Source organism: Chryseobacterium sp. ERMR1:04 (assembly GCF_001297705.1).
In the GTDB taxonomy this organism is placed as follows: Bacteria; Bacteroidota; Bacteroidia; order Flavobacteriales; family Weeksellaceae; genus Chryseobacterium.
Genome location: NZ_LIRF01000006.1, coordinates 62,672 through 120,342, shown reverse-complemented (window position 1 = coordinate 120,342; position 57,671 = coordinate 62,672). Strand labels below are relative to the sequence as shown.

51 protein-coding genes (2 of these 51 running past the window's edge) are annotated in these 57,671 nt (G+C 34.6%); 33 read left to right on the top strand and 18 right to left on the bottom strand.

Annotated features, from left to right (window positions below; translation table 11 throughout):
- A protein-coding gene (locus AMQ68_RS13760) for a S9 family peptidase (RefSeq protein ID WP_054511218.1) crosses the window boundary here: on the bottom strand, positions 1 to 371 show its beginning. The gene continues 478 nt to the left of window position 1, outside the view; only the first 371 of its 849 coding nucleotides appear in the window; the start codon lies at positions 369 to 371; the stop codon falls past the left edge of the window.
- A gap of 73 nt (positions 372 to 444) precedes the next feature.
- Here AMQ68_RS13760 and AMQ68_RS13755 point away from each other — a divergent pair, with 73 nt between their 5' ends.
- From AMQ68_RS13755 to AMQ68_RS13740, 4 genes are read left to right on the top strand one after another with little or no spacing between them, the layout of a single operon-like run.
- Positions 445 to 1,698, top strand: a complete 1,254-nt coding sequence (locus AMQ68_RS13755; protein WP_054511217.1) for a PKD domain-containing protein — start codon at positions 445 to 447, stop codon at positions 1,696 to 1,698.
- Between the two features lie 15 nt (positions 1,699 to 1,713).
- A complete protein-coding gene (locus tag AMQ68_RS13750; RefSeq protein WP_054511216.1) occupies positions 1,714 to 2,487 on the top strand; it encodes a HipA family kinase in 774 nt (257 codons plus the stop codon).
- Positions 2,474 to 2,857, top strand: coding sequence for a DUF3037 domain-containing protein (locus AMQ68_RS13745; protein ID WP_054511215.1), 384 nt, complete (start codon positions 2,474 to 2,476; stop codon positions 2,855 to 2,857). Before AMQ68_RS13750 ends, AMQ68_RS13745 begins: the two co-directional genes overlap by 14 nt.
- 23 nt (positions 2,858 to 2,880) lie before the next feature.
- Positions 2,881 to 3,912 carry an alpha/beta hydrolase gene (locus AMQ68_RS13740; RefSeq protein ID WP_054511214.1) on the top strand — a complete coding sequence of 344 codons (1,032 nt, stop codon included), beginning with the start codon at positions 2,881 to 2,883 and terminating at the stop codon, positions 3,910 to 3,912.
- On the opposite strand, the gene AMQ68_RS24955 is transcribed toward AMQ68_RS13740, so the two are convergent.
- Together AMQ68_RS24955 and AMQ68_RS13730 are read right to left on the bottom strand one after the other, a co-directional pair.
- On the bottom strand, positions 3,909 to 4,751 hold the full coding sequence (locus tag AMQ68_RS24955; RefSeq protein ID WP_123905708.1) for a phospholipase D-like domain-containing protein: 843 nt from the start codon (positions 4,749 to 4,751) through the stop codon (positions 3,909 to 3,911). The genes AMQ68_RS13740 and AMQ68_RS24955 overlap by 4 nt on opposite strands.
- 97 nt (positions 4,752 to 4,848) lie before the next feature.
- On the bottom strand, positions 4,849 to 7,581 hold the full coding sequence (locus tag AMQ68_RS13730; protein WP_054511397.1) for a TonB-dependent siderophore receptor: 2,733 nt from the start codon (positions 7,579 to 7,581) through the stop codon (positions 4,849 to 4,851).
- A 298-nt stretch (positions 7,582 to 7,879) separates the two neighbouring features.
- Between AMQ68_RS13730 and nagB the strand changes: the two genes are divergently transcribed.
- The gene (gene nagB / locus AMQ68_RS13725; RefSeq protein WP_054511212.1) at positions 7,880 to 9,805 is read left to right on the top strand and encodes a glucosamine-6-phosphate deaminase; all 1,926 of its coding nucleotides are present in this window, start codon (positions 7,880 to 7,882) and stop codon (positions 9,803 to 9,805) included.
- 142 nt (positions 9,806 to 9,947) lie between these two features.
- Here nagB and AMQ68_RS13720 read toward each other — a convergent pair whose 3' ends face one another.
- The gene (locus AMQ68_RS13720) at positions 9,948 to 12,278 is read right to left on the bottom strand and encodes an ATP-dependent helicase (RefSeq protein ID WP_054511211.1); all 2,331 of its coding nucleotides are present in this window, start codon (positions 12,276 to 12,278) and stop codon (positions 9,948 to 9,950) included.
- A gap of 171 nt (positions 12,279 to 12,449) precedes the next feature.
- Here AMQ68_RS13720 and AMQ68_RS13715 point away from each other — a divergent pair, with 171 nt between their 5' ends.
- From AMQ68_RS13715 to secG, 3 genes are all read left to right on the top strand, one after another.
- Positions 12,450 to 13,763 (top strand): pitrilysin family protein, encoded by a 1,314-nt coding sequence (locus AMQ68_RS13715; RefSeq protein WP_054511210.1) that lies wholly within the window; start codon positions 12,450 to 12,452, stop codon positions 13,761 to 13,763.
- 115 nt (positions 13,764 to 13,878) lie between these two features.
- Positions 13,879 to 15,912: a pitrilysin family protein gene (locus AMQ68_RS13710; protein ID WP_054511209.1), complete on the top strand. Its 2,034-nt coding sequence runs from the start codon at positions 13,879 to 13,881 to the stop codon at positions 15,910 to 15,912.
- Between the two features lie 132 nt (positions 15,913 to 16,044).
- Positions 16,045 to 16,392, top strand: a complete 348-nt coding sequence (gene secG / locus AMQ68_RS13705) for a preprotein translocase subunit SecG (RefSeq protein ID WP_054511396.1) — start codon at positions 16,045 to 16,047, stop codon at positions 16,390 to 16,392.
- 74 nt (positions 16,393 to 16,466) lie between these two features.
- On the opposite strand, the gene AMQ68_RS13700 is transcribed toward secG, so the two are convergent.
- The 4 genes from AMQ68_RS13700 to recR are packed head-to-tail and all read right to left on the bottom strand — an operon-like array spanning position 16,467 to position 20,083.
- A complete protein-coding gene (locus tag AMQ68_RS13700; RefSeq protein ID WP_054511208.1) occupies positions 16,467 to 17,492 on the bottom strand; it encodes a hypothetical protein in 1,026 nt (341 codons plus the stop codon).
- Positions 17,489 to 18,619: an NAD-dependent epimerase/dehydratase family protein gene (locus tag AMQ68_RS13695; RefSeq protein ID WP_054511207.1), complete on the bottom strand. Its 1,131-nt coding sequence runs from the start codon at positions 18,617 to 18,619 to the stop codon at positions 17,489 to 17,491. The genes AMQ68_RS13700 and AMQ68_RS13695 overlap by 4 nt, the downstream gene beginning before the upstream one ends.
- Before the next feature lie 18 nt (positions 18,620 to 18,637).
- Positions 18,638 to 19,447: a glycosyltransferase family A protein gene (locus AMQ68_RS13690; protein WP_071254829.1), complete on the bottom strand. Its 810-nt coding sequence runs from the start codon at positions 19,445 to 19,447 to the stop codon at positions 18,638 to 18,640.
- Between the two features lie 24 nt (positions 19,448 to 19,471).
- The gene (gene recR, locus AMQ68_RS13685) at positions 19,472 to 20,083 is read right to left on the bottom strand and encodes a recombination mediator RecR (protein WP_054511205.1); all 612 of its coding nucleotides are present in this window, start codon (positions 20,081 to 20,083) and stop codon (positions 19,472 to 19,474) included.
- Positions 20,084 to 20,205: 122 nt separating this feature from the next.
- Between recR and AMQ68_RS13680 the strand changes: the two genes are divergently transcribed.
- The 4 genes from AMQ68_RS13680 to AMQ68_RS13665 all read left to right on the top strand — a co-directional run bounded on the left by AMQ68_RS13680 (position 20,206) and on the right by AMQ68_RS13665 (position 25,155).
- Positions 20,206 to 20,811 (top strand): hypothetical protein, encoded by a 606-nt coding sequence (locus AMQ68_RS13680; protein WP_054511204.1) that lies wholly within the window; start codon positions 20,206 to 20,208, stop codon positions 20,809 to 20,811.
- A gap of 19 nt (positions 20,812 to 20,830) precedes the next feature.
- Complete coding sequence (locus AMQ68_RS13675; RefSeq protein WP_054511203.1) at positions 20,831 to 21,322, top strand: hypothetical protein; 492 nt, start codon at positions 20,831 to 20,833, stop codon at positions 21,320 to 21,322.
- Between the two features lie 85 nt (positions 21,323 to 21,407).
- Entirely contained in the window at positions 21,408 to 22,853 is a 1,446-nt protein-coding gene (locus AMQ68_RS13670; RefSeq protein ID WP_054511202.1) for an aminoacyl-histidine dipeptidase, read from the top strand.
- A gap of 148 nt (positions 22,854 to 23,001) precedes the next feature.
- Positions 23,002 to 25,155, top strand: coding sequence for a prolyl oligopeptidase family serine peptidase (locus AMQ68_RS13665; RefSeq protein WP_054511201.1), 2,154 nt, complete (start codon positions 23,002 to 23,004; stop codon positions 25,153 to 25,155).
- A gap of 149 nt (positions 25,156 to 25,304) precedes the next feature.
- Here the strand turns inward: AMQ68_RS13665 and AMQ68_RS13660 are convergent, their stop codons facing one another.
- Positions 25,305 to 25,634 carry a 2Fe-2S iron-sulfur cluster-binding protein gene (locus tag AMQ68_RS13660; protein ID WP_054511200.1) on the bottom strand — a complete coding sequence of 110 codons (330 nt, stop codon included), beginning with the start codon at positions 25,632 to 25,634 and terminating at the stop codon, positions 25,305 to 25,307.
- A gap of 12 nt (positions 25,635 to 25,646) precedes the next feature.
- Complete coding sequence (locus tag AMQ68_RS13655) at positions 25,647 to 26,702, bottom strand: NAD(P)/FAD-dependent oxidoreductase (RefSeq protein ID WP_054511199.1); 1,056 nt, start codon at positions 26,700 to 26,702, stop codon at positions 25,647 to 25,649.
- Between the two features lie 156 nt (positions 26,703 to 26,858).
- On the opposite strand from AMQ68_RS13655, the gene AMQ68_RS13650 reads away from it, so the two are divergent.
- A complete protein-coding gene (locus AMQ68_RS13650; protein ID WP_054511198.1) occupies positions 26,859 to 27,629 on the top strand; it encodes a DUF3108 domain-containing protein in 771 nt (256 codons plus the stop codon).
- 190 nt (positions 27,630 to 27,819) lie between these two features.
- Here AMQ68_RS13650 and pheS read toward each other — a convergent pair whose 3' ends face one another.
- Entirely contained in the window at positions 27,820 to 28,830 is a 1,011-nt protein-coding gene (gene pheS, locus AMQ68_RS13645) for a phenylalanine--tRNA ligase subunit alpha (RefSeq protein ID WP_054511197.1), read from the bottom strand.
- A gap of 126 nt (positions 28,831 to 28,956) precedes the next feature.
- A complete protein-coding gene (locus tag AMQ68_RS13640) occupies positions 28,957 to 29,616 on the bottom strand; it encodes a YceI family protein (protein WP_054511196.1) in 660 nt (219 codons plus the stop codon).
- Positions 29,617 to 29,691: 75 nt separating this feature from the next.
- Between AMQ68_RS13640 and AMQ68_RS13635 the strand changes: the two genes are divergently transcribed.
- A complete protein-coding gene (locus tag AMQ68_RS13635; RefSeq protein WP_054511195.1) occupies positions 29,692 to 30,627 on the top strand; it encodes a sulfate/molybdate ABC transporter ATP-binding protein in 936 nt (311 codons plus the stop codon).
- Between the two features lie 505 nt (positions 30,628 to 31,132).
- On the opposite strand, the gene AMQ68_RS13630 is transcribed toward AMQ68_RS13635, so the two are convergent.
- Entirely contained in the window at positions 31,133 to 31,477 is a 345-nt protein-coding gene (locus AMQ68_RS13630; protein WP_054511194.1) for a zinc ribbon domain-containing protein YjdM, read from the bottom strand.
- A gap of 164 nt (positions 31,478 to 31,641) precedes the next feature.
- Between AMQ68_RS13630 and AMQ68_RS13625 the strand changes: the two genes are divergently transcribed.
- The gene (locus AMQ68_RS13625; protein WP_054511395.1) at positions 31,642 to 32,847 is read left to right on the top strand and encodes an RsmB/NOP family class I SAM-dependent RNA methyltransferase; all 1,206 of its coding nucleotides are present in this window, start codon (positions 31,642 to 31,644) and stop codon (positions 32,845 to 32,847) included.
- A gap of 31 nt (positions 32,848 to 32,878) precedes the next feature.
- On the opposite strand, the gene AMQ68_RS13620 is transcribed toward AMQ68_RS13625, so the two are convergent.
- Complete coding sequence (locus AMQ68_RS13620) at positions 32,879 to 33,826, bottom strand: hypothetical protein (RefSeq protein WP_123905707.1); 948 nt, start codon at positions 33,824 to 33,826, stop codon at positions 32,879 to 32,881.
- A 137-nt stretch (positions 33,827 to 33,963) separates the two neighbouring features.
- On the opposite strand from AMQ68_RS13620, the gene AMQ68_RS13615 reads away from it, so the two are divergent.
- From AMQ68_RS13615 to AMQ68_RS13545, 15 genes are all read left to right on the top strand, one after another.
- The gene (locus tag AMQ68_RS13615; RefSeq protein ID WP_054511192.1) at positions 33,964 to 35,631 is read left to right on the top strand and encodes a GLPGLI family protein; all 1,668 of its coding nucleotides are present in this window, start codon (positions 33,964 to 33,966) and stop codon (positions 35,629 to 35,631) included.
- Positions 35,632 to 35,952: 321 nt separating this feature from the next.
- Complete coding sequence (asnB, locus tag AMQ68_RS13610; protein WP_054511191.1) at positions 35,953 to 37,623, top strand: asparagine synthase B; 1,671 nt, start codon at positions 35,953 to 35,955, stop codon at positions 37,621 to 37,623.
- A 243-nt stretch (positions 37,624 to 37,866) separates the two neighbouring features.
- The gene (locus AMQ68_RS13605; protein ID WP_054511190.1) at positions 37,867 to 38,679 is read left to right on the top strand and encodes a hypothetical protein; all 813 of its coding nucleotides are present in this window, start codon (positions 37,867 to 37,869) and stop codon (positions 38,677 to 38,679) included.
- A gap of 137 nt (positions 38,680 to 38,816) precedes the next feature.
- Positions 38,817 to 40,220 (top strand): MFS transporter, encoded by a 1,404-nt coding sequence (locus AMQ68_RS13600; RefSeq protein WP_054511189.1) that lies wholly within the window; start codon positions 38,817 to 38,819, stop codon positions 40,218 to 40,220.
- Between the two features lie 401 nt (positions 40,221 to 40,621).
- Positions 40,622 to 41,497 carry a pirin family protein gene (locus AMQ68_RS13595; protein ID WP_054511188.1) on the top strand — a complete coding sequence of 292 codons (876 nt, stop codon included), beginning with the start codon at positions 40,622 to 40,624 and terminating at the stop codon, positions 41,495 to 41,497.
- 406 nt (positions 41,498 to 41,903) lie between these two features.
- Positions 41,904 to 42,806, top strand: a complete 903-nt coding sequence (locus AMQ68_RS13590) for a pirin family protein (RefSeq protein ID WP_054511187.1) — start codon at positions 41,904 to 41,906, stop codon at positions 42,804 to 42,806.
- A 22-nt stretch (positions 42,807 to 42,828) separates the two neighbouring features.
- A complete protein-coding gene (locus AMQ68_RS13585) occupies positions 42,829 to 43,362 on the top strand; it encodes an NADPH-dependent FMN reductase (protein WP_054511186.1) in 534 nt (177 codons plus the stop codon).
- Positions 43,363 to 43,410: 48 nt separating this feature from the next.
- Positions 43,411 to 43,806 (top strand): OsmC family protein, encoded by a 396-nt coding sequence (locus AMQ68_RS13580; RefSeq protein WP_054511185.1) that lies wholly within the window; start codon positions 43,411 to 43,413, stop codon positions 43,804 to 43,806.
- 1 nt (position 43,807) lies between these two features.
- The gene (locus AMQ68_RS13575; RefSeq protein WP_185113401.1) at positions 43,808 to 44,095 is read left to right on the top strand and encodes a GNAT family N-acetyltransferase; all 288 of its coding nucleotides are present in this window, start codon (positions 43,808 to 43,810) and stop codon (positions 44,093 to 44,095) included.
- A gap of 176 nt (positions 44,096 to 44,271) precedes the next feature.
- Positions 44,272 to 44,634: a hypothetical protein gene (locus AMQ68_RS13570; protein WP_054511184.1), complete on the top strand. Its 363-nt coding sequence runs from the start codon at positions 44,272 to 44,274 to the stop codon at positions 44,632 to 44,634.
- 90 nt (positions 44,635 to 44,724) lie between these two features.
- A complete protein-coding gene (locus AMQ68_RS13565; protein WP_054511183.1) occupies positions 44,725 to 46,239 on the top strand; it encodes a sodium:solute symporter in 1,515 nt (504 codons plus the stop codon).
- A 165-nt stretch (positions 46,240 to 46,404) separates the two neighbouring features.
- Positions 46,405 to 46,923, top strand: coding sequence for a hypothetical protein (locus AMQ68_RS13560; protein ID WP_054511182.1), 519 nt, complete (start codon positions 46,405 to 46,407; stop codon positions 46,921 to 46,923).
- Between the two features lie 109 nt (positions 46,924 to 47,032).
- Positions 47,033 to 47,884 carry a transketolase gene (locus AMQ68_RS13555; RefSeq protein WP_054511181.1) on the top strand — a complete coding sequence of 284 codons (852 nt, stop codon included), beginning with the start codon at positions 47,033 to 47,035 and terminating at the stop codon, positions 47,882 to 47,884.
- 93 nt (positions 47,885 to 47,977) lie between these two features.
- Positions 47,978 to 48,925 (top strand): transketolase family protein, encoded by a 948-nt coding sequence (locus AMQ68_RS13550; RefSeq protein WP_054511180.1) that lies wholly within the window; start codon positions 47,978 to 47,980, stop codon positions 48,923 to 48,925.
- A 77-nt stretch (positions 48,926 to 49,002) separates the two neighbouring features.
- Positions 49,003 to 49,572 carry a GNAT family N-acetyltransferase gene (locus AMQ68_RS13545; protein WP_054511179.1) on the top strand — a complete coding sequence of 190 codons (570 nt, stop codon included), beginning with the start codon at positions 49,003 to 49,005 and terminating at the stop codon, positions 49,570 to 49,572.
- Between the two features lie 3 nt (positions 49,573 to 49,575).
- Here AMQ68_RS13545 and AMQ68_RS13540 read toward each other — a convergent pair whose 3' ends face one another.
- The 4 genes from AMQ68_RS13540 to AMQ68_RS13525 form a co-directional block, all read right to left on the bottom strand.
- Positions 49,576 to 50,109 (bottom strand): hypothetical protein, encoded by a 534-nt coding sequence (locus AMQ68_RS13540; RefSeq protein WP_054511178.1) that lies wholly within the window; start codon positions 50,107 to 50,109, stop codon positions 49,576 to 49,578.
- A gap of 114 nt (positions 50,110 to 50,223) precedes the next feature.
- Positions 50,224 to 50,601, bottom strand: a complete 378-nt coding sequence (locus tag AMQ68_RS13535; RefSeq protein ID WP_054511177.1) for a hypothetical protein — start codon at positions 50,599 to 50,601, stop codon at positions 50,224 to 50,226.
- A 69-nt stretch (positions 50,602 to 50,670) separates the two neighbouring features.
- Positions 50,671 to 51,141 carry an Lrp/AsnC family transcriptional regulator gene (locus tag AMQ68_RS13530; protein WP_054511176.1) on the bottom strand — a complete coding sequence of 157 codons (471 nt, stop codon included), beginning with the start codon at positions 51,139 to 51,141 and terminating at the stop codon, positions 50,671 to 50,673.
- A 134-nt stretch (positions 51,142 to 51,275) separates the two neighbouring features.
- Positions 51,276 to 56,069, bottom strand: coding sequence for a hypothetical protein (locus AMQ68_RS13525; RefSeq protein WP_054511175.1), 4,794 nt, complete (start codon positions 56,067 to 56,069; stop codon positions 51,276 to 51,278).
- Between the two features lie 4 nt (positions 56,070 to 56,073).
- Here AMQ68_RS13525 and tsaD point away from each other — a divergent pair, with 4 nt between their 5' ends.
- The 3 genes in view from tsaD to AMQ68_RS13510 are tightly spaced (at most 45 nt apart) and all read left to right on the top strand, a layout consistent with a single transcriptional unit that may run on beyond the window.
- Entirely contained in the window at positions 56,074 to 57,090 is a 1,017-nt protein-coding gene (gene tsaD / locus AMQ68_RS13520; RefSeq protein ID WP_054511174.1) for a tRNA (adenosine(37)-N6)-threonylcarbamoyltransferase complex transferase subunit TsaD, read from the top strand.
- Positions 57,087 to 57,497: a hypothetical protein gene (locus tag AMQ68_RS13515; protein WP_054511173.1), complete on the top strand. Its 411-nt coding sequence runs from the start codon at positions 57,087 to 57,089 to the stop codon at positions 57,495 to 57,497. The genes tsaD and AMQ68_RS13515 overlap by 4 nt, the downstream gene beginning before the upstream one ends.
- A gap of 45 nt (positions 57,498 to 57,542) precedes the next feature.
- Positions 57,543 to 57,671 carry the 5' portion of a 16S rRNA (uracil(1498)-N(3))-methyltransferase gene (locus tag AMQ68_RS13510; protein WP_054511172.1) on the top strand. The gene runs 570 nt beyond the window's last position, so 129 of the gene's 699 nt are visible here — the first part of the coding sequence; its start codon is at positions 57,543 to 57,545; its stop codon lies beyond the right edge, outside the window.

Here is a 57,671-nt window from a genome sequence, read left to right as displayed (position 1 = left end):
CTATGACCAATCAATATTATTTTCTGATCATCCACATTCGGATGTTTAACAAAATGATCAATCACCACGCTCAAATCGGAAAGCTCTTTAGAATAATTATTATTTCCAAAAGCCTCAAGATCTGCAAAGTTATGAGGATCTTCAACCGTTGTTCCGTTGTGAGAAAAATTAAATGTAACAAAGAAAAATCCGGCTTCTGCAAACTTTTCAGCCATCAAACTCCAAGCTCCCCAATCTTTGTAACCTTTGTAGCCATGAACAAAAATAACCAATGGTAATTTCTCCTTAGTCTCCGGATAATAGGCATCAGCAAGAAAGTTTTTATTTTCCTGATTTACAACCTCTACGTTGCTATTTTTTATCAATTTCATAAAATAATATCATTTTATTTAAAACCCACTCAATAATGAGTTATATTCGTATTCCATATTCTAAACGAAATATATGAAAAAACAACTACTTTTTTTATCTTTAATTCTCTTTTCTTTTACGTTCGGCCAAATCACAAAAAATGTTTTTTTTGTAGGAAACAGCTATACGTACACCAATAATTTACCGGAATTAATAAAAATGATTGCTGCTTCTACGGGAGATACATTTAACCATCAAAGTTATACCCCTGGCGGCTCCACCCTTAAACAACACTCTACAAATCCAACCGTGCTCTCAACCATTGATCAGGGAAACTGGGATTATGTTGTGCTTCAGGAGCAAAGTCAGATTCCTTCTTTTCCGAACACCTACATTCAAAGTGAAATGCTTCCCTATGCTGCTCAACTTGCAACTCGCGTGAAAAATTCTAATGCATGTGGAAATCCTATATTTTTTATGACATGGGGATATAAAAATGGAGATACGGGAAACTGCCAAGGGAGTTCTCCAAACTGTACCTATCAGGGAATGGATGATTTAATCTACAGCCGCTATATGGCTATGGCTCAAGCTAACGAAAGCCTGACCTCACCAGTTGGAAAAGTATGGCGAACAATTATACAGCAAAATCCGTCTATGGAACTGTACTCGAGTGATGGATCACATCCTAGCTATTTAGGTTCCATGGCTGCAGCATATACATTCTATACCATACTGTTTAAAAAAGATCCCACCTTGGCTTCGTTCAACGGAACGCTTACGCCTGCAGAATCACAGATCCTGAAAAACACCGTGAAAAATATTGTTTTTAATCAATTAGATACTTGGTTTATCCCTGCTAATGATGTTGCCAGTAGATTCAGCTATCAGAATAATAATACAAATTCGTTTCAATTTACAAATCAGACCCAGAATGCCACTACTTTTTTATGGAGTTTCGGTGATGGAAATACGTCTGCATTAGAACATCCAACACATACGTATGCAGCAGCAGGCTCTTATCAGGTAAGTCTTACCACCAATGCGTGTGGACTGAATTCCACAAAAACGAAAACAATTAATTTTAATAATTTAAACACGGAAGAAAATTCTGTTAGTCCTGTAAAGATCTATCCCAATCCTACAGAAGATCTTATTACAATTACCACTCCCAAAAAAATGTCTATTCTGTCGTTCACCGATGCAAGTGGAAGATTCATTGATTACCATCTTGAAACAACTTCATCCGGTTATACAATCTCTTTACGTCACCTTACGCAGGGTATTTACCTACTAAAATATAGCATCGAACAAAAAGAATTTACTAAAAAAATTATCAAAAAATAACCTTATTTTTGCGTCATGTTGGATTTAAGAACAGTAACTGTAATGCGTTATATTCTGCCACTTCGCGAAGGAGGTTCTCTTCCGGCTTTGGCAGAAGCTGATGATGATTTTAAATATGTCCTGAAATTCCGTGGCGCAGGTCATGGGGTAAAGATGTTGATCTCAGAACTCTTGGGAGGGAAAATTACCGAAGCTTTAGGGCTGCAAATTCCTGAATTGGTTTTTGTGAATCTTGATGTTGATTTTGGACGAACGGAAGCGGATGAAGAAATTCAGGATCTGTTGAAGTTTTCAGAAGGATTGAATTTAGGATTGCATTACCTTTCCGAATCCATTGCTTATGATCCTAGCGTAAAAATTGATCCTCTTTTGGCTTCAAAAATAGTTTGGCTGGATGCTTTTATCACCAATATAGACCGTACTTTTAGAAATACCAATCTTTTGATGTGGCATAAAGAATTATGGGTTATTGATAACGGGGCTTCTTTCTATTTTCACCATTCATGGCAGAATTTTGATACTGCTGCAAAAACACCTTTCAAATATGTGAAAGACCACGTATTGCTTCCACAGGCGAAAATGCTTGATGAAGCTGACACTTTTGCTAAGGAAGTTTTAAATGATACTGTTTTCAGAGAAATCGTTAACTTGATTCCTGAAGACTGGTTGCATTGGAATGACGCCGATGAAACGCCGGAAGAAATTCGTGAGATCTATTTCAACTTTTTGAAAACACGATTAGAAAATTCTCAAATCTTTATAAACGAAGCGAAAAATGCAAGAGGATAAAATATACGAATACGCCGTAATACGCTTGGTGCCAAAGGTTGAAAGAGAAGAGTTTTTCAACATCGGACTTGCTTTATTTTCAAAAAAAGAAAAGTTTATCCGAATGGAATATTATCTATGTCCGGATAAATTTAAACTGATGCACAGCAAACTGGATTATGAAGATCTCATTCAAAATCTGGAAAGTTTCAAAAAAATAGCACACGGTGATAAAGATGGAGGACCAATCGCTCAATTAGAAATTCCTGAACGTTTCCGTTGGTTAACAGCCGTGAGAAGTTCTGTTGTACAAACATCAAGACCTCATCCTGGAAAATCTAAAGACTTAGAAAAGACTTTTGGTAAACTTTTTGAGGAATTAGTAAAATAGTCAACTCTCTCAAAAAATATCCTATGAAATCATCATCGAACAGCATATCAATCTACAGGTTTTCAATAAACCTGTTTTTTGTTTTATTTTTAAGTTTACCTACGTTAGGATTTTCTCAGTTTGTATTTGAACCCAAAACCGGGAAAAGTACTTTGTTATCTGAAAAGACTAAAGTTTTCGAAAACATCATCTACAAAACCAATGAAAAGGGAAATTCCATGGCGTTGGATATCTATACTCCAAAAGATACCTCAACAGAGAAACTTCCTGTCGTTATCTATGTCTACGGAGGTGGTTGGGTAAAAGGAGATAAAACCATACGCTCTGAAACCTATATTGAAGATATGTTTCTAAAGCTGGTTGAAAAGAAATATGCCGTCATTGCTATTAATTATACATTACTCGACAAAGATATTCACTTTCCTCTTCCTCTTCAGGACACCAAAGATGCCGTAAGATGGGTAAGAAAAAATGCAGAAAAGTATAATTTCGACACCAATAATATTGGATTTTTTGGAACCTCCTCAGGTGCTCATCTTTCTATGTTGGCTGCTTATAGCCAAGATAATGAATTCGTCGGAAGTCCTGAGCTTTCAAATTATTCTGCGAAAGTAAACTATGTTGTTGATAATTATGGACCGGCTGATCTTAATACCCTTTTGCATACCCGCATCGGCAAAGTTCCGGTATATTTTATTGGATTGATATTTTCAGATAAAATCGTGACTTTAAGAGAAAATCTGATTGATGGAATTTCCGGATATGATATTAAAAAAGACAAAAGAAAAGTAGTAGAAAATTTCAAAACCCTATCTCCTGTAAGTTACGCTGACACTGCCGTTCCTACTTTAATTGTACAAGGTGATAAAGATAAAGTAGTCCCATTACAACAATCTAAAAAGCTAAGCAGAAAGCTGAAAAAAGCCAACGTTCAGAATTCTTTGATCATTGTAAAAGATGGCATCCATGGGTTTGGAACAACTGATAAAACATACGTCCACCAAATAAATGATGAAATGGTGGATTTTATTGTTTCGCAAAAGAAAGCTAATTAATTTTCTAACTCTTCATACAACTGGCTTCCCCAAAACTGGATATCTCTTTCGGCTAAATTTGAATTAAAAAATAATTCCTTGACTTCCTCTATAATTTTATGAACCGCATTGATATCTGTGGTTCTTATTCTTGTTTCGTGATTTTCCTTTACTCCACTTCCTGTAAAATTAAGGGAACCTAAATACGCAATTTCATCGTCTATAACGTAGATTTTACTGTGGATAAAAGTTTTGTTGAAAGAATTGCCATTATTAGGCGAAACAAAAACCTTGAAAGGAAATAACTGCTTATAGGTGTAGTGATACACTTTGGTGTTTTTAATTTTTTTGACCACTTGATCTCTCGCAAAAAACATTAAAATAACAACAATAAAACCCAATGCGTATTTCAAATCTTTTAGAAGATATAGTAACGGAAATAAGACAATCGCCAGTCCGATCATTGCAAAAAGTAGAGTTCCTGATAAACTCTCCAAATTATCTCTTTTTTCTTTTGCTTCTTCGTCAATGTGTTTATTTTGAATGATGAGCTTATGAATATTCTTTTCATATCCATAGAAATCTTCAATCTCATCACTTGTAATAAGCTTAATGTTGATTCCTTTGGAATGAAGAGTAATCAATTCTTTAATTAAAAAAGGAGAAAGATAGGGAGATACAATCTTTACATTTTTTTTCGCATTCCTAATATCCTGCATCAGCTTTGCGCCAGCACCCTTCCCCATGTAGATATCACATACCGCATTGTTATAAAAAGTTCCCATTCTTAGTAAAAATTTATATTTTTCATTATTTGTTGTGTTGTTTTTAATGGTCAGCAAAAATAGTTCAACTTTCAATATTTTAGCCCTTTAAAATGAAATCTTTTTTGATCAATAAAAAACGGATTCCCATAAAGGAACCCGTTCAAATAATAATAGACAGTTAAAGAAATATTTAAAAATTGAAATTAAGTCTTGAGAATAAGTATCTTCCATTCTGCCCAAACTGTGACGTAGAACGGGAATAGATAAATTGGTCGTTATTAGAAGAAACCGGAAGGTTTTTCGTTGGATAAATATCAAATAAATTGTTTACCCCCACCGTAAGTCCTACATTTTTTGTAAACTGATACACCACAGAAACATCTGTAATGATCTTGGCGGTAATTTGCTGGTGTTCATTCGGACCCACAATTCCATCTCCATTAGCATCTACAATATCAGCTCCGGTTACTTTTCCGAAGTATGTATTTCGTAAGTAAAAAGTAGCATTTTTCCAAGATAGATTGTGTGACAAACTAGCCTTCACACGAGGAACCGATTCTTCTAAATACACTCTTGATTTTTCTGAAAAGAACGTGTTTTCTAATCCTAAACTTTCCAACTTCGGTGAGGTATGAGTGCTTCCCACTTTACGTGTTTCATTTAAATTCATCGCAAAGTTATTATCTAATTTAAAATCAGAGAATTTAGCTTTATGCGTTATTACCACATCCAAGCCTTTCGTTTCTGTATCAATAGAATTCGCAAAAAACTGAGCACCGTTTACGCCTAAAGCATTTACCAACGGCCCGGTGAATTGATCTGTTAATACAATTCTATTATCAATTCTTGTGAAATATCCATCTGCCGTAAATGTTAGATTAGCGGCAGGAACTTTATAGGTAAACCCTACACTTCCGGACTTAGAAGTCTCCTGTTTCAATTTTGGAATTCCAAAACGTTCTGCAATTTCAGAATCATTGCTGAAAGTTCCCACTTCCATAAGTTGTCCGTTTGTATATAAGGTAGACGTTACATTATAATATATCTGATGAATTGAGGGAGCCCTAAAGCCTGTAGATCCTGCAAATCTCAAGTTAAAGTTTTTATCTAATTTAACTCTGGAAGCTAATTTATAATTAAAAGTAGAACCAAAATCAGAATAGTTTTCATATCTCGCTGCAGCATCTACCAACAACCAATCTGTAAAGTTGAATTCAACATCTGCATATCCCGCAACTGACTGTCGGTTTTTATCCACCGCATTTTCAGGTCTGAAACCTCCAAAAACCTGCGAACCTCCTGCTAAAACATTTCCGAAGAAATCTGTCGGTCTTTGAGTGGTATTATTCCAAACATTTCCATTCACATCATACGTTGCATAGGAAGCTTCTTCTCCCGCTGTGATCTTGAAGTTTTCATATCGGTGTTCTGCTCCGAAAGCAATATTAATTCCGCTCCAGACATCATATTTTTTAGAGAAATCTAAATTAATGGTATTCTGAGAAAACCTTAACCCACCTGCGCTAAATTCATTAGGAGAAGCAAATCTCAACGATGTATTTCCTGTATTCTGAATGGTATAATCAAATGAGTTTTGTCCGAAAGTATTGCTAAAATCTATATTCCATCCTTCCCAGTTTCCTTTAATTCCCGCAGCCAATGAAAGATCCTGAATATTGGTCCCGATTTGTGGTAAATATCCGTTGGGATATAGTCCGGTAAAAGTTCTGCTTTGATTGGGTCTTCTGTAAAAACCTCCTGAAGTACCATGTCTATAGCTGTATCCTCCAAAAGTATACACTTTCCAATTGTCATTGATAGGAATTTCTATATTAGCAAAAAGCTGATTGTTAGTTAGTTTAGATTGCCCTACCTGCATGTTGAAATCTTTTCTATCCTGCCCTCTGTAGGCTAGTTCATTATTCGTTACATCAAAATTCAATAAAGATTGAAGACCTTGTTGGATAACATTTCCACTGGCGTCTTTTACATCTTGAATTGTATTTGCATTTTGTATTGCTGACTGCTGTGTTGCATTAAAATAGCTTACGCCCTGCGCATATTGATGGATAGAATTAACAATTTGCTGAGAGTTGGGTGTACTTCCAATGTTGGTAAAAAGAGAAGAAAGATTCACGCCATTATTCAATGCGCGTTGTTCTATCGCGTTATAAGCGTTGTAAATCGTTCCACTTTCTGTTCCCGCTCTGTATGTTGGATTTCTGAATTGTGAAGTCCACGTAATGTTATAAAAACCACCTTTTTTGCCAATTTTATTTCCGTAATTAAGATCGACCTGAATATTCTGCCCGTCAAAATCTCCGGTATGATCATTAGCTGTTGGCGTTAGATTACCTCCGTAACTTACCTGTCCGGTTAATTTTCCGGTATCTCTTTTAAGTTCTAAATTAATAACTCCTGCAATCGCATCCGAGCCATATTGAGCAGAAGCTCCGTCTCGTAACACTTCAATTCTGTTTAATGCAAACGATGGAATTGAGTTTAAATCTGTTCCTACGCTTCCTCTTCCCGGTGATCCGTTAACATTCACCAACGCTGAAGTATGTCTTCTTTTCCCATTCACCAAAACCAAGACCTGATCCGGACCAAGGCCTCTTAGCTGAGCAGGATCCAAATGGTCTGTTCCGTCTGCATTCGTTTGAATAGTAGACGTAAATGAGGGAGCCACTGCATTTAAAATCTGTGATATATTGGTTTGTGGAAGAATTACAGAAGATTCTTTAATATTAAATACATCTACAGGAACCGGACTGTCTACTTTAGACCTTGCCCCGCTTCTTGATCCTAAAATTACCACTTCTTCTACCTCCGCTGTCTTCACGGTATCTTTTTGTTGCGCGTATGTATAGGTTCCTAAAAAAAATAGAACCGAAGCTGAAAAGATTGTCGTTTTATTTTTCATACACTTTCTGAAATAATTGATTAATGATTCATGTTTTTTAGAGGAGCAAATGTAAAACATATTTATTAGTCTACAAAATCAGTAGACTTAAAATTACAAAAAAATATTACATCATTAAAATCATCAATATATTTTAAAGTTAAACATCATTAATTTATCACTTTTTTAACAATAATCATCTTTCTATATCATGAAATTTATTCAATCCTAAATTCTACATAAAGAAGGCTTCAAATCTATAAAACATTGACTCTTAAACCACAATAACTTATTATATTTACTCTTAAATACACATCATATGATAAAATTAAACTTGCTTGAAGAAACTCGTTTTGAAAAATTACCTGTTCGTGTTTTCGAAAATCCAACAATTGCATCCATTACTATCGCACATCGGATTGCAGATATAATAAAGAAAAAACAGTCAGAAAATACTTTTGCAGTACTAGGTTTAGCTACCGGCGTTACTCCAATTGCAGTTTATAACGAGCTCGTAAGACTCCATCAAGAAGAAGGTTTAAGTTTTAAAAATGTGATCACTTTTAATCTTGATGAATATTATCCCATGCAGCCTAATGCATCACAGAGCTATGTCACCTTTATGAATGAAAATCTTTTCGACCATATTGATATTGAAAAAAGCAACATTCATATTCCGGATGGTACATTAGCACTTGAAGACATTCCTGATTTCTGCTTACAATATGAAAAAAGAATAGCAGATTGGGGCGGGTTAGACATCCAAATCCTAGGAATTGGCCGAACCGGACATATTGGTTTTAATGAACCTGGCTCTGCTCCCAATTCGGGGACTCGCTTGGTCACACTCGACGATCTTACCCGCAGAGATGCCGCAAAAGATTTCGGTGGAAAAAGTTTTGTTCCAACAAAGGCAATCACGATGGGAATTGGAACTATTTTCAAAGCTAAAGAAATTATTTTGATGGCTTGGAGCCGTAAAAAAGCTTCCATTATTAAAAAAGCTATCGAAGGAAATATTTCCGGAAAAGTTCCTGCGACCTATCTTCAGTTATCCAACAATGTAGAGTTTATTCTGGATCAACCTGCAGCTTCAGAGCTTACCCGATTTGATACTCCCTGGCAAGTAAAAGACTGTATCTGGACAGATGAATTGATCCACAAAGCAGTAATCTGGTTAGCCAATATTTTACAAAAACCTATATTAAAATTAACTGAAGAAGATTACAACAACAATGGAATGGCCCAGCTAGCCACCGAAAAAGGACCTGTTTACAATATCAACATTCATATCTTTAATAAATTACAACATACCATTACAGGCTGGCCCGGTGGAAAACCCAATGCTGATGATTCTCAACGCCCCGAAAGAGCTAAACCTTCCCAAAAGCGGGTGGTCATTTTCTCACCACATCCCGATGATGATGTTATCTCGATGGGTGGAACATTTATGCGGCTGGTAGATCAAAAACATGATGTTCATGTTGCCTATCAAACTTCCGGAAACACCGCTGTTTGGGATGATGATGCATTACGTTTTATGGAGTTTAATGTTGATTTTAACGAAAAAATGGGGATAGACAGTACAAAACTAAAAGAACTGTATCAAAATATGCGCTCATTTATTGATCAGAAAAAGCCCAATCAGATAGATACTCCTGAGATACAAACCACTAAAGGGCTGATTAGAAAGGGTGAGGCAATTTCTGCGGCTCGTTATTGTGGTTTAAATGATGATCATATTCATTTTCAGTCGCTTCCTTTTTATGAAAGTGGAAAAACTAAAAAAAATCCGGTGACCGATTTGGATATCGAATTAACCATACAACTACTTCAAGAAGTACAACCTCATCAGGTTTTCGCCGCCGGAGATTTCGAAGATCCCCACGGAACGCATATTGTCTGTTTCAATATTATTTTAAAAGCATTAGAACACTTACGGAAAACCGAAAAATGGGCAAAAGATTGTTGGCTATGGATGTATCGTGGAGCATGGCATGAATTTGCAACGCATGAAATAGAAATGGCTGTTCCCATCAGTCCAAAAGAATTGGAAAGAAAAAAACATGCTATTTTCAAGCATCAAAGTCAGAAAGACCGGGCTGTTTTTCCTGGAGATGATCAACGTGAATTCTGGCAGCGTGCCGAAGATCGTAATCGGGAAACGGCAAAAGCATATGATGATTTAGGACTGGCAGAATATGAAGCTATGGAAGCTTTTGTGAGATGGAAGTTTGAGGATTGATTCTTTCTCCTAAAGTTTATTCTTGGGGTTTATTAAAAAAAATCCTTGTCAAGGTTTAAACCCTGACAAGGATTACAGCATCAATATCGATGCACTATTTTTTAGATTGCTTCGTCGCTTCGCTCCTCGCAATGAATGACAATTATATTTTCGTAAGCTTAGCGTATTTTAAGATCAGGTTTTTCTCTCCTTCATGCATAAAAATCACTTTTGCTTTGATATTCTGCGGATCTGTACCGTCTAAGAAAGTAACTTGTCCGATTCCAAAACGGTCGTGTCTTACACTGTCTCCCACTTCAATATCCTGAGAAGAAGCCCCGCTTGGATTAATGATTTTAGCAGTACTTACAGGTTTCAATTTTCTTGGTTCAGCAATAGGTTTTGAGCCTTCTGCTTTTTCAATGGTCTTCTTTTCAACTCTTTTGAAACCTTTCATTTCAGAAGGATGCTCGTCAAAAATATTTGATTTTACCCCTGCATTATTAATAAATCGTTTTTCCAAAACAGGATTCACGAATTCTATAAATTCTTCATCAATTTCACTTAAGAATCTTGAAGGTTCAGCATCGGTAATTTTCCCCCATTGAAAACGAGAAACAGCATACGTGAAAAACACCTGCTTTTCAGCTCTCGTTAAGGCTACATAAAATAAACGTCTTTCTTCTTCCAGATCTTCTCTGGTTGTGGAACTCATAAAGCTCGGGAAAAGATTTTCTTCCAATCCTACCAAATGAACCACTGGAAACTCCAGTCCTTTTGAAAGGTGAATAGTCATTAAAGAAACCATTTCCTCTTCATCATCTTTCTTTTGAGTATCCGCCGAAAGAGCAATGTTTTCAAGGAAATTCGGTAAACTTGGATCTCCGTCTTCTAACTGCATTTGCTCTTCAATGAACCCCTGCATAGAGTTCATTAATTCCTGAACGTTTTCTACACGGGAAATTCCTTCCGGAGTCTGATCGTCTTTTAAAAATTTAATCAAACCGCTTCGTTTCGCAACTTCCATTGCTACATTGTAAGCTGTTTCCGTTTTTAATAATACTTTAAATGCTTTGATCATTGACCAGAAATCATTCAATTTAGTTAAAACTCCATTGTTAAAGCCTAACTGTGGAGCATAGGCTGGTAAATTATCTAAAACATTAGACACAGGAACATTCTGATTATCTGCAAAAACAATCAGCTTATTCTGAGTGGTTTCTCCAATTCCTCTTGTTGGATAATTGATGATTCTCATTAATGCTTCAGAGTCACTTTCATTAACCAAAAGTCTTAGGTAACCAATCAAATCCTTAACCTCCTTTCTTTGGTAGAAAGATAAACCTCCATACACTTTGTACGGAATATTTTTACGTCTCAACGCATCTTCAAAAGCACGCGTCTGAGAGTTTGTTCTGTATAAAATAGCGAAATCACTGTATTTTCTCTGATCTCTGTTTCTTAGCTCCCAGATATTTCCGGCAACATAATTCGCTTCATCAGCATCAGAAAGTGAACGGTAGACCTTAATTTTATCTCCTTCTTCGTTTTCACTGAAAACGTTTTTCTTAAACTGTTGCAAGTTTTTAGCAATCACAACATTCGCAGCATTCACAATGGTCTGTGTAGAACGGTAATTTTGTTCCAAAGAAACCGTTACTGCATCTGTATAATCTTTTTTGAAGTTTAAGATATTGTAAATATTCGCACCACGAAAAGAGTAGATAGACTGAGCGTCATCCCCTACCACACAAATGTTTTCAAATTTTGAAGCCAATGCTTTTACGATAAGGTATTGAGAGTGGTTTGTATCCTGGTACTCATCCACCAAGATATATCTGAATCGATCCTGATATTTGGCTAAAACTTCGGGAAAACGAGTCAATAATTCATTAGTTTTTAACAATAAATCATCAAAATCCATTGCACCGTTTTTGAAACACTGCTCAACATATTTTTGATAGATTTGTCCGATGAATCTCATGTTTGCTTTTTCATCAGCCTCAATTAATTCAGGATTATTGAAATATGCTTTTACCGTAATCAGGTTGTTTTTATAAGTAGAAATTCTTGACTGAACTTTTTTAGGTTTATACAGATCAGCATCTACATTCATGTCTTTGATCACTTTTCTGATCACATTTAAAGCATCTTGCTGATCATAAATGGTAAAATTGGAAGGATACCCTAAATAATGCCCTTCACTTCTCAGAATTCTCGCAAAAACAGAGTGAAAAGTTCCCATCCAAAGACTTCTTGCATTGCTTTGTCCAACCACTTTTGCAATACGCTCCTTCATTTCTTTTGCCGCCTTATTGGTAAAGGTAAGCGCCAGAATATTGAAAGGGTCTACTCCATTCGTAATCAAATGGGCAATACGCATCGTCAGTACACGTGTTTTTCCGGAACCCGCTCCTGCAAGCACCATCAGAGGTCCTTGTAAGGTGGTAACAGCTTCATATTGTGATTCATTGAGTCCTTTCAGATAATCCATACTGCAAAAAATTTTGGGAACACAAAATTAGTGTATTATATGGAGAATTCAAATTTTTGGATGATCATCTGTATCTATGAAATAAAATCAATATCTCACTCAAAAAAATAGTGATTTATTTGTAACAATTCCAGTATTTCCCCCACTAATTATCAAAACAATTTCTATTTTATGAAAAAACGACTTCTTTCTGTTGCTGCAGTGGCATTCTTCGGAATGGCTTTAAATGCACAACAAATTAAATTCGAAGAGTATGACCTACCAAATGGCCTTCACGTAATTCTTCATCAGGATAATTCGGCGCCGGTAGTTACAACAGGGGTAATGTACCATGTAGGTGCAAAAGATGAAGTGAAAGGAAGAACAGGTTTTGCTCACTTTTTTGAGCATCTTTTATTTGAAGGTACCCCAAACATCAAAAGAGGTGAATGGTTTAAAATAGTATCTTCAAACGGAGGTCAAAACAATGCCAACACAACAAACGACAGAACTTATTATTACGAAACTTTCCCTTCAAATAACGAACAATTGGGTCTTTGGATGGAGTCTGAAAGATTGCGTCATGCTGTGATTAACCAAGTTGGGGTAGATACTCAGAGAGAGGTTGTAAAAGAAGAAAAAAGATTAAGAATGGATAACCAACCTTATGGAAATCTATTCTCAACAGTACAGAAAAATCTATTTACCAATCACCCATACAACTGGCCAACGATTGGGTCTATGGAAGATCTGAATTCGGCTAAACTAGAAGAATTCCAGGCATTCTATAAAAAATATTATGTTCCAAACAATGCTACTTTGGTAGTTGCGGGAGATATTAAACCGGAGCAGACTAAAAAATGGATCCAAGAATATTACGGAGCAATTCCTAAAGGAACTATTTATCCTAAAAACTATCCAAAAGATGCTCCTATCACTCAGGAAAAAGAAGTTACGGCTACAGATCCTAACATCCAGCTTCCTGCTTATATTTTTGCTTACAGAACTCCAGCTAACAAAGAAAAAGATGCTTATATCTTAGATATGCTTTCTTCTTATTTAAGCAGCGGAAAATCTTCAGTGTTATACAAAAAATTAGTAGATCAGGATAAAAAAGCACTTCAGGTGCAGGCTTTCAACCAAGGTCTTGAAGATTATGGAATTTTTGCATTTTTTGCCATCCCAATGGGACAAACGACTAAGCAAACATTACAGACAGACATCGATGCTGAGATCAAAAAACTTCAAACGACTTTAATTTCTCAGGAAGATTACCAAAAACTTCAAAACCAATTTGAGAATCAGTTTGTAAATCAAAATTCGAGCATTCAGGGAATTGCTGCTTCATTGGCAACAAACCACGTTTTGATGGGAGATACCAACTTAATTAACAAAGAAATAGACATCTACAGAGGGATCACAAGAGAAGATCTGCAGAATGCTGCTAAAAAGTATCTTAACCCTAACCAAAGAGTAGTTATTAATTACGTTCCTGAAAAAAAATAATTTTTAAATAGACATAAGATATTAGATTCCAGAGATCAGATGAATCAATCTGTCAGACCTTAGAAATAATATCAATTGTTTAAAAGAAAAATTATTAAAAATTAAATTTTTACAAATGAAAAAGCAATTAACATATATAGCCGTAGCATTTTTATTCACAGGAATGCTTTCTGCCCAAAAAATAGATATTAATGCAATGCCGAAACCGGGACCTACTCCTGCGATCAACATTGCTAAGCCAAAAACTTTCCAATTAAGCAACGGACTTACCGTAATGGTGGTTGAAAACAACAAACTACCAAGAGTAAGCGCTAACCTTTCTATGGACAGACCTCCTTATTACGAAGGAAATGTAACCGGAGTAAGCGGGATTATGGCAGAACAGTTCGAAAACGGAACAACCAACTTTAGCAAAGATGAATTCAACAAAAAAGTTGATTTCTTAGGGGCAAACCTTAGCTTCTCTTCAAATGGAGCTTTTGCTAATTCTCTTTCAAAATATTTCCCTGAAGTCTTGGGTTTAATGGCTGATGCGATTATCAATCCTAAATTCTCTGCTGAAGAAATTCAAAATTCTAAAGAAAGAGCTATTGAAGGTTTGAAGTCTGATGAGAAAAACGCTTCTTCTATTGCAAACAGAGTTTCTAACGCTTTGATGTATGGAAAAAATACGGCAAGAGGTGAATTTGAAACCGTTGAATCAATCAACAAAATTCAATTAGCTGACGTCCAGAATGTGTATAAAAAATATTATGCTCCAGACAACGCTTACTTGGTTATTGTTGGAGATGTAAAATTTGATCAGGTAAAACCGTTGATCGAAAAAGCTTTCAACAGCTGGAAAAAAGCAAATACTACTTTTGCTCCTTTAGAACCAGCTTCTAACGTGGCAAAAACAGAGATCAACGTTGTTGATGTTCCTTCTGCTGTACAATCTGTTGTTTCGGTAAGCAATCTGAACAATTTAAAAATGAAAGACGCAAACTACTTCCCAGCAACGATGGCTAACTACATCTTAGGTGGCGGTGGTGAAGCAAGGCTTTTCATGAATCTTCGTGAGAAAAACGGATTTACCTACGGAGCGTATTCAAGCATGACGGCAAGCAAATACTCTCCTGAGTTTTCTGCAGAATCAAGTGTAAGAAACGAGGTTACAGATAAAGCGGTTAAAGAATTCATGAATGAACTTAACGCAATCTCAACTGTAAAACCAGAAGAATTAGAAAATGCTAAAGCTAAATTGAAAGGTTCTTTCATTATGTCTTTAGAGAAGCCTGAAACGATTGCAAGATTTGCTTTGAACCAAAAAGTACAGGATCTTCCTTCTGATTTTTATACTAATTATTTAAAGTCAATTGATAAAGTAACTTCTGCAGATATTACCAATGCTGTAAAAGCTACCATCTTGCCCAACCAAAGCAGAATTTTCATTGCCGGTAAAGCTTCTGATATTTCTGAAGGATTGGAAAAATTAGGTTACCCAGTTAAATATTTTGACAAAGATGCTAATCCTGTTGCAAAACCAGCTGCTCAGAAAGTAGATGCCAGCGTAACAATAGGATCTGTTGCTGATAAGTACATCAATGCGATCGGTGGTTTAGCAGCTGTGCAAAAAGTAAATTACATCAGTACTGATGCTACTACCAAAGTTCAGGGAATGGATATGAGCATGAAAATGATCCAAGGAAAAGGTGGAAAAATGGCAATGGACATGAAAATGATGGGTAACACCATTCAGAAAATTGTTTTTGACGGTAAAGACGGTTACATGGAAGCTCAAGGAAAGAAAGCTCCACTTAGCGACAAGCAAAAAGTGGATATGGCAAAAGACACTGAACTTTTCCCGGAACTTACTTTTGCAAAGTCTGCTGATCACAAACTAGCAGGAATCGAAAAATACAACAACGAAGATTCTTATGTCGTAAAAGGTCCAAAAGACACGTATTACTACAGTGTAAAAACAGGGTTGAAAACGGGTGAAGTAAAAGCTGGCGAAGGAGGTTCTATCCCAACAAGCTATGCAGATTACAAAGAGGTTTCCGGTGTGAAATTCCCTTTTACAATCATTCAAAATATGGGAGGTATGGATATTAATTTAGCGGTACAATCTTACCAAATTAATCAGGCGAAGGATTCTGATTTTAAATAAGAACACCCTAATTCATATAAAAAACGGCAACAATTGTTGCCGTTTTTATTTTTATTACCATTTACTTCTATCTTTTTTTTGCCATTCAGTAAAAAAAGATTAAATTTGCCCATTCAAAAAGATATCAAATTCATGGATACTATATTTATTTTATTGATGGTTCTCACTATGATTGCTAGTGTTTTATTAGTAATCGTTGTTATGGCTCAGAACCCAAAAGGTGGAGGTCTTTCAAGTACATTCGGAGGTGCATCTTCTGCACAGTTCGGTGTACAAAGAACCAATGACTTCATGGAAAAAGCAACATGGAGCTTAGGAGCAATTATTATCGCTCTTATTCTTATCAGCGTTGTAATTACAGGAAAGCCAACACAAGCGGCTCCCGCTCAACAGTCAATTAAGAAAGAAACGCCTGCACAATCTGCTCCGGCTTCTAAAACAGCTACTCCGGCTAACGCTCCTGCAGCACCGGCTAAATAAGCAAATAATATTTCACATATAGAAATAGCTCTCATATCGAGAGCTATTTTTTTATTTATTTGTAGTACTTATTCTTATCTGTAGGTATTCCAATACTCATCCTGGTTTTGAATGAACAAGCATTCTATAAAAGAATCCAAAGACATCATATACAACGTTTTTTCATCCAAAAGCTCGAAATCTGTTTTAAAAAAATCTTGGTCTAATTGAATGTTATCCCGATCGAGAACCCATATATTTTTAGAATTATAAAAAGGATAATTTTTAATATCTGTATTCGTGGTTATCAACTTTCTTCCTGAAGCCAATACTTCAAAAGTTCTGATGGTTAAACCATATTGAAAAGGTTTATTAATATCCAGAACAGACCTTGATTTTTGATAATAATCGATGATTTGCTGATGACTCAATTTTTCGAAGCTTAATTTATTATTATCAAACTTTTTTAGATTTTTATCAATTAGCTTTTTAATTCTAAACGCAATCTTTCCCATCGCATAATAGTAAAAGAAAGTTTTTAATTGAAGACTTTCTGCCTTAGCTTTTACCTGCTCTCCTACAATATACCGATCTGTATGGGCACTTCCGATAAATACAATATCATATTCAGGAGCCTTAGAATTTTGATGTAAACTTTTATATTCATCTAAATAAAACAGCGGTCTGAAATTCAGTCCATAGGTAATCGAATCATCATATTCAAATGTAATCTTCTTGTCAAAATATTTAAGATTGGAGATCAGATTTGGGTATTCCTTTAGAGGATCAAAATTATAATAAATCATTTCCATATCAGGATTCAATTCTCTAATTTTTTCAAGAAAAAAAACAGGAATCGCCTCGCCTTTTATTAATAGAAAATAATCGTATTTCTTATGTTGAATCTCGCTTACAATATCATTATAATATTTTGTAATCTGAGATTGATACAGTTTTTTATTTAATCGAATTATCCCTTTTGAGAAATTAGAATTTGAAGGTCTTTCATCATAAAAATCAACCTCAGCACCTATTTCAGTCAATCTTTTTGCAATAGCTCTCTCATATTTGAAAAAGCTTACCGATAGAAAAAGTATTTTTTTGTCTTTTAAACCAATCATTTTAAAAGTCCTTTAACCTTCATTTCTTCCAACGACTCTTTGAATTTTATATCCTGAATATTCTGTTGCAATACCCAAGTGGTAAACCTCAACATTCCTTCTTCGAAAGAAATCTTTGGTTGGAAATTTAGCTTTGATTTAATTTTACTGATATCCGCAAAGTTATGTCTGATGTCTCCCAAACGAAATTGCCCCGAAACATTAATATCAAAATCTTTATTGTAAAATTTTCGTAGGTTTTCAGCAACCGCAGTTACAGCCGTAGAAACTCCTGTTCCCACATTAAAAATTTCGCCATTAGCCTCATCACTTTCAATACATTTTATCGTTGCTTCCACCGCATCATCTACATGGATGAAATCTCTTGATTCTTTACCGTCTTCAAAAACATTAATATCATTTCCGTTCAGAATTTGTGATGAAAAGATGGATAAAATTCCGGTATATGGATTTAACAAAGACTGGCCTTCACCATACACATTCTGAAATCTTAATGAAACAGGTTCAATTCCAATAGCAGCGCAGGTTGTCATTACCATTTGCTCCTGATTCTGTTTTGTGATTCCGTAAATAGATGTGGGATGAATTTTTGATTCTTCATCCGTTGGAAGAGCTTCTAAAACTTGTCCGTCCGAATATTTCACTTCAAAATCTCCGCTCTTCATTTCTTCCACTTTCCTTGGCTTTGGATACACCAATCCTAGCTTTGGATGAAGATATTTTCCTTCGCCATAAATAGCTCTGGAAGAAGCAATAATGACTTTCTTAACATGATGGGGTTTATTAACCAAAATATCCAGCATTTTTGCTGTTCCTGAAACATTTACTTCCGTATATTTTTCGATCTGGTACATTGATTGTCCGGTACCTGTTTCAGCTGCCAAATGGACAATTACTTCCTGATCTTCAATCGCATTTTCCCAGTCTTCACGATTGGTAACATCTCCTTTAATAAAGTTGATCTTATTCAAAATACTCTTATACAAAGGCGAATCTACCGTTGGATCTTCTCCATGAATCTGCGATGAAAGATTATCCAACACCGTTACTTCATATCCTTTTTTTGTAAGCTCTAATGATAGCTTACTTCCTATAAAACCAGCTCCACCTGTGATAAGTATTTTCATTATGAATTCGTAAAATCTTTATTTTTTTGTTTTGCTGTTATAATAAAACTGCCTGCCCAGCAAAAGTAAGTATTTTGCTCTGTAAAAAAGCCTAAATACCATATATTGGATGAATGATATCTTTTTTAATTTATTCATTTCATACAGATTTTTACTGAATCCCTTCCTCATCTCAGACAGATTTGCAGACAATCCTGAAACGCCAAAAGACCTTTCTCCTTTTCCTACAATAACTAAACTTTGATCCAGAATATACATTTTATTCTTCAAAGACACTTTCATCCAATAATTTACATCTTCTGCATATCTTTGATTATCGTCAAAGTACCCAGTATTTTCAAGGATTATTCTTTTAAACAGTACCGTTGAAGGCTGTGCTTCATTTCTTACAAGGAGCTTATTGAATGTTATTTCGGCAAGATTATTATTAGGCTTATAAGGATAAAGAATTTTATTATTATTTCTCGCCGTAGCCAAAAAATCAATATCAATCGACCTATTTTTAAAATAACTCATTTGAATTTCTATTTTTCGGGGAATCCATTCGTCATCTGCGTCCAACAAAGCAATATACTCTCCTTTTGAAATTTTCAACCCCGTATTTCTAGCTTTAGAAACTCCGCCATTCATTTGAGTAATCAATTGAATATTCATTATTGGATTTTCTGCAATATATTTTTCAACAACTGTTTGACTACTATCTGTAGAACCATCATTAACAATGATTATTTCAAACTCTTTTTGGGGAAAAGTTTGTTGTTTTACAGAATCCAGAGCAAAAGATATTGACTGTTCTGCATTATACATGGGGATTATTACGGAGATCATTGTAAATTAATTGAGAAATAATTATTAACTCCCTTCATTATAAGGTAACCTATTGATAATTGATCTTCCCAAAGAAATTTCATCAGCATATTCCAACTCATCACCTACTGAAATTCCTCTTGCAATGCTTGAAAAATTTACATTAAAAGCTTTGAATTTTTTATAAATATAATACGCTGTTGTATCACCTTCCATTGTGGCACTTAATGCAAAAATAAATTCCTTCACCTGTCCTCCATTAAGTTTTTTTTCAATACTCGAAATATTCAACTGGTTGGGCCCAACTCCTTCCATTGGAGAGATTTTCCCACCTAAGATCAAATATTTTCCTGTATATTTTCCTGTATTTTCAATGGCAATAACATCACGAACATCTTCTACAATACAAATAACTTCGTCATTGCGTTTATGATTACTGCAAATTTCACAAATTTCAAAATCAGAGAAATTATGACATTCTTTACAGTATTTTATTTCGTTAACCAGGTTAATCAGAGAATTTCCTAAAGTTACCGCTCTAGAATTGGGTTGCTTCAATAAATGCAATGCTAAACGTAAAGCTGTTTTCCTTCCAATCCCAGGTAATCCAGAGATTTCATCCACTGCTTTTGCCAAAACTTTACTCGGGTAATCCATACCTACAAAAATAATACAAAAAGATGATTTTCCGTAGTTTTACGGGGGCTAAATCCCAAGATAGTTCCAATAAAAAAATTATCTTTGGAACTTACTATTAATTTGAGAAAAATATAAACTGAATGGTACTTAATAACCTAAATTATCCACTGGATTTTAAATTTAAAATCACCACATTAGCCAGTGACTTCAATATTACGGACAAAAATGGAAACTATGTAGCCTACGTTCGCCAAAAAATGTTTAAATTGAAAGAGGATGTTGTTGTCTTTAATGATGAAAGTAAATCAAAAGAACTTTTCAGAATTCAGGCGAATAAATGGATTGATTTTAACTCTTCTTATTCATTAAATGATCTTATCGACAAGAAAAACTACGGAAGATTGGCTAGAAAAGGAATGCGTTCTATTTGGAAATCTACTTACAACATTCTAGATGCGAATGATCAGCCAAAATTTACGGTAACAGAAGATAATGCATGGACAAAATTTTTCGACGGAATGGTAAGTGAGATCCCAATTATTGGTATGTTTACAGGATATTTCCTTAATCCGGCTTACACAGTAAAAGATATTGACGGAAAGGAATATTTTAAACTAAAAAAAATGCCTTCGTTTTTTGGAAGAAGATTTCAGCTTGACAGAATGATTGATATTGATGACGAAGACGAAAGTTTAGTTGTTCTGTCATTATTAATGATGGTTCTTCTTGAAAGAGCCCGAGGATAAATAAAATAAACCACAAACAATGAAGTACCTAATTATTTTCTTTTCAGCGTTCTTATTGGTCGCTTGTAAAAAAGACAAAGAAACAATTTCAAATTCAGGAGCTAAAGATTCTCTGAATATAATTCAGGATTCTGCAAAGGCAAACGCTTCTTCAGGAAAAATATTAGTTGAGAACTTTCCTTTTCCAAAAGAGATTAAAGAATGCTCGTGCTATTTTGCCAGAAACAAAGCAGATTTTGAAGCAGAGAAATATATTTATGCGGATGATGCAGGAAAAACTGCCTATATGAAGCTGGATGGTAAAAGATTAGCAATGAATCTTATCTCGTCAAGCGACATGGAAGCCGATGAAGAATTGAGTAAAGAAATTGAAATTGACAATTACAAAATCTCTGTAAAAGGTAAAAAAATAAAAGGGGAAGAAGCTTTGCTATTCCAAGGTATATTGACCATTGAAAAACCAGATGGCACTGTAGAAACATTGCCTATTTATGGTGAATGTGGATGCTAAACAACTTCTAGCTTTCAGCAAAAAAAATGCTTCCAGATTTACGGAAGCATTTTTTATTTCGTAATTTTGATAAAAATAAAATTTCATGGAATTATCTAATATAGAACCACAAATAGTGTGGAAAAATTTCTCCAAACTTAATGCTGTTCCAAGACCTTCAAAAAAAGAAGAAAAAGTAATTGCTTTCATTAAAGGATTTGGTGAAGATCTAGGATTGGAAACTACGGTTGATGAAGTAGGAAATGTAATTATTAAAAAACCTGCCACTGCAGGAATGGAAAACCGCAAACCTATTGTGCTACAATCGCATTTGGATATGGTTTGTCAAAAAAATAATGATGTAAGTTTTGATTTCGAAACCGAAGGAATCAAAATGGAAATTGATGGAGATTGGGTAAAAGCAAAAGGAACAACTTTAGGAGCTGATAACGGTTTAGGAGTGGCTACTATTATGTCTATCCTAGAAAGTTCAGACATTCCTCATCCAGCGTTGGAAGCTCTTTTCACCATTGATGAAGAAACAGGAATGACGGGAGCAATTGGCCTGAAGCCCGGACAATTACAAGGAGAAATCTTATTAAACCTTGATACAGAAGAAGATGATGAAATTGACATCGGCTGCGCTGGTGGAATTGATGTTACAATTTCTCAAAATTATCAAACACAAGCTTCAAACGGGCAAGTTGTAAGAATTGAAGTTAAAGGGTTACAAGGCGGTCACTCCGGAATGGATATCCATAAAGGCTTCGGAAATGCAAACGTTATCTTAGGAAGACTACTTTATAATGGCTTAGCAAAAGAAAACATTCAATTAATCTCTGTTGACGGAGGCGGATTGAGAAATGCAATTCCAAGAGAAGCTTCTGCTATCGTATCTGTGAGAAATGCTCAGGAATTTATAGAAGCAGTAACCACAGGTCTTAAAAATGAAATTTTAGAAGAATTTGCAACAGTTGAACCTGCACTTCATATCAATATTGAAAATGCAACAAGTTCTGATAAAGCCATCTCAGAAGAAGATTCAAAGAAAATTATTTTAACTTTAAAAGCGCTTCACAACGGTGTTTACAGAATGAGTCCGGATGTTAAAGATTTGGTAGAGTCTTCAAACAACGTGGCAAGAGTTGAGCTAAAAGAAGGAGGATTAAAAATATTAAATCTTTCAAGATCATCAGTTGATTCTTCTAAAGATTCTGTAGCAGAGCAGTTAAAATCTGTAGCTGAATTAGCTGGAATGAATACTGAATTCAGTGGTTCTTATCCAGGATGGAAACCAAAACCAGGTTCTGAAATCGTTCAGTTAATGGAGAAAATCTACACTGATAAATTTAACGAAAAACCACACGTTGTAGCTTGTCATGCAGGCTTAGAATGTGGAATTATCGGAGCTAACTATCCAGAAATGGAAATGGTAAGTTTCGGACCAACGATCAGAGGAGCTCACTCTCCTGACGAAAAAGCAAACATCCCTTCTACCCAGAAGTTCTGGAGTTTCCTAAAAGATATTTTAGCGAATATTCCTCAGAAATAAAACAATACAATTGCTATATTGAATATCCAAAGTCGTTTGATTTTGGATATTTTTTTTTGATCATATCACTTATAAATCCAAAGATTAATACATTTACAATAATTATTACTTTATCCCCAGTATAAGCAATATAAAAAAATACAATTATATGAAATTAAAATTTTTATTTACAGGCATAATCTTTTGCCAATTCTTTTCCGCTCAATATAATTATCCAGCAACGCCGGAACATCCTGTTGTAGATGATTATTTCGGAACTAAAATTACAGATAATTACCGATGGCTGGAAGATATCAAAAATCCTGAAGTTCAAAAATGGTTCAAATCTCAATCGGATTTTAGCCATAGCATCATTGATAAAATTCCGCATCGTGAAGATCTTTATAAACGTATGAAAGAGGTACAGGAAATGAATGGTGACTCTTTCGATGCTATATATCAAAGAGAAAATACATATTTTTATACTAAGACTAAAAAAGGTGAAAATCTCTCTAAATTATACTCAAGAGATCTTTCTACAGGAAAAGAAATATTGGTTTTTGATCCCGAAACTGTTGGCAAAAATACACAAATCACCAATTTTGTACTGGATTCGAAAGCAAAAAAAATTGCTATTTTATTTTCAAAATCAGGCGGCGAAATTTGTCATTTAAGAATTTTGGATCTGGAGACTAAGAAATTTCTGAATGATGAAGTCGGCCCTATCTGGAGCGAATTTGCATTTGAATTCACTCCGGATGATAAAGCTCTTATGTATACAAAAATGAGTACTGCAGATCCAAACAGCAACATGCTTTTAAAAGAGATGAAAGCAATGCTTCATGTGATAGGAACCGACACGAAAACTGACAAAATATTAGCATCAAAAGAAGATTATCCGGAATTGAATGCTTTAACCGAGCAATTCCCAATGATTAACTTTACTGATGATTATAAAAATATTGTTCTAAGATTAGGCTCTGTAAAATCCGAAAGTCCGATTTTTGTTGCACCTTATTCAGAATTAAAAAATAAAAAAATCAATTGGAGACAAATCGTTAAGCCATCAGACGATATTACTGACGTATTTATTTCCGGCGAAAAATTATTTTTACTCACTCATAAAGAGGCACCGAATTATAAAATTATTCTAACTAACTTATTAAGTCCTGATTTTAAAAATGCAAAAACAGTTGTTCCAGAAAATAATGATAAAGTAATTATAAGTATCCATAATTCTAAAAACTATCTTTATTATTCATTAGGAGACGGTATTGTCAGAGACAAATATCAGGTAAACATTAATACTTTAACAGGAAAAAAAGTAGGTTTTCCAACGGGAGTTAATAGTTCATCATCTCTCAACCAAAGAGAAAATGACAATATCTATTGTAATAATGTAAATTGGCTGAGTCCATTAACAACTTATGAGTATAATCCTGAAAAAGGTAATATCGTAAAAAGTAAATATCTTAATTCTGAAACAAACTATCCAGATTACAATAAGCTTTATACCGTAAAGGAAGTTGAAGTGAAAAGCCACGACGGTGTAATGGTTCCGTTTTCTATTATTTACCCTAAGAATATGAAAATGGATGGCAATAGTCCGGCTTATATAACAGGTTATGGCGGTTATGGATTTTCTTATGAACCCCGTTTTTCCACAAGACTTTCCGTTTTACTGGAACAAGGAGTTGTTCTTGGTATTGCACACGTAAGAGGTGGTGGCGAAAAAGGTGAAAAATGGCACAGTGGAGGAATGAAAGCTACAAAGCCCAATACCTGGAAAGATTTTATCGCTTGTTCAGAATATTTGGTTAATCAAAAATATACTTCCGCCTCCAAATTAATCGGAAACGGAGGAAGTGCAGGTGGAATTCTTATTGGAAGAGCAATTACAGAAAGACCAGATCTGTATGCAGTAGCAATCCCTGAGGTAGGCATGACTAATACACTAAGATCCGAAATAACAGCTAATGGTCCTAATCAGATTCCAGAAATAGGAACTTTACAAAATGAAGAAGATACAAAATATCTAATGGAAATGGACGCTCAAAGCAAGGTAAAAAAAGGGGTGAAATATCCTGCAGTCATTGTAACAACAGGTATGAACGATTCCAGAGTTGTTCCTTGGATGCCTGGAAAATTTGCTGCTATTTTACAGAGTAGCTCAGCTTCAGGAAAACCTATTTTATTATACGCCAATTATGAAAATGGACACTTTACAAGTGATTTAGATGTTGTTTTTAAAGAATATGCAGATGTCTATTCTTTCGCATTGTGGCAAGTTGGGCATCCAAAGTTTCAGCCTACGAAAAATTAAAATAAACGAAGCCTTTCAAAATCATTGAAAGGCTTCGTTTATTTATGATAAGTTCCTAAATAATTTCACAAGTGGAAATGTTCATCTATAAAACCAAAAACTCCCAAAGATTGTTCTTCGGGAGTTCATATTTTTAAACTTAAAAATTTCTAAGGATATGGAGCAATCTCCACTTCAAGGCCTTCCATTTCTTCAACAATATGCAGCTGGCAACCCAACCTGCTATTCTCTTTCACATGGTAAGCTTCTGCAAGCATTGCATCTTCTTCATCGCCCATTTGTACAAGCCCCGGATCACTGATCACGTATACCTGACATGAAGCGCACATCGCCATTCCTCCACAAACTCCGATTGTTCCTTCTTCTGCTAATTCATACGAACGGATGATTTCCATTAAATTCATGGACATATCCGTAGGAGCAACAATATCGTGAGTTACACCGTCTCTGTCGGTGATTTTTATATTAATATCTGACATAATTTTGCAAAATTAGTCAATTTTTTTCACAACCGCTTTCTCAGCTTCTTTACGACTTCCATCGAACCCGTCTACTCCACTTACCGTTGTATATTTTAAGACGTATTTTTTACCCGGATTTAGTCTGTTGTAAACACTTTGACACATCAATGTTGCCTCGTGGAAACCACAAAGAATCAGCTTCAATTTACCAGGATATGTATTGATATCTCCGATTGCGTAGATTCCTTCAATGTTTGTTTGATAATCTAATGCATTATTTACAACAATTGCATTTTTCTCGATATTCAAGCCCCACTTAGAAATATCTCCCAATTTTGGAGTCAATCCGAATAAAGGAATGAAATAATCAGTTTCAAGATCATAAGCCTCTTCACCATCTTTCACAACAGTGATTGATTCTACTTTTCCATCTCCTTTAATTCCTGTAACTTCAGCAGGCGTGATTAATTTGATCTTTCCTTGATTTTTAAGATCCTGTACTTTTTCTACAGAATCCAAAGCTCCTCTGAACTCATTTCTTCTGTGAATCAAAGTAACTTCACTCGCTACATTCGATAAGAAAATACTCCAGTCTAAAGCAGAATCACCACCTCCGGCAATCACTACTTTTTTATTTCTGAAATGTTCAGGTTCTTTAACGAAATACTCAAGACCTTTTTCTTCGTAATCAGCTACATTTTCAAAAGTTGGTTTTCTTGGTTCAAACGTTCCCAAACCACCTGCAATAGCAATTGCTTTTGCTCTGTGTACGGTTCCTTTGTTGGTAATAACCTCAAACCACTCATCATCTACTTTAGAATAAGAAACAGCCGTTTCTCCTAATGTAAAACCAGGTTGAAACTGCTTGATCTGTTCCATTAAATTATCAATTAATTCCCCTGCATTTACTGAAGGATATCCAGGAATATCGAAAATAGGTTTTTTAGGATAAAGCTCTGTCAATTGTCCTCCCGGTTGAGGAAGTGCATCAATGATATGGCATTTCATTTTAAGCAAACCCGCTTCAAATACTGCAAAAAGTCCTGTCGGTCCTGCTCCTATAATCAATATGTCTGTAGTTATCATAGTAAAAGATAATTTAATTAGATGTATAGCTGCAAATTTACTAATTTTAACGCGAAGCTTCTTTAATTCAGTCTAAATAAAAAGCTGAGATTTATCAAATATCATTAAAAAGCTGGAAATGTTAAATTTGGCAGCCTTTTTGTTAATGCTTTTACTATGAAGAAAATATTTATTATTTTAACTTTTTTCATTTTCTGTTTGGGTAGCGCTCAAATAGATAATATTGCCAACGGCGAATCTTTAACCTTAAGAATTCATTATGGTTTTTTAAATGCCGGAACTGCCAATTTAACAACTAAAATAACAACGTACCAAGGTGCTCCCCATTTATATGTGAAAGGAACAGGGCAAACAACGGGTGCTGTAAAAGCTTTCTTTAAAGTAGAAGATTTATATGAAAGTTTTATCAATATACAAACCGGTCTTCCAAGTTTCTATGTAAGAGATGTAAAAGAAGGAGGGTATACACAACATTTTGAAACTGTTTTTAACCACGATAACAACACGCTCATATTAACTGATAAAAAAACGCCCGCCAACGGTTCTAAAGTAATAAAATCGGTAAAAGGAGTTCAGGATATGCTTTCATGTTTTTATTACTTAAGAAGTAAAAGCCCGGCTGAGTTGAAAGTAGGAACTATAATTAATATGAATGTTTGGATAGATGATGAAATGTTTCCATTTCAGCTGAAAGTAACAGGAACAGAAGATTTAAAAACCAAGTTTGGAACGATTAATTGTTTAAAAATTATTCCGTCTGTAAAAAGCGGAAGAGTATTTAAGGAAAAGGAAGGAGTAACAATGTGGGTTTCCAATGATGCTAACCATGTTCCGATGCTGTTAAAAGCTGAATTAGCAGTAGGTTCTTTAAAAGCAAGTATAGATGATATTAAAAACGTGAAGTATCCTTTGAAATTCACGAAATAAAAATATAGTTAGTTTTTTAATTTTGAAAATGTCTGTAATATTTTTTACAGGCATTTTTGTTTTATATGTAATACTTTCAATCTACCAATTGTTATACTTATATACAGTTAGTTTTTTAATTACGTTTTGTTTCTAAGGTCAGTAATTAAAAAACAAAACCTCCGAAAGTCATTTCGGAGGTTTATTTTTATTATAAAGTTTTAAACTGTTCTAACGTTCGGATATCATTTTCGAAGAACATTCTGATATCGCTCATTTGGTAAAGAAGCATTGTAATTCTTTCAATACCCATTCCGAAAGCATATCCTGAATATTTCTCAGAATCAATATTCACATTTTTAAGAACGGCAGGATCTACCATTCCACAACCCATAATTTCTAACCAACCAGTTCCTTTGGTAATTCTGTAGTCAGTTTCTGAGTTTAATCCCCAGTATACATCAATCTCAGCACTTGGCTCAGTGAACGGAAAATAAGAAGGTCTCATTCTGATTTTAGACTTACCGAAAAGCTCAGTTGTAAAGAATTGAATCGTTTGCTTCATATCTGCAAAACTTACGTTCTCATCAATATACAATCCTTCAATCTGATGGAAAATACAGTGTGAACGTGAAGAAATTGCTTCATTTCTGAATACTCTTCCCGGAGATAAAATTCTGATCGGCGGTTGGTTTTCTTCCATATAACGAATCTGTACAGAAGAAGTATGCGTTCTCAACAAAAGATCAGGGTTTTGCTCAATAAAGAATGTATCCTGCATATCTCTTGCCGGATGGTATTCAGGAAGATTTAAGGCCGTAAAGTTGTGCCAGTCATCTTCAATCTCTGGTCCGTCTGCAACTGCAAATCCGATAGATTTAAAAATCTCAATAATTCTGTTCTTCACTACATTGATTGGGTGTCTTGAACCCAAGTCCAATGGAAAAGCAGGTCTTGTAAGATCTTCTTTTTCTAAGATAATAGAAGATTCAGACGATGTTTTCAAATCTTCCAATTTTACAGCAACAGCTTGCTTTAGAGTATTGATCTTCTGTCCAAATTCTTTCTTCTGGTCATTCGGGACTTCTTTAAATTTTTCAAAAAAATCATTCAGAACACCTTTTTTACCATTGTACTTAATTCGGAAGTTCTCTATCTCCTCTCTAGATGTAGCATTAAAGCCGTTTACTTCAACAAGTAGTTCTTCTATCTTTTCTATCATTATTCTACACTTTCAAAAATGTTTTGCAAAAATACGGTTTTTAAGTTTAATAATTTATTTCAAATAAAAAAATCTGCCTCTTTTCGGAGGCAGACTTCAATCACTTATTTCACTTAAATAAAAAAATTATTTTTTTTCTAAAGCTTTAACGTTGATCTGAAGGGTTACCTCATCCTTAATGACTCCGTTTTCAGCAGGAGCCTGGAACTTCACTCCAAACTCTTCTCTTTTAATATCTTTAGGCTCGGTTGCAACGCTTACTTCTCCATTTTTCACCGAAACATTGGCTTTGAAGCTTGCTAATTTTGTAATTCCTTTGATGGTTAAATTACCATCTAAAAGCGTGTTGTAATCACCTTCTGCAACGGGTGTCACCTTCGTAATCTCATAAGAAGCCGTCGGGAATTTTTCTACCTCGAAAAAATCTCCGCTTTTCAAATGGCCATTTAATTTTCCTAACTGATCAGCATCATCTTTTAAATCTACCGATGTTAAAGAATTCATATCAGCAACGAATTTTCCGCTTTCAAGTTTTCCGTCTTTTACGGTAACGTCACCACTTTCAAATTTAATGGTTCCGAAATGGCTTGTGTTTTCAGATTTAAAAACTTTATATCCTTTCCACTCTACTTTACTGTTCAATGTATCCAGCGTATATTGGCTACCGTCTTTCGTTGTAGCAACTTCATTACTTTCACTTGTCAGCGGTTTGTCTTTATTACAAGAAACCACTACAACTGCAGTAAAAAGAGCAGGAATAGCGAATGAAAACAGTTTTTTTCTCATTTTTGATATATTTTTATTGTAACTGTAAATATAATAAAAAAAAATATTTTTTCCTAAAAATAGTACATTTGTACCATGCTTTTAGAAATAAACAACTTACACTTCTCACATACCAAAGATAATCCTCTGTTTAAGAACCTCAACATCAAGTTTGAAGAGGGGAAAATTATTGCGCTGGCAGGGGAAAGCGGGTGCGGAAAATCTACATTACTCAATTTAATTTACGGATTATTAGATTGGGAAAGCGGTGATATTATTTTTAATGGAATCCCACTTTATGGCCCCAAAGGAAACCTTGTTCCCGGAGAAGCCGAAATGAAATTTGTCGCACAGAATTTTGATCTGATGCCGTATTCTACCGTAGCCGAGAATGTGGGAAAATTTATTTCTAATATTGATTTAAAAAAGAAAAAAGAAACCGTAACTGAACTTCTGGAAGTTGTTGGATTGGAAGAATTCGCTGGTATTTTACCTAAATACCTAAGTGGTGGCCAGCAGCAGAGAGTTGCCATCGCGAGAGCTCTTTCTGTACTTCCTAAGTTATTGATTTTAGACGAACCGTTCAGTAATCTGGATTTCCCAAGAAAAATTGAACTTCGTGAAAAATTGTTCAGGTATGTGAAAGAACACCATATTTCTTTAATCATCTCTACCCACGAGTTGCAGGATATTATGCCTTGGCTTGATCAGATTGTGATTCTTCAGGAGGGAAGATTAATTCAGAATGAAAGCCCTGAAGAGACCTATAAAAATCCTTATAACTCTTATGTGGCTAAGCTTTTTGGAGAAGTGAATATCTTTAACGAAAGTGAAGTTTCAACGTTTCAACTCTCTAAATTTTCTTATTATCCGAATGAAATTACAATTTCTGAAAATGGTTTTGATACTGAAGTTTTAGAAAGCAGATTTGCAGGAAATCATTATTGGAATAAGTTAAAAATGGAAGATAAAGAACTTATTGTTTATACTGATGGAAAGCTGGAAAATCCGATTAAAATTTCTTTTGATTAAATACACCGGTTGTTTTAAAATTTAACCATTAAGACTTTTGTTAAGAGGTTAAGATTATTAAGAGATTGCTTCGTCGCTTCGCTCCTCGCGATGACGAATCTTGTAAAAATAACTACTACCCTAGCCCAGATAAAAACGGTTACCCCGCAGTAAGGGGTGGAGCGTCGGAGGGTTTGGGAGTTGGTGTGCGCTGGCACGAGGAGTATGAGTGGATAGCTGGAAATAGCTTCTAAAAAAAAAACATAATCCACACATTTACTAACAGTTATTATTAATTTGTGGATAAAAAAAACAGCACGCTATCCATCTTTTTCTTAGATTTGTACTACCACAGCATAAGGAAATTTTTGGTTAATTCTCTTTCTTCCTGTAGACGGACATTAGCAGAACGCTGCAATTAAGTCTTCGAAAGATAACACTGCCCAATTCTTTCCTTTTTTTTGTGCCTTACCCATAAAAAATGCGCCCCAAAGGACGCATTGATATACTGAGATAAAATTATTTATTACGCTTTCTTTACAAATTCAGATTTTAGAGCCATTGAGCCAAAGCCATCAATTTTACAATCAATATTATGATCACTGTCTGGTCTTAAACGAATATTTTTTACTTTAGTTCCTGCTTTTACCGGTTTTGGAGCTCCTTTTACAGGAAGATCTTTTACTACGACCACAGAATCTCCATCCTGTAATTCATTTCCGTTAGCATCAAGAATTTTGCCGTCATTAGCTGCTTCAGAAGCTGCTTCCTCAGGATTCCATTCGTAGAAACATTGGGAACAAACCGTCATGTTATCGCTTGGGTAGGTAAATTCGGAACCGCATTTCGGACAAAGCACAGTATCACTCATATTTTTTATTTTTTGCAAAGGTATGATTTTAAAATAAGTTGAAAAATCAGAATGAAGGGTCTCCAACCGCCTATTTAAGGCAAATAATGAAACTCAAAACAGGAAACTCGTATCTCTCAACTATAATTCGTATTTTTGCAGATTCAAAACAGGAGAAGCAATTTATGGAACTTATTCACAGAAACTTAGCGATCGGAATTCACGATGCTTTACAAGAAACATTTTTCGAGAAAAATAAATACGCCGATAAAGTAATCGAAAGACTTTTAAAAGCTAACAGAAAATGGGGAAGCCAGGACAGAGCCGTTGTTTCTGAGATTTTCTATAATATCATCCGTTGGAAAAAACGTTTGGAATATTATATGGGAGAAGGCGTAAAACCTAATAATATTTACAAATTGATTATCGCCTATTTACTTTGGAGCAAAACAAATTATAAAAGATTTGAAGAATTTGAAGGAATAAAAATTGCAGATATCACTACTAAGCTTAAAAAAGGAACTGTTCCTACCAAAGCAATAGAACATTCTGTTCCTGAATGGTTGGTTGAGACATTGGAAAGAGAATTAGGTCCGGGTTGGGAAAAAGAAATGAAAGCTTTGAATGAGCGTGCTCCTACCGTTTTAAGAGCTAATGCTTTAAAAACTACACCTAGAGAACTTATTTCTGACTTAGAATCTGACAATATTGTTTCTTACACGATAAAAAATTATCCTGACGCAGTACAGTTAGAAGAAAAAAAGAACGTTTTCCTTACGACTGCTTTTAAAGACGGATTATTTGAAGTTCAGGATGCTACTTCACAAAAAATAGGATACTTCCTTGATGTAAAAGAAGGCCAAAGAGTGGTTGACGCGTGTGCAGGTGCAGGTGGAAAAACACTTCACTTAGCTGCTTTAATGGGTAACAAAGGACAAATTATTGCTCTAGATATCTATGAATGGAAATTGGCTGAGCTAAAGCGTCGTGCAAAAAGAGCCGGAGCTCACAACATTGAAACCCGTATGATTTCTGATAATAAAGTAATCAAACGTCTTCATGAGAAAGCTGACAGGTTGTTGATTGATGCGCCATGTTCAGGTCTAGGAGTTTTGAAAAGAAACCCGGACAGTAAATGGAAAATCGACCAAGATTTTATCGACAGAATAAAAAAAGAACAACAGCAAATTCTTCAGGATTATTCTAAAATCCTTAAAAAAGGAGGAAAAATGGTATATGCTACCTGTTCTATCCTACCTTCTGAAAATAACTTGCAGGTGGAAGAATTCTTGAAAAACAACCCAGATTTCAAAATGGTGAAAGACGAAAAAGTAATGCCTAGCGAAGGGTATGACGGATTCTACATGGCTTTGATCGAAAGACTTGCTTAAAACATAGTTAAACACTATCACAATACATGAACTACTCTATTTTTTGGAGTAGTTTTTTTTTGATGTTATAAACGTAGAAATAATCAGGTGTATCATATAAAATAATTTTATCACCCAGCTTTTCCCTTATTAATTTAAATGCATAGCCATTTTTCTTTTCAATATTAATTTTTGGGGAAGTATTTTCATTTACACCATCGAAGTAAGTAAATGTATTTGTATTATTAAAAATTATAAAATAACTAGAGTCAAAAGAATCAATATAGTATCTAAAATCTGAAACTCTATAGTTTACATAATGGTTTTTGTAAACATTATCATCCTTCAATTTTTTTGTGTTTGTTGAAAATATAAACTCGTTATTATTCCAAGAAATTTCATTTCGTAGCGAGCCATTATCTAACAAAACAATTTCATCATTAATTATCTGCTCAATTAGTTTTGATTCTTTTTTTATTATTTCCTGTATTAAATCCTCGGTATTTGCTAAAACTGACAATTTACTTTTTTCACTAAAATAATAATCTATGGAAATCAACTTATTATTAAGTTTTTCTCTATTTAAAATTGAATATTCCACTAACTTTAAAACATCAGTAATTTCAATTTTATCACTAACAATCCTTATAGATAATCCATTATTATTACTCTTAAGAACAACTCCATCATCCAATACTGGAATTTTATATTGTGAGTTATTATTCTCTAAGATAAATAACTTTTGATTCGGATTATGAGCATTATAAGTTCTTCGTTCTATTAAAACTGTATCAGAATATCCTAATTTTCCAGAAATAACTTTTGAAAGCTTACCTATAATCTGCATTTTCAGTTCTTCGGATTCAATTGTTTTTTCTCCAAAATTAAAACCTGATGAAAAATAGGTTTTCACATTTCCAAAAGTCTCCACTCTCACTTTTGGCTTATGTGCTGATAAAAGACTGAATGAAAATAGAAAAAGCATAAAAATGTGCTTCATGGTGATTATTTTTTGTTTGAACGTAACAATCATATAAATATTTCATACCTATTCATCAAATAACACCTTATAAAACTCACAAAGTTGATAGTATATTAACTAAATTTTATCTTTGTGAGAAACCAACTTTACCAATTATGTTCAAAAAATTTTTATTCAGTTTGTTCACTTTCTTTTTATTTTGTTTGACGTTTGCTCAAACCTACGAAATTCAATACATAAGTTCATACAACGGAAAAGTTGCAGCAGATCAAACCCCTACTCTAGTTTGGGCTAATGAAAAAGAAAGTTTTATTCTAAATAATAAAATCAGAGAACAGAAAAGTGAATATCCATTTGAAATTACGAAAGTTGAAAAACCATCCAATACAATTATTTCTTATGGCTTTTTAAAACCCAACGAAATCATTTCAACTTCAGATGTAGAATCTATAGGAAAACAGACTTTTGAACTCACGAATGAAACAAAAAAAATCCTGGGCTACAATTGTAAAAAAGCAGTAACAAAAATCAATTCAAATACCATTGAGGTTTGGTACACGAATGATTTAAAAATAAAAGGCGGACCATCCACTTTAGGTCAAAATCTAGGTTTGGTCTTAGAGGTTGAACGCAATAAAAATTCACTGACCACAGCCAGCTCAATAAAAAAAGTGAAGAAAACTGACATTGAAGCCTTATTAAAAGGTTCAATAAACTCAACCGATCTATTAGGATATAAAGATCTACTTTGGAAAAGCAGATTTACCACCTTAAAAGTTTTTGACAATGAAACCATTAATTTTTCGGATGAATCAAAATCAGATGAACAAATAAAAAGATTCGCTAACGGAACGATTATCCTAAAAAAAATTAAATTTCCAAAAATATCAGAAGGTGAACTTATTTTTGCTGAATTAAAACAACAATCTAACGGCGATGCCTACGACAGAACAGGCACTGTATTTTTCATTCCTCAGGATAAATCACAATCTTTCTTTGACGGATTAGAAAAAGGAGTAAAAACACTCCCTCTCTATGACAACGGCAACGGAAAACAATACTACGGAATAACTTCAACCGAAAATTACAATCCTGCCATTGAAATGATGAGATTTTTCACTGCTTTCGGAACTCAAAAATTTAATCATATTGAATTAAAAGGAAAAACGTGGCAAACACTCACGCCTTACCGTCAGGATATTACTGAACTAAAACCTTCTTTATCTGAAAAAGAGCTCTGGATTGGTACATTCATTGGCAACTATGACAAAGGCGGTCACAAAGTGAGTTTGGAAATAACCATTCATAAAAGTGATCAAGCTGTGAATAAAAATAATACCGTAATTCCTTTATTCAACACCTTGAACATTATGGAAATGGCCGGACAGGATTATTCCACAATGTTTAATAATGACAAAGGACTTGTTGTAGAATTCACCTTACAAAAGGATTTGAAAAATGCTCAGTTGAGATATACCACAACAGGACACGGCGGTTGGGAAAACGGAGACGAATTCATCCCCAAACCTAATTCTATCTTCCTAGACCATAAACTGGCATTTTCATTTACACCCTGGAGAACAGACTGCGGTTCTTACCGCTTATACAATCCTGCTTCAGGGAATTTTCCGGACGGGCTTTCATCATCAGACCTCAGCAGATCAAACTGGTGCCCGGGAACCATTACCAACCCTAACATTATCTCGCTTGGAGATCTAAAAGCGGGAAAGCATACTATCCAAGTTAAGATCCCTCAGGGGCCTACCGAAGGAACCAGTTTCAGCTCATGGAATGTTTCAGGAGTTTTACTAGGATCCCAATAAAAACAAAACCTTCTTACAATGGGATTGTAAGAAGGTAAAAACACAAATGATGAAAAAAAATTATTTCGAGCCACAAAGTAAAGGCAAAAATTTGTAGAATAAATTAACATAGATTAATAAATATGTTGTTTTTATTTCGTATACAGATAAGAGCCAAAAACTTGAAGTGAAAAATATTAATCAAAATCATCGTTATAGCTTAAATAAGTTTAATTTTTTCTTTCAAATAAACTATTAAGTTAAAATTATTTACATTTAGTTCTTTTTTGTTGTTATTTTTAAATTACAATTCTATTTTTGCTTTAAATAAATGATAAAAAAATGTGTGGAATCGTATGTTTGTTTGATGCAAAACAAAAAACTGAGATATTAAGACCTCAGGTATTAGAAATGTCAAAAAAAATCCGTCATAGAGGTCCGGATTGGAGTGGCGTATTTCAAAATGAAAAAGTAATTTTCTCTCATGAAAGACTTGCTATTGTAGATCCTACTTCAGGAAAGCAGCCTTTATTTACCAAAGACGGAAAGGTTGTGTTAGCAGTAAACGGAGAAATCTATAACCATAGAGAATTAAAAAAGGAATTTCTTGATTATGAATTTCAGACTGAATCTGATTGTGAAGTAATCTTGGCTCTTTACAGAAAATACGGAGAAAATTTCATAGAAAAGTTGAATGGAATTTTTGCTTTTTCGCTGTATGACATTGAAAACGATGTCTATCTTATTGCCCGTGACCATATGGGAATCTGCCCACTGTATCAAGGCTGGGATAAAAACGGAAACTATTATGTAGCTTCTGAATTAAAAGCATTGGAAGGAATCTGTAACACCATTGAAACTTTTTTACCGGGACATTTTGTTTTCAGTAAACAAGGAACTGATCTTCAGCAATGGTATACAAGAGACTGGAAAGATTTTGATGCTGTGAAAGATAATGAAACGGATATTTCAAAAATAAGAAAAGGACTTGAGGACGCTGTTCACAGACAATTGATGAGCGATGTTCCTTATGGAGTACTTTTATCAGGAGGTTTAGATTCATCTGTTATTTCTGCAATTACGGCAAAATTCGCCAGACAAAGAATTGAAAGCGGTGATACTCAGGAAGCCTGGTATCCGAGATTACACAGTTTCGCAGTAGGTTTGGTAGGTTCACCAGATTTAATCGCAGCAAAAAAAGCGGCAGAACATATTGGGTCTATTCACCATGAGGTAAATTTTACCGTTCAGGAAGGTCTGGATGCTATCCGCGATGTAATTTATCATCTGGAAACTTATGATGTAACAACCATTCGTGCGTCTACCCCAATGTATCTTTTAGCGAGAGTCATCAAATCAATGGGGATCAAAATGGTTCTTTCCGGTGAAGGTTCCGATGAATTATTCGGTGGATATCTGTATTTCCATAAAGCGCCAAATGCCAAAGAATTTCATGATGAAACGGTAAGAAAATTAGACAAACTTCACCTATATGACTGCCTAAGAGCTAACAAAGCATTGATGAGCTGGGGAATTGAAGGACGTGTACCTTTCCTAGACAAAGAATTTATGGATATTGCCATGACCGTTAATCCAAAAGATAAAATGATTAACGTTGCCGAAGGAAAAATTGAAAAATGGGTATTAAGAAAAGCTTTTGAAGATTTACTTCCTGAATCTATTGCCTGGAGACAAAAAGAACAGTTTTCAGACGGAGTGGGCTATTCTTGGATCGATACTTTAAAAGAAGTTGCCGAAAAAGAAGTTTCTGACGAAATGATGACGAATGCAAAATTCAGATTCCCGTTAAACACTCCTCAAAACAAAGAAGAATACCGTTACAGAACAATTTTCGAAGAACATTTCCCAAGTGAAACAGCGGCTGCTACTGTTCCTTCTGTTCCTTCTGTTGCATGCTCTACGCCAATTGCGTTGGAATGGGATGAGGCTTTCAAAAAAATGAACGACCCTAGTGGAAGATCTATTAAAGTTCACGAAACTTCTTATGAATAAAAGGGTTTAGGGTTTAGGGTTTAGGGTTTAGGGTTTAGGGAAAATAAAGTTTAAAACAGTAAGCTAAAAAACTTATTCCTAAGCCCTAAATCCTATTACCTAACAATAAAATTTATCAATCCTGTAGCGATACAGGATTTTCTTTTGAATAACCAATAATAAATTGATATAAATTAACTGACAATCAAAAATATTATCTAATAAATAATTATATTTGGAAAACGAAAAATCAATTTTATAAAAATGAGAAGAACCCTTACTATCTTTTTTGCTTTATTATCTATAACTTTTACCTTCGGACAAGGTAAATTTGGTAAATATCTTAACTCAAAAAAACTTGCTTTAACGTACAAAACCGTAAAGGATAATGAAAAGGATGACTATTATCAACAATTTTACTGGTTGGCAAAAGCTGAACAATTAAAAACATACCCTCACCTTAAAGATGTAAAACCTAAGGTTCTGTATGAGTTTGTGAAAAAAGTAAACCCTCAGAATCCAACTAAAAAACTAGATGATAGAGGTAAAGAATTAAGAGCAACAGCAGAATTATCTTTAAATCAATATTTTAAAAATAAAAATTTTGAGAACAACAATGTCTTAATGCTAAACCTGGAGACTTATTGTGATCCTTCTCAAGGAGAATACTTCACTAAAGTAGATCCTGAAAAGATTAAAGAATTGGTACCAAAAGAATTATTCGCATTCAACTCTTTAAACAAGAAAACGCAGGAAGAGAAGACGTATTACCTTTGGATCAACAAGAAGAAAGATGATTTCGATATTGTAGATATCATTCCTCAGGAAAAAGAAAATAAAGCTTTCTATGCAAGATTGAAACAATATCTTCCTTCTTACAAGTTCTCTAAATACGTACCTACCGTTAAAAAAGGAACAAAAACAGATAAAACAGATGTAGATTTTTATTACATCATGCCTTTTGAGCAGAATACTGATAATATTGAATATAAAACAAAAGATTTCAAAACTTACGAGTTGAGCCAGTACAGAAAAGCCGGTGAAGAATGGAAAGGAGTAGAAAAGCCTAGAAAATAAATCAAAAAGTCTTGTGAAATATCGCAAGACTTTTTTAATTTTATATGAATTTCTTTATCTAAAGAAAAAGCTGCAGATAATGCGGTATTCTTTTAACCCAATAAATTCACTAGAAAATTAAAATTCTAGCCTCACAAATGTCTGATATAAGTTCGTCACAAACACAAGTAAAAAAAGTCTTACCACTGATTCTTGCCACTGCCATTTTCATGCAGATGCTGGATTCTACCATTTTAAATACCTCTTTGCCTTCCATTGCAAAAGACCTTCAGGAATCTCCTCTTAATATGCAGAACGCAATCATCAGTTACGTTCTTACATTGGCGGTTTTCATGCCGGCAAGCGGATTTTTAGCAGATCGCTTTGGAACGAAAAAGGTTTTTATTGTTTCGCTGATACTTTTCAGTCTGGGTTCATTCTTTTGTGCTATTTCACAAAACCTTACCCAACTGGTGATCTCACGAGTATTACAAGGCGTTGGAGGAAGTTTAATGACGCCTGTGGGTAAATTGGCTTTAATAAAAACATTCGATAAAAGCGAATTATTAAAAGCAATGAACTTCGCCATTATTCCTGCATTAATTGGACCTGTTTTAGGACCTTTGGTTGGGGGTTATCTGGTAGATTATCTTTCGTGGCACTGGATTTTTTTAATTAATATACCGTTTGGAGTCATAGGAATTGTGTTAGGGGTAAAATACATGCCCAATTATAAATCCGAAGACGTAGATTTCGATTTAAAAGGCTTCCTGATCTTTGCAGCAGCCTCACTCCTACTTTCAATTTCATTAGAACTTTTTGGAGACCTTCAAAATACAACTCCCGTTTTAGTGGTCTTTATTTTAGGCTTTCTTTTCTTATATTATTACTACAAACATGCAAAAAGAGGGGGCAATCCTATTTTCCCGTTAGACCTTTTTCAGGTAAGAACATTTCGGGTGGGCGTTGTAGGAAACCTGGCAACACGATTAGGAATCAGTGCCATTCCACTATTATTACCTTTAATGATTCAGATTGCGTACAAACAATCGGCTGTAACTTCCGGTTGGATCATCGCACCAATGGCATTAACCGCTATGTTTGGAAAATCTTATGTCATTAAAATTTTAGATACTTTCGGCTATAGAAAAACATTGATGATCAACACTTTTATCATCGGAACTTTAATTTGTCTATTAGCCATTCCGGATATTCACACTTCTTTATATTGGTTTGTCCCGATTATTGCGGTATTAGGATTCTTTAATTCGATTCAATTCACTTCAATGAATACCATTTCTATTGCAGATCTTCGAAACTTCCAGACAAGCAGCGGAAACTCTTTAATATCCGTCAATCAACAACTTGCTATTGGTTTTGGGATCGCCTTTGGTTTAATTGTGTTGAAATTATTTGAAAATACAGATCTCATTGAAGGAGAAATTCATAATGCATTTCGATACACATTTCTTACTGTGGGAATTTTAACCATTATCTCAGGATTTGTTTTCAGAAGACTACATGTTTCTGATGGAAAGAACATGAAATCGAAGGAAGATTAAAATCAATTATATATAGTTTATATTTTTTGGAGCTGTTTCCCGCTTTCGTTGCAATCTTTTTTTTCAAAAAAAGGATTTCCTCTGTAAAACGAGAAATGAGTTTCGACGATTCAATAATTATAAATATAAAAACTGAGTCAATCGGGGCTAGGGGTATTTGCCCAATATTTGCTATTTCGGATAAGCACAAAGTTTGTCATCCCGCAGGAATCTAGACTCGGATCTTTCCACCCAATAACCCTAACAGGTTTTGGAAACCTGTTAGGTTTGGTGAAGCACTAAAAAAAATTTCAACCTCTCATTTTCACCATTTTTCATCACAACAAATGCACTACTTATCACAGGTCAATGCATCTGATTTTTAACTTTAATAATTTTGCCTGTATAAAATCAACAGTATTATGGCAACTAAAAAAGTAGAAATAGTAATATCTCCAAAACCTGCACATTTCGTGGGTGACGGTTTTAGGGTGCATAATTTTATTCCGGGTGTACAAGGATTGGATATGAAAAGAATGGATCCTTTTATTTTGCTCGATTACAACTCAAAATTTCATTTTAACGGAACAGAAACTCCAAGAGGAGTTGGCGTACATCCTCACAGAGGCTTTGAAACCGTAACGATAGCTTATCAAGGTAGAGTTGAACATCACGACAGCGCAGGAGGCGGAGGAATTATTGGTGAAGGCGATGTACAGTGGATGACTGCCGCAAAAGGAGTTCTTCACAAAGAGTATCATGAAACGGAATGGGCAAAAACCGGAGGGATTTTCCAAATGGTTCAGCTTTGGGTAAACCTTCCCTCAGTATATAAAATGAGCTACCCCAAATATCAGGCAATCAAAAATTCCGATATGGAAAAAGTAGATCTTGGTAATAACGGATTTATTGAAATCATTGCCGGAGAATATAACGGACATAAAGGTCCTGCCTTTACGTACAGTCCGGTTCATGTGATGAATGCAAAATTAAAATCAGGAGGAAAAGCAGAGTTCAATTTCCCTGCTCACTTCAATACTGCAGCGTTGGTTGTAGAAGGAAATATTATCGTAAACGGTGAACAAAAAGCACCATCAGATCATTTGGTATTATTCCAAAACGAAGGAGAGACTTTTACGATAGAAGCGTCTGAAGATTCAATTGTATTAATCATCAGCGGAATGCCTTTAAACGAGCCTATTTATCCACACGGGCCTTTTGTAATGAATTCAAAAGAAGAAATCATGCAGGCTTTTGAGGATTATAACTTGGGAAGATTTGGGTATTTGGCGGATTAATTTTCAATTATTTCTTAACTTTACTATTGAGTCGTTGGGCAAACGCGAAGACGCAATGTTAATTGAAAACTCATTATTTTAAGACGCAAAGATTTTATCTTCGATAAAATTGATTGGGTATAAAAGTACCATCTATTTGTCATTTCGTAAGAATCTTAATCTCGCAAATAAAGCAGTGTCGAGATTCCTCCGGAATGACAAGTTTGATGAAAAGTAAAGAAATTAGAAATTGAAAATCTATGATTTTCTTGCGCCTTAAAAAATAAAAAAAATTCTTTGCGCCTTTGCGTTTATCCAACAATTAAAACATAAAAATTCAATCAACTTTAATTTTCATTAAAGTATCATAAGCGTTGAAAATATTAATTACATTAGCGTAAACAAAATTGAAAAAAATATTCTAGCCATGTCAAACATCGGACTTATCATTGAAGAAAAATCAGCAGATATAGGAAATTTTTTAGTGGGAAGATTATTGCCTTTCCGTGAAAAAAGAGCAGTTGGACCCTTTGTTTTTATCGATCATATGGGACCTTCTGAATTAAAAGATTATCAAAATCTTGATGTTCCGCCTCATCCGCATATTGGACTTTCAACATTAACGTATCTTTTGGAAGGATCAATTTTCCACAGAGACAGCATCGGAAGCGCTCTTGAAATAAAACCAGGCGCTGTAAACTGGATGACTGCCGGAAAAGGCGTTGTACACTCAGAAAGAACCCCTGAATATTTAAGACATACCGATAAAAAACTTCACGGATTTCAGATTTGGGTAGGTCTTCCTAAACATTTAGAGCAAAGTGAACCCACTTTCCATCATATTGAAGCCGATCAAATTCCTCTGTGGGAAGAAGGTGATATTCAATATAAATTGATTGCAGGAGAAGCTTTTGGAAAAACATCTCCGGTTCCTGTTCACAGCAAATTATTTTTCATTGAAATTAAAACGAAAACTGCTCAAAAAATAAGCATCGGAAAAGATCTTTACGGTGAAGCAGCGATGTATGTTTTGGATGGAACGGTAACTACAGATGGAAATTCTTATGGCTCTAAGCAGTTAATGATTGCAAAAGATACCAAACTTTGCGAATTCGAAATGAGTGAAAACGGAACGGTTTATCTTTTCGGAGGCGAGCCTTTCAATGAAGAACGCTTTATATTCTGGAATTTCGTAAATTCAAACAAAGAAGTCATTGATGAAGCAAAAGTAAATTGGAACGACCAAAATCATGATGCTTTCCCTTTAGTTCCCGGTGACGAACACGAATATGTTCCACTTCCTAAAGCTATTTTAAATAGAAAACCTTAGGAAAAACAATAAAAAATAAACGATGAAAATATTAGCATTTGCAGGAAGTACCTCTTCCACTTCAATTAACAGAGAGTTGGTAAAATTTGTTTTGAAAGATTTTCAGGATGAAGAAATTAATTTAATTGATCTTAATGATTTCACGATGCCCACTTTTTCTGTCGATCTCGAAAAGAAAGGTTTCCCCGATGAAGCGCACAACTTTTTAAAACAAATAGAAGAATGCGATGTCATTATTTGTTCTCTTGCAGAGCATAACAGATCTTACAGTGCTGCTTTTAAAAATGTTTTCGATTGGGCATCAAGAATTAACGTTAAAGTTTTTCAAAATAAGCCCATGCTTTTGATGAGCACTTCTCCCGGAGGTTATGGCGGCGGCAATGTAATGAACACGGCCAAGACTTTCTTTCCTCAATTTGCAGCAGATGTAAAAGACACATTTTCTTTGTCTAAGTTTTATGAAAACTTCGATTTGGAAAGTGGTATCATCAATCCTGAAATGCTTAAAGAATTAAAAGATAAAATAGAAAATTTTAAAATTCAGGCAAAGAAATAAAATAATTTAATCTATTTTTATAACTAAGTTAAAATTCAACAGATAAAAATGGGAGTAACTGTAAAAGCAATCTTAGGAAAAGAAAAATATTATACAGAAGTTACGGCTGGTGAAAATCAACTGATCACAGACGAACCAATAGATAAAGGCGGACAGAATAAAGGGTTTAATCCTTTTGAAATCTTAGCAACCTCATTGGCAAGCTGTACTGCAGCTACATTAAAAATGTATATCGACAGAAAAGAATGGGCTGTTGAAGAAATACACGTAGAGGTAGAACTAGAAAATTACCCATTAACTAAAAGGGCGGTCTTTACAAGAAATATCAGTTTTGAAGGGACTATTGATGAAGAGCAGCTAAAAAGGCTACACACCATCGCAGATGCGTGCCCGGTGCATAAATTATTAACAAACGATATAGAAATTCAAACCAAATATTCATAATATGATAGAAGTAAAGCAAAACAACGACGAAAAACACGGAAGTTTTGAGGCTTTCATAGACGGAATCTCAGCAGGAAAAATGACGTACACTTGGGCAGGTGAAGAAAGATTCATCATCGATCATACCGAGGTAAAGGAAGAAAACAACGGAAAGGGTGTTGGTAAAGAAATGCTTTTGGCAGCAGTAGGTTTCGCCAGAAAAAACGGAAAGAAAATCATTCCACTTTGTCCGTTTGCAAAAGCAAGTTTCCAAAAAAGTGAAGAACTTCAGGATGTTTTAGTTAATTAATTTCAGCTAGACACAGAAAATACATCAACCTTTCAGAACTCAACTCTGAAAGGTTTTTTTATGAATATAACATCTATAATCTGCAATAAAATCGTTAAATTACTCTTTCAAAACCAGTTATCCTTTTAGATTGATATTATAATCTATTCACTCAATAAACACTTAAACAAATTGCAATGAAAAAAACAAGCAGTATTTTTAAAAAGAATCCCGAAAAACACGATTATCCAGCAGCAAAAGATTATTTAGAACTCATTTATGATGAACAAAAAACTGCCGGAATCATTAAAAAATTAACAGAAGCTACAACCATTTATAAAAAATGCAAGGATGTCTTTCGGGCAAGTGAGCTGCCTTTATTGCCACGCGAAAACAAATACGTTCAGGAAGATCTACAGAAAATAAAAAAAGAAATAAAGATCTCCCCTATTTTACTCGTTCGTGGAAATAACAAACTTATCATTGCAGACGGGTATCACAGAATGTGTGCAAGCTATCATCTTAACGAAGATTTAGAACTTCCCTGCCGATTAGTTTGATCTTTCGCCCTCTGTAATTTCTAAAACGAAATTGCTTTTAAAAAATTTCTTTAAAAAAACTATATTTGTGAAATTTAAAAATTTACAAATATGTCGCCGTATCTATTACTGGTTATCATTATCGCCTATTTCGCACTGCTACTTTGGGTAGCTTATAAAACTGGAAAAGGAAGTGATAATGAAAGTTTCTTCATTGGAAACCGTAAAAGTAATTGGATGCTCGTTGCATTTGGGATGATCGGAACTTCACTTTCCGGGGTTACTTTCGTGAGCGTTCCTGGTGCAGTGGGGAAAGACAGCTTTTCTTATTTACAGATCACTTTAGGATATCTTATTGGGTATATTGTGGTGGCCTACGTCTTACTTCCTTTATATTATCGGTTAAAATTAACCTCTATTTATGGCTATCTCCAGCAAAGAATGGGGCAACTGTCCTATAAATCCGGAGCGTGGATCTTTATTGTTTCAAGATTGGTAGGAGCTACCGCGAGATTATATTTGGTTGTGAATATTCTTCAAATCACTATTTTAGATAGTTTGGGCGTTCCTTTTATTGTAACGACCTTAATTATATTAATTATGATTATCCTTTACACTTACGAAGGAGGTGTAAAAACCATTGTCTGGACCGATACTTTACAGACTTCTTGTATGCTTTTAGGATTAATTATCTGTACGGTTTATATGTTGAATCATCTAGATCTAAGTGTGGGACAAAGTTTAACTGCCATGAGCGACAAAGGCTATACTAAGGTATTTGAATTCGATATCAATTCTCCAGGATTTTTTATCAAACAAATTCTTGCCGGAGCATTTATTACCATTACCATGACAGGAATTGATCAGGAAATGATGCAGAAAAGTCTTTCTGTAACGAAGCTGAAAGATTCTCAGAAGAATATGGTAACGCTTGGTTTCATCTTATTGGGCGTAATTTCCCTATTTCTTTATATGGGTGGACTTTTATATCTTTTCGGACAAAGCGAAGGCGGTCACATCACAGAAATTATTAAAGACGGAATTCCTAAAAAAGAATTTTTATTGAATGGGAAAGATATTTTTGGAGATAAAATTTTCCCTGAAGTAGCGTTAAATCATATGCCGGGCTTTATATCAATTATATTTATTATTGCTTTAATTTCGGCTTTATTTCCTAGTGCCGACGGTGCGATGACAGCGCTTACCTCATCAATCTGTATTGATATTGTTGGAATGAAAGACAAACCTTGGGACACTAAAAAGAAGGAAAAATTCAGAAAAAACGTTCACTTGCTCGTTGCTTCTTCTTTCTTAGTGATGGTGGTTATCTTTAAAATTATTAATGATAATTCTATGATTGGCTTAATTCTTAAATTGGCAGGATTCACTTACGGACCACTATTAGGACTTTTTGCTTTTGGTATTTTCACGAAATATAAAGTTGAAGATAAACTGGTTCCGTACGTTTGTATTGCAGCCCCTATTATCTCTTATTTTATCGATAAATATCAGGCTACTCTTTTCGGAGATTTCAAAATCGGATTAGAGCTATTGATCATTAATGGGTTATTAACTTTCTTTGGTTTATGGCTAATCAGAAAGAAACCTGATCTTTTAAAACGATAAGCTTTAAATTTATTATTAAGCATGTTTAAAATAACTTAAAAATTAACCACAAAAGTTATTTAAGCTTTATTTTCAGTTCATTATTAAATAATTAATGTACTTGTATTTTGTGACTTTGTGGTCAAAATAAAAATTTAAATATCCATTATCAAAAAACTATTTACCATGAAAAAAATCATTCAACTATACGTATTTGTATTGGCTTGTAGCTTTATTTCGGCTCAGGATTTTGAAGTTTCCACTTTAAGAATGGGGCCTTATAAGATCTCTATGGAACAAGCCGAAGTTGAGAAAACTTCAGGAACAAAAATGAAGGTCATTGACGGAACTGCTAAAAATGCAATCAAATATGGTGGAGAAATATTGTCAATCGATTTTTATTCAACCTATATGATCGACACCAAAAAAGATGTTGTCAGCGTTTTAGGAATGTCAACAACAAGCAAAAAATTTAAAACAAAAAGCGGAATCGGAGTTGGAAGCACAAGAGATGATTTAATCAATGCTTTCAGAAATCATTCCAGTTTCAGCGTTAGCCCCAGTTGGGACGAAGACGGTAAAAGAAGCCCTCAGAATACGGGATATTTTGTTCTGAATGATGAAACTGCAGGAACCAATTTATCTTTTAAATTTGTAAATAATGTGGTAACAGAAATTTCAGTATCCGTTAATGCAGGCGGTTAAATCTATCTGTTTCTATAAAAAAATTAAAATCCGGGCCAAAAACCTGGATTTTTGCATTTCCGTAAGCCAGTAAAAAATTGTAAATTTGCGTGCAAATAAATCAGAAATAATGAGTAAAAGTATCGAAGAGTTGAAGTCTCTTACTACACAAATCAGAAGAGACATTTTAAGAATGGTTCATGCTGTAAATTCAGGTCACCCGGGCGGAAGTTTAGGTTGTACAGAGTTTTTCACAGCGCTTTACGGTAAGGTAATGAACTATAACCTTCCTTTCACAATGGAAGGAAAAAATGAAGATCATTTTTATCTTTCAAACGGGCACATTTCCCCGGTATTCTATTCTACTTTGGCAAGATTCGGATTTTTCCCTGTTGAAGAACTGAGTACTTTCAGAAAATTAGATTCAAGATTGCAAGGACACCCAACTACTCATGAGGGTCTTCCTGGAATTCGTATCGCTTCCGGATCTCTTGGTCAGGGACTTTCTGTAGCTTTAGGAGTAGCTCAAGGTAAAAAATTAGACGGCGATAGCTCTTTGGTATATACTTTACATGGAGATGGAGAATTGCAGGAGGGTCAAAACTGGGAAGCTTTGATGTATGCTTCTGCTAAAAAAGTGGATAACATTATTTCTACTATTGATTATAACGGACAACAAATCGACGGAAGTACAGAACACGTACTTTCATTAGGAAATCTTCATGCAAAACTAGAGGCTTTCGGATGGATTGTTTTGGAAGAGAAAAAAGGGAATGATCTTGAAGCAGTAACTGCAATCCTTGAGAGAGCAAAAACTGAAACAGGAAAAGGAAAACCAGTTGTTATTCTTCTTCATACGGAGATGGGTGCTGGTGTAGATTTCATGATGGGATCTCACGCTTGGCACGGAAAAGCTCCTAATGATGAGCAGTTGGCTACAGCAATGAAAGAATTATACTTAGAAGCTCCAAGTGACTATTAATTATAAGTAATTGGTAATAAGTAATCTTTAATTAATAATTAGAACAAAATGAAACCGTAAGGTTACATGATGCTATAAAAAATAGAAATCCTCATGAAATATACATATACAGAAAAAAAAGATACCCGTTCAGGATTTGGAGCTGGATTAGCTGAACTTGCTGACACAAACCCTAATGTAGTAGCACTTTGCGCAGACCTTATCGGTTCTTTGAAAATGGAGAAATTCATTGAAAAAGCACCAGAAAGATTCTTTCAGATAGGTATTGCTGAAGCGAACATGATAGGTATTGCTGCAGGTCTTAGTATTACAGGAAAAATTCCTTTCACAGGAACTTTCGCTAATTTCTCTACTTCAAGAGTGTATGACCAGATCCGTCAGTCAGTAGCTTATTCTGATAAAAATGTAAAAATATGTGCTTCTCACGCAGGTCTTACTTTGGGTGAAGATGGCGCTACTCACCAGGTGTTGGAAGACATCGGGATGATGAAAATGCTTCCGGGAATGACGGTAATCAACACTTGTGATTATAATCAAACTAAAGCGGCAACTTTAGCAATCGCTGATTTTGAAGGACCGGTTTACCTAAGATTCGGAAGACCTGTAGTTCCAGTTTTCATTCCGGAAGATATGCCTTTCGAAATCGGAAAAGGAATTATGCTTCAGGAAGGAACTGATGTAACAATTGTTGCAACAGGACACTTAGTTTGGGAATCTCTTGTAGCGGCAGACGAGCTTGAAAAAGAAGGTATTTCTTGTGAGGTGATCAACATCCACACCATTAAACCTTTGGACGAAGAGATCATCTTAAAGTCTGTTGAAAAAACAGGAAAAATTGTTACGGCTGAAGAGCACAACTATATTGGTGGTTTAGGTGAATCTATTGCGGGAATGTTAGCAAGAAAAAGACCTACAAGACAGGAATTCGTAGCAGTAAATGATACTTTTGGAGAATCTGCAACGCCTGCTGAATTAATGAAAAAATATAAAATTGATTCTGCAGCGGTGATAGAAGCTGTGAAGAGAATTTTAGAGAAATAAGATTATCTTTTTTAAGAAGATCAGAAAAGCATTCAATTTTGGATGCTTTTTTTGTTTATTTACATTTTAAATACAGCATGAAAAAAGCAACTCATCAAGATAGAGCCCTAGCAGTAGATATATTACATCGTGCTTTTATTGATGTGTTGATTCCCAACTCCATCAATTTTGTTATTAAAAGTTCAGGCAACAGATCTAAAAGACTGAAGGCTTTAATGGAATATCAGTTTGATCTCTCCATTTTATATGGAAATGTATTTCTAAGCAACGACAACAAAGGATGTGTCCTATATCTTGACCATGCAAAATTCAGCTTTAAAAGGCTTATTCTTGAAATCAAATTATTGTTCACTTGTATTGGTATAGAAAATACTTTCAAGGTCTTAAAAAGAGAAAAACTGTTAAAGAATTTTCATCCAAAAGAAAACTTTGCTCATTTATGGTTAATGGCAGTAATTCCTGAAGAACAAGGAAACGGAATAGGAACCCAGTTGCTAAAAGAATCATTAGAAATATACAATGATAAACTCATTTATGTAGAAACAACCACTCCGGAAAACAGAACTTTTTACACCAAAAATGATTTTGTAATTTTTCATCAAACTGTTGAGCTGGATTATCCGCTTTATTTTTTGACTAAGGCCTAAAATCTATTGATAACGTACGTTTATTTCATCTGCATTTATAGTCTCCATGGAATGTAAATCTGTTTTAAAATAGGTATCGTGGATAGAAAAATAGGCATCCATTTCTAATTTAATTTGTGCTACTGCTTTTTTCCAACATTCTAAAAACCAATTTTCAAACAACTCGTATTTCTCAGTATTATATTCGTCCAGAATATCATCAAAATCATCATCTTCATAGGTGTCTTCAAAATCTACAGCAGCTTCCCAAATCTGTTTTGGAATTAAAGCATTCCATTCTTCGTTTTCAACCTTTTTTGAAGACAACTTACTTGTTTCCGTAATTCTTTCACCTTCTTGATCAACCGACCAACATATGATGTCTAAATAATCATACTGATATTCAAAATACAATGCTTTACCGTCCGCTTTCGCTTTATTGTTGAGATAATTTACATTCTTTCCCTCAATAAGCTCAGTTATATCAAGAATAAGCTGTGAACTTATTTGTTCCAGGTATTTTTTTAATTCAATATTTAAATGTTGAAGATTTTCCACAAGTCGGTTATTTTTTATTGAATATCAGCTTTTAATACTCATGCCTTTTTAATGCAAAGATTTCTCAATGAGTTCAAATGGCGTATAATCTTTAATTAAAAAAAGAGATTGAGATTACTTAAAAAACTTCCACTTCGGGATAATTGCCAGCATTCCAAATCCTGTAAAAAGGAATAAATTGGTAACGTCTGTGTATAAGAATGTTGATAAATAATAGTTGTGCATAAAGAAGTGCAGAATCAGCATTACAGGAAATATATAGATCCCGATTTTCTTATAAAAGAACATCAACACCAAACTGATCATCATCAGTGCATCCAGCGAGAAAATAATATAAAAATACCATCTTGGGATGTTAAGAAACTCATGCTGCAGGTATTCATCTACATCTATCCCCAACCCCATTATCGTAAACAACATCAAAGAAGCAAATGCTGCAATAAAGCCCCATCCTTTCTTCGGATCCTCGTCAAAGTAACTGTATTCTTCCATAGGTACAAAAATAAAGAACTTATGAGAGATTTCATAAGTTCTTTTATAGTTATTCGTTTTAAAAATTGATTAAATAGAAATAGCGTTGATCAATCTATTTTTATCACTTAAGAATTCCTCCATAGAGATCATACTTTCAGTTCTCATAACATCCTGGATGTCATCAATCTGATAGATGATTCTTTTAGCATCTTCCGTATTCTTAGCTCTTACTTTACAGAAAATATTGTATTTTCCAGAAATAACGCTAGCTTCGATTACGTTAGGAATAGTTGTTAACTCTTTCAATACCTCTTGAGTACGGTTTGATTTTGTTAAAAGAATTCCGATAAAAGCTGTAAAATGATAATCTAACTTACCATAATCGATATTAAGGGATGATCCCAAAATAATACCTGCATCCTCCATTTTTTTCACTCTTACGTGAATTGTACCCGCAGAAACGTCCATTTGCTTAGCAATTTCCGTAAAGGGCATTCTAGTGTTTTCTACTAAGAAGTCAAGAATCTTCTTGTCTATTTCGTCCAGTTGATAGTTCATATTAGTTAAATTACAATTTCCTTAAAAATTCTATGTATTCTTTGCAAATTTAGAAAAAATAATTTAACCATGAAAATTATATCAAATATTAACAATAATTAACACGTATGATAAAAATCATTAAAACATTCTGATTATTTACCCCCTGTTTTTACAGAATCTGTTTTTATTTCTGTTTTGACTTCTGACTGTTTTTTGTCTTTTTTCTTCTTTTTAAACAAAGAATTGAAACTTTTACTCCATACGATACCCCCTCCATAAGCTTGATTAGCAGAACCGTTAGTCCCTGCCCCTAGGCCCATTCCGATGTTACTCGGTTTAGAATATCCTCTTAAAATTAAGCTTCCGTCATTCTTCTTAGAAACATCATATTCTATAGATCCTTCTCCCGAAAGATAGTTAGCCTCAGTACTTTCCGTTTTTGTTAAAGGAATCCCAAGCCCTGTTTTCACATTGATTCTAGGCGAAAGCGCAAAGCTTACCCCTGCATTGGCTCGGTCTCCTGTATTGGAACTCTGATCTCCTTTCACATAATTAAGGTCAATCTGGAATTCGTTACTCATTGTGTTAAGAACTGATCCTAATTGTTTTAATAGCAAGTTGTATCCGGAAGATTCTGCAACCCCTGCAACATCTACATCTACTCCACCCGTATTAGAAACGTTGAAACTATTTAACAATAGAATAGAACCAAACTGCAATACTTTTTCACCTTCCTGACTCATTTTCGCCGCTAAAGTTTCCTTTACCTGACTTGAAACATCCAATGCTGAAACATTAAGATCAATCTTAGGATCTGTAAGAGATTGTGTGATATTTGCCTGTAGTAAAATACTGATCGGCTGAAGACTTCCCATATTCAGATATTCACCTGCATTGGAAACCATTCTTACGTAATTAGCTTTGATATCCAACGCAGGTTTCATCGCGTCACCATCCCAACGAATGCTACTTCCTTTATCAATCTGGAAGGTCTTATTCAGGATGGCTTTAGAAACAAAAGTACCGTTATCTACTTTATAAGTACCACTCATCCCAATATTTCCCTGTCTGCTCATCTGGAACCTCAAATTATCAGCAATTCCTTTTACGGTAATATTTCCTACATCATCTCCTACCAATACATTTACCGTAGTTCCTTTATCAACATCCAGATCAAAGTCAATATTCATATTGGCTCCTGTTTTTTTCTTTTCTTCCAGCGTGATCAATCCGTCTTTTCCTTCTTTCAGGAATCTCAACATTTTAAATTCTTCAACATTGGATGTAGAACTGGAATTGAATGTAAATGTACTTCCATTCAATGCTTTCATATTAGGTGTTGAAATACTCAATCCGGAAACTGGTCCGTCAACATATAAATCTCCCTGTCCGTAAATTCTTCCCCAGAACAGATCATAATCTTTTTGAGTAGTATTCAGCATCAATAAATTATCTGCTCTCATGATAAGGTTGACCCCCATTGAAGAAAGCGTTTCAAACTGAATTGCTCCGGAAATTGTTCCTTGGGAATTTGATCTCCCGTCATGCACACTTATATTGTTAAGAACCGCCAATCCTTTAGATAAAGGTATCACCGTATCGTCAAATGAATAATCTACACCTGTGAATAAAAGCTTTAAACCAAAATTTTTCATGGCAATATCACCGCTATAATCAAGGTTATTGAGCTTTCCATTAATTTTAACATCTCCGGTTGCTTTTCCTCTTATATTTCCAAAAACTGATTGTACAAATTGCTGCGCAAAAGAAACATCAAACTCACGCATTTGCGCTGTTAGATCGATGGTAGGTGATGATGTATTATTATTAACCGTTCCTGTAAGATCCAAATTATTACCGCCAAGCACTCCTGCTGAAGTTACTTTTATATCTACATCATATACATTCAATGAGAAACCATTCGTTGCAGAAATCGTAAGATCCCCCATATCATTACCATTCATCATGATATCATCAACGGTAAGATCTACCAAAGGCTGAAGCGTACTTTTATCCATTTTGATCTTAACACTTCCGTTCGCAAGACCTTTAATATCCATAGAATTACCACCAGATTGCATTTCCAAGAGTTTCTCAATAGAGAAATCGGTGATATCTGCATCTACATAGAAATCTTTGGCAGATTTAAACTGAGCTTCCTTAATAAACAAGGTGCTTTTATCAGAATATACCTTTAAATTTCTTATATCAAAATCAGCTGTTGCTTTGCGATAGGTAATGGAATGATCAAGCTCCGGACTGGTATCTATTGCCCAGGTAACATTCCCTAATTTAACTTCTGTAGGTTCAAATTTAAATACAAAATCTCCTGTAGCATTGGTAGATTGATTCACATTGATCGCATATTCTTTCAATTGCTCATTCAGATCATCCTCCGGACTTCCGTGCTTGAATTTTGTTGCTAGATGAAGAATCGTATTGTTTTCATTTCTGCCACTTAAAGTAATATCCCTTAAAATATTTTTATTGTATACAACCTTACTTATTTTAGCATAGATCTGCTCATCAAGATTAGCCGTATTGATTCTTACCATGACACTGTCGACCATCGCACTGTCTCTGGTCATATTATCTCTATCATTAATCTTATAGGCAGGATTTGCTTCGGCTAAAGCTTTATCTGCTTCCGTTATTTCCACTTTTTTGGTCATGATATACTGCAATGAAGCGGTATCAAGATTTAAAATCAAATTATTTGAATCTCCATCATATTTTCCATCAACAATAGCTCCTTTAGGAAGTTTAAGATCAGGCATAAAATAGCTTACCAAGCCTTGCTGCACATCAAAATTCATGGCAAAGTTCTGGCCTCTGTATAATTTTCTTGGCGGTGGACCTACTAATATTCTTCCGATCCCGTTTTCTACCATTCCTACCAAATCTGCTAGATTGTATCTTCCGGAAATCTTCCCGTTTACCGCTCCCGGTGCATCAACATCAATGACGCGACCTCCGCCTTCTAAGAACGTTTTTATTTTAGCATTCGGAACAACATATTTCTGAGTGGCTGTCGCAAAATTTATATCATTAGCTTCCACATCAAGATTCAGATCATTAATAGAGGTCATGGCCATCTTGCCAATCACTTTTCCACTCACGATCTGACTTCCCGGCTTATCGGTAAAATAGTTCATGTTTAAATGATCCACATCAGCATCCACGTTCATGGATATTTTTGGAGTACTAAAGTCTATTAATCCTTTTATCGTTGCTTTTGCCTGTTCATCATCAATGGTAATCAATCCGTTATATTTTCTGTGATCCAGCAAACCATCCAAATAAAGATTGTTAATTTCTTTATTCATGATCTCGATTTTAGAAATCTGAGATTTCGTGGTCAAACGCATGGTATTTACATCGAAACTCTGACCATCAATATCAAATTTTCCGGAAATCAATCCAACCGATTTGCTCTTTGTAATAACCGAAGTATTTAAGTCGTTAACTTCAGCATACCCGGAATATTTTGGAACAGGCGTGCTATATCCTGTAAGAGAAAACTTGGTAATTTTTGCCTGCCCAATTCCTGTCATTAAATTTCCTGCAGATACATATACTTGCTCAGGAGTCACTCTTGCGGCTCCATTATATTTCAATTTCCCGAAATCATCCGCGAAATGCTTCATTTTTGTCGCAATAAATGAAGGCATCATTGCTTTCAGATCTTTATAGGTAAAGTCTGTGGATAGATTAGTGGTTTCAATTAAAAAATTACCTTTCAGGATATTCTCAACTCTCATTGTTTGAGTCGCAATATTCACATCAGGATTTCTGATCAGGAAATTTTCAAGGTGAAATTTATTCAACGGACCCGTCATTTTCCCGGACACATTGAATGGTTTATAATTATCCCAATTGGTCACAAAATAACTAATATCGTATCCACTCAGCTGGCTTCCCTGTTCAAGATTCATATCCCAACGCACCTTATTCGTAAAGTCTGCCCAAGATCCTTTGTGAAGATTAAATTTAATATTTCCCTGTAAAAGCGTGTGATCTGTATTCAGCGTCAAATCTTTAAGAGAAAGAAAATCTTCTGTCATCGAAAGTTCTGTAGAAAAAGTATCTACCAAATGAGATTTCCCCCATCGTGTTGTGATGAAGGACATATTATTAATTAAAGCAGAAATATTCCCACCGTTTACCTTAACATTGGGAGCTTTTAAATTGAATTTTGTAGCTGTTAACCATTTTCCGGGTTCGCCAGGCGAGTTTTGATTAATGATTGAAACTTTAGAATCAATAATTTGTAATCTGGAATTGAGTTGAAAAGGAGGTTTGCTAGAATCTCTTTTTTTACCGCTGTCAAACAGTTGAGTGAAGCGGATAAAATTTGAAATACTGTCTCCTTTATAAGTAATGACTTTTACATCAGCGTTTTTCAGCGTTAAAGAATTAAAGCTTAAAGAATTGTGTTTCCCAATATTCGTGACCAAAGAAAACCAGTCTGAGTTGGCCGTAAATTCTTTTACTTTAATAAATTCCAGGCCTTTATAATCTTTAACTTTCAAGCCTTTTATCACGACGTTACCAAAGAAGTTAACGTTGACGCTTTCGGTCGTCATATCTGCCTTAAAATCCTGATTAACGATCTGTAAAGCCTGATCAGCAGCCCATTGTTTAGTAGCAGGAAGATTAATGATAACAACAACCAATGTAATGAGCCCCAGCACAAACCAGAAAAGAATCAGCAAAAGCTTTGCCCACCAAGTATAACTGGTAACATCTTTTACCGCTTGTTTCCCAAATTCTCCGGCAGTTTCAATAGGATGATGGATGGCATCTGAAGCCAGTTCAGAGGCTTCTTTAACGGTTTCTTTTACGACTCCTTCTACCCCCTCAACAGTTTTTTGTACCTGATCACTTAAGTTTCCAGCTACTGATTTTTTGTTCTCATTCTCGTTATTATTCTCTAACTTTGCCATTATTATGAGCGACTCTATAATTTTAGGTATTGAATCGTCTTGCGACGACACATCAGCAGCTATCATCAAGGGAAATTCTATTCTGTCTAACATCGCTGCTACTCAGGAAATCCATAAAGAATATGGTGGTGTAGTCCCTGAATTAGCTTCACGCGCACATCAGCAAAATATAATACCCGTAGTTGAAAAATCTTTAACTAAAGCAAATATACAACAAAATGCTATCTCTGCTATAGGATTTACTCGTGGACCCGGACTTTTGGGATCTCTTCTTGTAGGAACTTCATTTGCTAAGTCTTTAGCAATGAGTTTAGACGTTCCTTTGATTGAAGTAAACCATCTCCAGGCCCATATTTTAGCGCATTTCATCGAGGATGCAAATCCTATGCCGCCAAAGTTTCCGTTTCTGTGCCTTACCGTAAGCGGTGGACATACCATGATTGTACTGGTAAAGGATTATTTCGACATGGAAATCATTGGTAAAACCATTGATGATGCCGCAGGAGAAGCGTTTGACAAGATTGGAAAAATCTTCGATCTGGATTATCCGGCAGGCCCAATCATTGATCGGTTAGCAAAAGAAGGAAACCCTGATGCGTATAAATTTAATAAACCAAAATTAGATAATTACGACTATTCTTTCAGCGGAATAAAGACTTCTGTTTTATATTATATCCAAAAAGAAGTTAAAAAGAACCCAGATTTCATTAAAGAGAATTTAAATGATCTTTGTGCTTCTGTTCAAAGAACAATTATTGAAATTTTAATGACTAAGCTTGAAAAAGCAGCTAAGGAATTAGAGATAAAAGAAGTTGCCATTGCTGGTGGTGTTTCTGCCAATTCTGCGCTGAGAAAAGCCATGCAGGACAATAACGAAAAATTAGGCTGGAATATTTACATTCCAAAATTTGAATATACAACCGATAATGCGGCAATGATCGCTATGGTTGCTCAATTAAAATTTGAGCGAGGTGAATTTACGGATCTGAGAACTTCCGCAACCGCAAAATACGATTTATGAAAATATTGTTAGAAGAAAAAGTACTTGGAACGCAATCTAAAAAAAGCTCAAAATATTACTGGGTTTTAGAAACTGTTATAGGAAAAAATGAAGTAACAGGAAAAGACGAAGACGAAGATTATTTAATGATGAGTTCCGAAATTGGATTTATTCAAAATATAAAGGAAGAGATCGTAGTGAAAATCAATTCAGAAAATGTATTTAGTTTTACTTACGAACCTAAAGAAGGAGATTATTTATCTATCAAAAATAATTTAAGAAAAAATGAATATTTGAATTTAATTTTTATGAATAATAAGTGGATTGAAGAAGTTTACTCTTGTTCATATAGAGATTGTGAAGGTGATATTTATACCACGATAAAAACCGGTGTGGCATTTATGAGTGATAATGAAATTACCTTTTAATACTCACCTACAAATAAAATTCAGGACGATTTTAAATATTAATATATGAAACTTTTTTTTGGCGAAATCGATAACGGAAAAGCAATAATTAATGACGAAGAACAACAGCACATCGTAAAAGTTCTTCGTATGAAAGAGGGTGAAGAAATTCACGTAACAGACGGAAAAGGAAAT

Excerpts from the sequence above, each read along its gene's own strand:
- secG (WP_054511396.1), top strand. The coding sequence starts at position 16,045 with ATGGATACTATATTTATTTTATTGATGGTTCTCACTATGATTGCTAGT.
- AMQ68_RS13745 (WP_054511215.1), top strand. The coding sequence starts at position 2,474 with ATGCAAGAGGATAAAATATACGAATACGCCGTAATACGCTTGGTGCCA.
- AMQ68_RS13715 (WP_054511210.1), top strand. The coding sequence starts at position 12,450 with ATGAAAAAACGACTTCTTTCTGTTGCTGCAGTGGCATTCTTCGGAATG.
- AMQ68_RS13525 (WP_054511175.1), bottom strand. The coding sequence starts at position 56,069 with ATGGCAAAGTTAGAGAATAATAACGAGAATGAGAACAAAAAATCAGTA.
- nagB (WP_054511212.1), top strand. The coding sequence starts at position 7,880 with ATGATAAAATTAAACTTGCTTGAAGAAACTCGTTTTGAAAAATTACCT.
- asnB (WP_054511191.1), top strand. The coding sequence starts at position 35,953 with ATGTGTGGAATCGTATGTTTGTTTGATGCAAAACAAAAAACTGAGATA.
- AMQ68_RS13755 (WP_054511217.1), top strand. The coding sequence starts at position 445 with ATGAAAAAACAACTACTTTTTTTATCTTTAATTCTCTTTTCTTTTACG.
- recR (WP_054511205.1), bottom strand. The coding sequence starts at position 20,083 with ATGGATTACCCGAGTAAAGTTTTGGCAAAAGCAGTGGATGAAATCTCT.
- AMQ68_RS13620 (WP_123905707.1), bottom strand. The coding sequence starts at position 33,826 with ATGAAGCACATTTTTATGCTTTTTCTATTTTCATTCAGTCTTTTATCA.
- AMQ68_RS13700 (WP_054511208.1), bottom strand. The coding sequence starts at position 17,492 with ATGATTGGTTTAAAAGACAAAAAAATACTTTTTCTATCGGTAAGCTTT.
- AMQ68_RS13675 (WP_054511203.1), top strand. The coding sequence starts at position 20,831 with ATGAAGTACCTAATTATTTTCTTTTCAGCGTTCTTATTGGTCGCTTGT.
- AMQ68_RS13605 (WP_054511190.1), top strand. The coding sequence starts at position 37,867 with ATGAGAAGAACCCTTACTATCTTTTTTGCTTTATTATCTATAACTTTT.
- AMQ68_RS13550 (WP_054511180.1), top strand. The coding sequence starts at position 47,978 with ATGAAATATACATATACAGAAAAAAAAGATACCCGTTCAGGATTTGGA.
- AMQ68_RS13740 (WP_054511214.1), top strand. The coding sequence starts at position 2,881 with ATGAAATCATCATCGAACAGCATATCAATCTACAGGTTTTCAATAAAC.
- AMQ68_RS13515 (WP_054511173.1), top strand. The coding sequence starts at position 57,087 with ATGAAAATATTGTTAGAAGAAAAAGTACTTGGAACGCAATCTAAAAAA.
- AMQ68_RS13680 (WP_054511204.1), top strand. The coding sequence starts at position 20,206 with ATGGTACTTAATAACCTAAATTATCCACTGGATTTTAAATTTAAAATC.
- AMQ68_RS13530 (WP_054511176.1), bottom strand. The coding sequence starts at position 51,141 with ATGAACTATCAACTGGACGAAATAGACAAGAAGATTCTTGACTTCTTA.
- AMQ68_RS13655 (WP_054511199.1), bottom strand. The coding sequence starts at position 26,702 with ATGATAACTACAGACATATTGATTATAGGAGCAGGACCGACAGGACTT.
- AMQ68_RS13590 (WP_054511187.1), top strand. The coding sequence starts at position 41,904 with ATGTCAAACATCGGACTTATCATTGAAGAAAAATCAGCAGATATAGGA.
- AMQ68_RS13630 (WP_054511194.1), bottom strand. The coding sequence starts at position 31,477 with ATGAGTGATACTGTGCTTTGTCCGAAATGCGGTTCCGAATTTACCTAC.
- AMQ68_RS13535 (WP_054511177.1), bottom strand. The coding sequence starts at position 50,601 with ATGGAAGAATACAGTTACTTTGACGAGGATCCGAAGAAAGGATGGGGC.
- AMQ68_RS13650 (WP_054511198.1), top strand. The coding sequence starts at position 26,859 with ATGAAGAAAATATTTATTATTTTAACTTTTTTCATTTTCTGTTTGGGT.
- AMQ68_RS13635 (WP_054511195.1), top strand. The coding sequence starts at position 29,692 with ATGCTTTTAGAAATAAACAACTTACACTTCTCACATACCAAAGATAAT.
- AMQ68_RS13580 (WP_054511185.1), top strand. The coding sequence starts at position 43,411 with ATGGGAGTAACTGTAAAAGCAATCTTAGGAAAAGAAAAATATTATACA.
- AMQ68_RS13545 (WP_054511179.1), top strand. The coding sequence starts at position 49,003 with ATGAAAAAAGCAACTCATCAAGATAGAGCCCTAGCAGTAGATATATTA.
- AMQ68_RS13615 (WP_054511192.1), top strand. The coding sequence starts at position 33,964 with ATGTTCAAAAAATTTTTATTCAGTTTGTTCACTTTCTTTTTATTTTGT.
- AMQ68_RS13665 (WP_054511201.1), top strand. The coding sequence starts at position 23,002 with ATGAAATTAAAATTTTTATTTACAGGCATAATCTTTTGCCAATTCTTT.
- AMQ68_RS13750 (WP_054511216.1), top strand. The coding sequence starts at position 1,714 with ATGTTGGATTTAAGAACAGTAACTGTAATGCGTTATATTCTGCCACTT.
- tsaD (WP_054511174.1), top strand. The coding sequence starts at position 56,074 with ATGAGCGACTCTATAATTTTAGGTATTGAATCGTCTTGCGACGACACA.
- pheS (WP_054511197.1), bottom strand. The coding sequence starts at position 28,830 with ATGATAGAAAAGATAGAAGAACTACTTGTTGAAGTAAACGGCTTTAAT.
- AMQ68_RS13585 (WP_054511186.1), top strand. The coding sequence starts at position 42,829 with ATGAAAATATTAGCATTTGCAGGAAGTACCTCTTCCACTTCAATTAAC.
- AMQ68_RS13670 (WP_054511202.1), top strand. The coding sequence starts at position 21,408 with ATGGAATTATCTAATATAGAACCACAAATAGTGTGGAAAAATTTCTCC.
- AMQ68_RS13625 (WP_054511395.1), top strand. The coding sequence starts at position 31,642 with ATGGAACTTATTCACAGAAACTTAGCGATCGGAATTCACGATGCTTTA.
- AMQ68_RS13600 (WP_054511189.1), top strand. The coding sequence starts at position 38,817 with ATGTCTGATATAAGTTCGTCACAAACACAAGTAAAAAAAGTCTTACCA.
- AMQ68_RS13730 (WP_054511397.1), bottom strand. The coding sequence starts at position 7,581 with ATGAAAAATAAAACGACAATCTTTTCAGCTTCGGTTCTATTTTTTTTA.
- AMQ68_RS13690 (WP_071254829.1), bottom strand. The coding sequence starts at position 19,447 with ATGATCTCCGTAATAATCCCCATGTATAATGCAGAACAGTCAATATCT.
- AMQ68_RS13710 (WP_054511209.1), top strand. The coding sequence starts at position 13,879 with ATGAAAAAGCAATTAACATATATAGCCGTAGCATTTTTATTCACAGGA.
- AMQ68_RS13555 (WP_054511181.1), top strand. The coding sequence starts at position 47,033 with ATGAGTAAAAGTATCGAAGAGTTGAAGTCTCTTACTACACAAATCAGA.
- AMQ68_RS13575 (WP_185113401.1), top strand. The coding sequence starts at position 43,808 with ATGATAGAAGTAAAGCAAAACAACGACGAAAAACACGGAAGTTTTGAG.
- AMQ68_RS13595 (WP_054511188.1), top strand. The coding sequence starts at position 40,622 with ATGGCAACTAAAAAAGTAGAAATAGTAATATCTCCAAAACCTGCACAT.
- AMQ68_RS13660 (WP_054511200.1), bottom strand. The coding sequence starts at position 25,634 with ATGTCAGATATTAATATAAAAATCACCGACAGAGACGGTGTAACTCAC.
- AMQ68_RS13695 (WP_054511207.1), bottom strand. The coding sequence starts at position 18,619 with ATGAAAATACTTATCACAGGTGGAGCTGGTTTTATAGGAAGTAAGCTA.
- AMQ68_RS13570 (WP_054511184.1), top strand. The coding sequence starts at position 44,272 with ATGAAAAAAACAAGCAGTATTTTTAAAAAGAATCCCGAAAAACACGAT.
- AMQ68_RS13565 (WP_054511183.1), top strand. The coding sequence starts at position 44,725 with ATGTCGCCGTATCTATTACTGGTTATCATTATCGCCTATTTCGCACTG.
- AMQ68_RS13720 (WP_054511211.1), bottom strand. The coding sequence starts at position 12,278 with ATGGATTATCTGAAAGGACTCAATGAATCACAATATGAAGCTGTTACC.
- AMQ68_RS13560 (WP_054511182.1), top strand. The coding sequence starts at position 46,405 with ATGAAAAAAATCATTCAACTATACGTATTTGTATTGGCTTGTAGCTTT.
- AMQ68_RS13640 (WP_054511196.1), bottom strand. The coding sequence starts at position 29,616 with ATGAGAAAAAAACTGTTTTCATTCGCTATTCCTGCTCTTTTTACTGCA.